The sequence below is a fragment of the Pseudochrobactrum saccharolyticum genome (assembly GCF_008801715.1).
Taxonomy (GTDB): Bacteria; Pseudomonadota; Alphaproteobacteria; order Rhizobiales; family Rhizobiaceae; genus Pseudochrobactrum; species Pseudochrobactrum saccharolyticum.
The window spans coordinates 340,604-398,274 of record NZ_VZPG01000003.1 but is presented as its reverse complement, the minus strand read 5'-3'; the positions used below and the strand labels follow the sequence as shown (position 1 = coordinate 398,274).

Below are 57,671 nucleotides of genomic sequence, written 5' to 3'. Positions count from 1 at the left end.
TGCTGTTGCCAAGCCGGATACCCGCGCTTTCATCGGTATGCTCTCGGAATATAAAGTGTTTCTGGTTATGCAGAGCAATGCGGCGCTTAAAAATACGCAGGCATTGCAAGCAGCAATTGCTGCAGGCGATGTGCAGGCAGCACGCGCAGCTTTCTCGCAGGCGCGTGATGCCTATGAACGCACAGATGTGCTTTCCGGCCGTTTCTCCGATCTGGCGTCTAAGATTGATCCTCTCGCAAATTATCTGGAAAAACGCGAGGAAGACCACGCATTTACCGGTTTCCACCGTATTGAATATGGTCTGTGGGCGCAGAACAATACCGCAGGACTGGAGGCTTTTGCCAGTAAGTTGGCAACTGATCTGACAGAGCTGAAAGAGCGCCTGAAAACCACGAAACTGACACCGGATATGCTGCTGCGCAGTCTTGCAACCTATCTGAACCAGCAGGCTGAAGGTGCCGTTATTGCCGGTGATAATGCCTATTCGCATCTTGATCTGGCTGACCTGACGGCAAAACTCGACGGCGCGGAAAAAATTCTCACTTTGCTGAAACCGCTCAGTGAAAAACCGGCAGCGGGTGAGACACAAAATGCGCTGTCTGCCTTACAGGATGTGCGACAGGAACTAACGACCTTATCGGCAGGGAATCCTGAGCGTTCCTATGCGGAAATTGATGACGCAGCCCGCCGCGCTTTGGCGGAAAAAGTGAAAACACTCAGCCAGAAAATCACCGCACTGATGTCTGCAATCGGATTGGAGTAAGTGATGAAAAAGGAAGAGAATAAGCTCACTGCAAACCGCCGTAATGTCCTCAAAGGATTGGGGCTGGCCTTAGGCAGCACAATGACTGCGGGGACTGCAGGTTATGCGCAAGCTTCATCGGCTCCGGTTGAGCATCATGTGACTGATGCGCCGGTCGGCAGCAATGGTTTTCATCAACGTCAACCTTTTTACGGCATCCATCAGTCCGGCATTACTAATGCGCGACCTGCCCATGGTCTGGTTGCGTCTTTCGATGTGCTGGTGAAAACACCGGATGATCTGGAGCGGTTGTTTCGTACTTTAACGCAGCGCATAGTTTTTCTCACGCAGGGCGGCACACCGCCGGAGCTTGATCCGAAACTGCCGCCTGCGGATTCCGGTATTATCGGCCCTGAAATCCGGCCGGATAACCTGACGATTACGGTAGGTCTTGGCGATAGTCTGTTTGAGCATCATCCGTGGCTAAAAGCCCATAAGCCGAAGCTTTTGCAGCGCATGACCAAGTTCCCGAATGATGCACTGGTGGCTGATCTCTGCCACGGCGATCTGTCGCTGCAATTTTGCGCGAATACGCCGGATACCAATATTCACGCTTTGCGTGATATTCTCAAAACCATGTCTGATCTGGTTTTCCTGCGCTGGAAACAGGAAGGCAATGTGCCGGTGATCCCGCCTTCGCCTTCCGGTGAGGTTGAAAGCGCACGCAATTTCTTAGGCTTCCGCGATGGTTCTGCCAATCCTGATGCCGGTGACAGTGCATTGATGAACCAGTTGGTCTGGGTAGGGGAAACCCATCAGGAGCCGGATTGGGCAGCCAATGGTTCCTATCAGGCGGTGCGTATTATCCGTAATTTTGTGGAGCGTTGGGATCGCACGCCTTTACAGGAGCAGGAACTGATTTTCGGACGTAAAAAAATGTCCGGTGCGCCGATGGATGGCACGAAGGAAAGTCAGGTGCCGGATTATTCCAAAGATCCTGAGGGCAAGGTTACGCCGATGGATGCGCATATCCGTCTTGCCAATGACCGCAGCCATGCCACGCAGAAAAATCTCATTCTGCGCCGTCCGTTCAATTATTCCAATGGTGTTACCAAGTCTGGTCAGCTCGATCAGGGGCTGCTTTTCATCTGCTATCAGGCCGATTTGGAGCAGGGCTTTATTGCCGTGCAGCGCAAACTCGATGGCGAGCCGCTGGAAGAATATATCAAGCCGGTCGGCGGCGGATATTTTTATATTTTACCGGGTGCGGTGGACGAGAAGGATTATCTCGGCAGCACTCTGGTTGAGGCAATCCGCAACCATCCGGATAACAAGGTTTAACCCACAACCGTTTGTATGAACGGCTGCAACACTAAAAACATGAAGCGTATCAGAAGGACGTCTGTAATGAAGTTTGGATCTTTACTTGCCGCCTCGGTACTTGCCTCCTGCCTGTCCTTTCAGGCTTTTGCGCAGGATACCACCTATGACCTCGTTGAGCCGCTGGCAGAATATAAAATCTATGTCAGTGAAAAAGTGCAGAAGCTGGAAGAAGACACCAAGGTCTTTACCGATGCTGTGAAAGCCGGTGACGTGGAAAAGGCAAAGTCCCTTTTTGCGCCAACCCGCCTGAGCTATGAAGCCATTGAACCGATTGCAGAACTGTTCAGCGATCTGGACGTGGCAATTGACAGCCGCGCTGACGACTGGGAAAAAGCGGAGCAGGATCCGGGTTTCACAGGCTTCCACCGTATTGAATATGGTCTGTGGGAAAAGAACTCGACCGAAGAGCTGACGCCGGTTGCTGACAAGCTGATGGCTGATGTGAGCGAGCTGAACAAGCGTATTGCTGATCTGACTTTCCCGCCGGAAAAAGTTGTCGGTGGTGCGGCAGTGCTGATGGAAGAAGTGGCAGCCACCAAAATTTCCGGGGAAGAAGACCGTTACAGCCATACAGATCTTTGGGATTTCAAAGGCAATTTTGACGGTTCCCGCAAAATTTTCGATCTGGTTCGTCCGCTGATCGAAGCGAAAGAAGCGGAATTCACCAAGAAAGTGGATGAAAACTTCAACACTGTTTCCCAGACCCTTGATAAATACAAGGAAGGCGAAGGCTATCAGAGCTATGACAAGCTGACTGAAGCAGACCGCAAAGTGCTCTCCATTGCAGTGAACACGCTGGCGGAAGACCTGTCGACATTGCGCGGCAAGCTCGGCCTGAACTAATCTGAGAATGTTCAAAAAAACGCCCGATACCGGAGATGGTATCGGGCGTTTTTTATTGGCATTGTGTGATTTTAATCGGCTGTTCTGCTGTCGTGCCAAGCTCGTGGCACTGACCATTTGCGCAGAGCTTCCAGCCGCTGACCGTCTCACCGGAGGCTGCCAGAACCAGTTCCTGACGCGGCGGGATTTTCGGCACATAATGATACCATCCATCCCGTAACACAGCGCCTTCCGGTGGTTCCATGCCTGCACCGGAGCCTTGTACTCGGGCTTCTGTGAGCACAAAACCCGCCGGTGTGACCTGCCAGTCTTCCTGCCAGGGTATTTTCTCGACACTATGTGTCCATTGCAGCATGAAAGATGTGGTCGCTATCCGCAGCACACCGGCTGCGGATAGTGCACAGAGTGCCATCAGGCGGCTTTCATCTGTGGCTCTCTGGTATTCCACCAGTGCCACAGCAGGAAGGCCATACAGGCAGTAAAGCCGATCTCATCGCTGAGCGGATAGGTTGCCAGCATCATTGCGGCTGCTGCAAATGCCCAGACGCGTTCCCAGATTTTCAGGTGTCCGCGCAAGTAACCAATCGCTGCTGCACCCCACATTACAATGCTGAGCAGAGCTTTGCCGATCATATAGGCAACAGCAGGCCAGAAGCCCATACTTTCCGCCAGCGGGCCGCCATCCTGTAACATGATAACCGGTGCATAAACCGCCATAAACGGTACGGCAAAACCGGCAACCGCAATACGCACGGCCTGCATCCCGATTTTCATGCCGGACTCTTTCGCAATCGGCGCAGCGGCAAATGCAGCCAGTGCAACCGGTGGCGTCAGATCGGCCATGATCCCGAAGTAAAACACGAACATATGCGACACCAGCAGCGGCACATCCAGCATCAGCAAAGCGGGGCCTGCAATGGATGAGGTGATGATATAGTTCGGAATTGTCGGGATACCCATGCCGAGGATCAGGCAGGTAATCATGGTCAGCACGAGCGACAGGAACAGGGAGTTTTCACCCACACTCACAATCACACGCGCAAAGCTTGATCCGGCACCGGTGAGTGCCAGCACGCCGATAATCACACCGACAAGCGCACAGGCGATACCAACAGGCAAAGCATTTTTTGCACCCTCTGCAAGGCTTTCAAGGCAAAGGCGCAAAGTCTCGCGGCCACCGCGAATGGTGAAGTTAACCAGTACCAATGCGGCAATCAGCAACAGGATCAGCGTGATGCCGCGAATTTCCTGTCCCAGAATATTAAAGCTGGTGCCGAAGGCTGCTGCGGACATCAGACCCAGTGCAACCCAGAACAGCACGCGTACTGCCATTGGCATATTGGCAGAGACCGGCACGCCGAGAATAATCAGTGCGGTCAGTCCCATACCCACGGTTCCGGCGAAGAGCGGCGTATAGCCGGAGAACAGTAGCCAGACCAGTGCCACAAGCGGCAGGATCAGATACCAGTGCTTGCGCAAAGCACCGAGTGCACTTGGCAATTCAGCCTTTGACAGACCTTTCAGACCAAGACGTCCGGCTTCCAGATGCACCATAATGAAAACGGTGATGAAATAGAGCACTGCCGGTACAATCGCTGCCTTGACGATTTCGAGATAAGGCAGACCCAGCGTTTCCGCCATGATGAAGGCGACAGCGCCCATTACCGGCGGCATAATCTGGCCACCCATCGAGGCAACGGCTTCCACGCCACCGGCAAAAGCAGGCTTGAAGCCGGAGCGTTTCATCAGCGGAATGGTGAAAGCACCGGTGGTTACAACATTGGCCACGCCGGAACCGTTGATTGTGCCCATCAATGCGGAAGAGATTACCGAAACTTTGGCAGGGCCACCGCGCGACGAGCCGACAGAGCCCATCGCCACATCATTGAACAGCTGGATCATGCCCGCGCGTTCAAGAAACGCGCCGAACAGAATAAACAGGAAAATATAGCTGGATGAAACGTAAATCGGCGTGCCGTAAATACCTTCTGTTCCCAGAAACAGCACTTCAACGACCTGTTCAAAATCATAGCCGCGGTGGTTGAGCGGCGAGGGCAGATACTGGCCGAACAGACCATAGGCCAGAAAGATCAGACAGATCAGCGGCAGTGTCCAGCCCATCATGCGCTGCCCCGCCCAGAACACCAGAGCAACAGCAAGCACACCGATCACAATATCCTGCATTTCCGGCTCACCGGCACGCAGGATCAGATCATTATAGAAAACCCAGTGATAGAAGCTGACGGCAAAAGCCAGAATGGCAGTTGACCACATCAGCAATTTTTTAAATGAACCGCGCGGAGCTGCATTGGCATAAAGGCCAAACAGCAGCAGCAGCAAAAAGCCGACGTGAACGGAGCGGACAACCTGACTTGGTAGAGGTGAATAGGCCGCAGTCCAGAGCTGGAAAACGGAGAAAGCAACGGCAATGCCAAACAATATTTTGGCGCCGGTGCTGACACCCCAACCCGGAATATGCTCGGCCGATTCAACCGCATTGTTTTCTGAAGATGACATAAATTTAAAACCGCAAAAAATGACAGGAACAGGCGGTCAGAAAAGGCTGCATATTCTGCAAAATACAGAATATGCAGCCTTAAAATCCGCTTCAGGCGTGATTATTCAATGCCTTTTTCTTTGTAATAGCGCATCGCACCCGGATGGATCGGGGTTGGCGATACGATCGTGCTCTTGTCGAGTTTGATCATTTTGGCTGCGGAATGAGCTGCAGTCAGCTGATCCAGATTTTCAAACAGACCTTTGGTCATTTGATAGACCAGTTCTTCATCCATATCCGGACGCACGATCAGATAATTGATGACCGATGCCGTGGTCACGTCTTTGTCCTGACCGGTATAGGTATTGGCCGGAATAGTGTTGACCTGATATGGCGCACCGATTTTTTCAATAATATCGGCAGGCACTTCCACCACATTGATCTCAACCGCATTGGCAAGATCGCGCAGCGATGCAACGCCAAGGCCGGAGGACTGCAAAGTAGCGTCCAGCTGACGGTTTTTCATCAGTTCCACGGATTCCGCAAATGGCAGATATTCAACTTTACCGAGATCGCTGTAGGAAAGACCGGCAGCGCCGAGAATGGTTTTCGCATTCAGCTCGGTGCCGGATTTCGGCGCACCGACGGACAGGCGTTTGCCCTTCAGATCCGCCAGCGTTTTAATACCAGATTCCTTGGAAGCAACGATCTGCACATAGTTCGGGTAAATCGCGGCCATTGTGCTGATATTTTCCAGCTTCTTTTTAAAGCCGGCTTCTTCATTGCCTTCCCACGCATCGCGCAGGGAATCGCCGAGTGTAAAAGCGATTTCGCCACGGCCGCTATTGATCAGATTGATATTCTCAATCGAGGCTTTGGTTGCCTGCACAGACGGACGGGCATCAGGAATACCGGAATAGATTTTTTCAAGGGCAACACCCATCGGGTAATAAACACCGCTTGTGCCGCCGGTCAGAATATTGATGAAATTCTGTGCATTTGCTTCAGCTGCGGCAAATGTCAGTGTGACCGCTGCAAAGGCTGATAAAAGTGATTTTTTACCCAAATAACCCATGAAATCCTCCATATTTCACTTATGGGCGGCTCTTCTTCAGCCATCAACTCTCCCGGTTGTGACTGTGACCGCCCGTATAATATCTTGCTGTAAGCCGGTGGTTCAGAACAATCCCCGATTAACATCACCAAGACATTTAATGTACAAAAAGAGCCTTAATCATCCTAAAGTATTAGACAGACAGATAAAATGTAAAATAGAGGCTCTGTTTCGCAGGTGATTTTTTATGAAGTCGCCATATTGTGCAACCAAAAATTTGTGATTGGCCTGCCTGCATTTAAAAACATGTCATATTGAATTTTAAATAACTGATTTTATTAAATTTATTGAAACATGATGCTTGTGCATAAAATTATTCCGAAACACTGATAGGCAAATGGAATAGTTTTGCGCAAAGCTTGCGACATGAGCGCAAAGCCGGGTATAGCTGTTGCGGCTCACAGTGATGGCGCATGGAGGAAACGCGTGATCTCTAGACTGTGAGAGCAAGCATAATGGGAGTGAGAAATGAACGGTGCTGATAGCCTTTGCGACACCCTGCTGGCGCATGGGATCGATGTCTGTTTTGCCAATCCGGGCACATCAGAAATGCATTTTGTGGCTGCGCTGGATCGCAAGCCGCAGATGCGCTGCGTGCTGGGTCTGTTTGAAGGCGTGGTAACGGGTGCTGCGGACGGCTATGGCCGTATGGCGGATAAACCGGCAGCGACTTTGCTGCATCTGGGTTCCGGTCTTGGTAATGGCGTTGCCAATCTGCACAATGCGAAACGTGCAAAAACGCCGATTGTGAATATTGTCGGCGATCATGCAACCTATCATCTGAAATATGATGCACCGCTGACCAGTGATATTGAATCGCTGGCGCGTCCGGTTTCCGGCTGGGTGAAGACTTCAAAATCCGCAGATGATATTTCTGCAGATACCGCTGAAGCCTATGCCGCTGCCTGCAATGCACCGGGACAGGTGGCAACGCTGATCCTGCCTGCCAATACCGCATGGACTGAAGCACCGCAGCAGATTGTGCAGCCTTTGACCCGTCCCGAGCGTCGTAAAGTTGATGCGGAGGCCGTGCGAGAAGCAGCTCAGGCGCTACGCAATGGTAAACGCACACTCATCCTGCTCGGTAATCTTGCACTGCGTGCCAATGCGCTGGAAATCGCCAGTCGTATTGCGCAAGTGTCCGGTGCGCGCATTCAGGCACAGCAATCCAATGGCCGTATTGAGCGCGGTGCAGGGCGCGTTGCTGTTAATCGTGTGCTTTATCGCGTGGATGATGCACTGGCCGATCTGGTCGGCATCGAACAGGTTGTGCTGCTCGGCGCAAAAATTCCGGTCGCCTTCTTTGCCTATCCGGGCAAACCAAGCACTTTCCTGCCGGAAGGCTGCGCTGTGGTTGATTATGCCGGTGAAGCCGACGACCAGCTCTATGCATTGCAGGCGCTGGCCGATGAAATGAACATTCCGGCATCTGTCACACCATTGCTCAATCAGCGTGGTGAGAAAGTGATGCCGACCGGCGCGCTTGATGATGATAAAATCAGCGCGATTGTTGCGTCACTCCTGCCGGAAAATGCGATTATCGTTGATGAATCCATTACATCGGGTCGTGAAATGTTCGGGCTGACGCATAATTCAGCGCCGCATGATTTTCTGCAGCTGACCGGTGGTGCAATCGGTATCGGCCTGCCGCTGGCAACCGGTGCGGCAGTAGCCTGTCCGGATCGTCAGGTCGTAGCTTTGCAGGCCGATGGCAGCGGTATGTATACGATGCAGGCACTGTGGACACATGCCCGCGAAAACCTGAATATCATCACCATCATTTTCGCCAATCAGCGTTATGCCATCCTGCATGGTGAATTGCAGAATGTTGGTGCCGGTGCACCGGGACGCAATGCGCAGCGCATGTTCGATCTGGTTGAGCCGACGATTGATTGGGTGAGCCTTGCCAAAGGTGTCGGTGTTGAAGGCGCACGCGCTACAACGGCTGAACAATTTGCTGATTTGTTTGCCGCGGCCAGCAAATGCAAAGGCCCGTTCCTGATCGAAGCGATGATTTAAAGTTTAAAACTGCGGCGGGTTTATAATCCGCCGCACTTTCAAGCCTGAACTGCGCTTTCCGAGCGTTCCTTAATGACATTCAGCACAATGGAATGGAAATCATTGAGGAAAATCTGTCCCCACCAATCGCAGTAAATATTGATCGGCGTTGCAATCCGGTATTGGGTTTTTAGTGTCAGACGCGTGCGGTTTTCATCAATCGGCTCCAGCAGATATTCACCATAGTCCAAGCCCAGATAGTCACTATTGACGCTGATATGCGCTTCAACAGCTTTCGGGATTGAGGTGTCGCTGAAACGGAAATCCCAGCGCAGATAGCGGTTTTCCTGCCAGCCGGTGATAATTTCTTCAAAATTAACACCTTTGCCCCATTTCAAATGACGCACGGCACCCACACCGGAACCGGTAATCCGCGCATCTTCGGGTTTCGGCACGCCGACAATGCTGTGGCTGAAAGTCATGCCCAGTTCATCGGGGCGGATATCAGGGATTTCCAGAGTATTGTTCCAGATCACATCAGCAGGGGCATTGATTTCAATCACGGTTGTGACTGAGCTAAAATGATCCTGATATTCAATCTGATTTTCCAGCGGCAGAGCGAGAAAAGGCAGGGCGATCACAAATGTAACACTGCGCTTAGCCTGATAATTACGTAAGAGCCGCATGGTAACATAAACACCAAGCGCTGTGCCTGCGAAGAGAAACGGCGCGGCCATGGCCACACAGATACCGGCCTCACCGAAGATAATCATCGAGATGAGGATAAAGCCGAGCATGCAGAGCATGGCGGTTTTCATATGTTTGCGGATGCTGCCTGTGCCTTGCGGGTCAATCTGAATAATCAGCAGGCTGGTAATGGCCATCGGCATCAGGATCAGGCCGGTGATAAAGGCCATGCCGCTGCCTTCACGTATCAGCCATATGAGGATGTATAGCAACACCGCATAGAGCGTTGTTGCAATGATACTGAGCCAGAACCGGTCGGATGAAGGGGCAGTGTTATTTTCAGACATAGGGTTTCTTATCCGGCTTGATCCGTCAGAACAACCACGGAGGCTTGTCCGCAGCTATTAAACTTGCTAGAGCATTGCGTGAATGACACGGGGTGTCCTGTTTTACAGGGCTGAGATTTTAAACCCGTTGAACCTGATCCAGCTCATACTGGCGAAGGGATGTCTGTGTGCCCAACCGTATTTTATGCGGTGTAAGCCCTTATTCCCTTGGCCGTCCGTATTCTTTTAGGCGAGGGAATTTATATGTCTGATCCAGTTAATCTGCCACTTCACCAGCAGCTCGTTCTTGTCACCGGCGGCGCGCGCGGTCTGGGGCGCGATCTCGTTAAAGCCTTTCTGCGCGAGGGCGCGCGTGTTGTGATTAATTATCATACCAGTGCGGATGCAGCAGTGGAACTGACTGCTCTTGCACCGGAAAAGACACTGGCTGTTCAGGCCGACGTCACTGATGTTGCTGCCGTGCAGGCACTGTTTGCCAAGGCGCAGCAGCATTTTGGTATGCCGGTAACAACTGTCGTCAATAATGCTTTGCCGGCTTTCAGTTTTAATGGTGATGCCCGTGCGCATGCGGATGTGATTAGCTGGGAGCAGATGAACCAGCAGATGGAAGGGATTGTGCGCGGGGCGCTCAATACCACGCAGGCCGCTCTGGCTGGTATGCAACTGGCCGGTTTTGGCCGTATCATCAATATTGGCACCAACCTGTTTCAAAATCCGGTTGTGCCGTACCATGATTACACGGCGGCTAAAGCCGCTTTGCTGTCACTGACCCGCACTTTGGCGCAGGATCTGGGTGAGAAGAATATCACCGTCAATATGTTGTCCGGCGGCTTGCTGCGCACCACCGATGCGTCTGCTGCAACACCGGAGGCAGTGTTTGATTATATCGCCTCTGCCACGCCGCTGCGCCGCGTAACCACGCCTGCGGAATTTGCTGATACAGCATTGTTCTTTGCCTCGCCATGGGCGCGTTCCGTGACCGGACAAAATCTGGTTGTGGACGGCGGTTTGGTGAAAAACTGATGCGGGAAATGCACCTTAATCTGTTTATTTTCGGTTGCGGGCATCACCGTGCCGCATGGCGGCATCCGCAATCGGCGGTCGAGCAACTCAGTGATATCAGCTATTACACCAATCTGGCGCAGATTGCCGAGCGCGGTAAATTTGATGCGATTTTCTTCGCCGACTGGCATGCGATCGATAATATTGCGGACGGGCCGCGCAGCTATTTTGACCCGCTGACTTTGCTGGCAGCATTGGCACAGGTCACGGAAAAAATCGGTCTTATAAGCACGGTTTCCAGCACTTTCACCACGCCGTTTCATGCGGCGCGTACGCTGGCTTCATTGGATCATCTGTCGAAAGGGCGCATCGGCTGGAATGTGGTGACATCCATGTTTGACAGCGAGGCGCGCAATCATGGCTATGAGAACATGCCGCCCCATGAATGGCGCTATGGTCGTGCGGCAGAGTTTATCGAAGCGGTGCAGAAACTTTGGGATTCATGGGATGCGGATACGATTACCTGTGACCGCTCCGGTGATTATGCGCGCAAGGATGGTTTGCGCGCCATCCACCATAAAGGCGAGCATTTCTCGACGCAGGGGCCGCTGACCATTCCGCGTCCGCCGCAGGGACATCCGGTTCTGTTTCAGGCCGGCGCATCGGATCAGGGCAGGGCATTGGCCGCGACAAAAGCCGAGGCGATTTATGCCGTGGCTTATGATCTGCCAGCCGCGCAGGATTATTACCGTGATATTCAGCGCCGTGCAAAACTTGTTGGGCGGGAGAAGGGCATTCCGGTGATGCCGGGTCTGGTGACTTATGTGGCTTCCACGCAGGCAGAGGCGAAAGCCAAGCAGCGGGAACTCGACGAGCTGTTGCCGACAGGAGATTCCCTTCGCCAGCTTGGGATGTTTATCGGGCAGGATTGCTCCGGCTGGGAACTGGATGCTCCGGTGCCAGCTTTGCCGCCGCTGGAGGACTTCACGGGGCCGAAAGGGCGCTATGCAACAATCCTGCGGATTATTGAAACAGAACAGCCGACATTGCGGCAATTGCTCGGGCGTTTGGCAGCAGGTGGCGGACATTGCACAATTGTCGGCACTCCTGAGGGAATTGCTGACCAGATGGAATTGTGGTGGCGCAATGAAGGGGCGGATGGTTTCAACCTGATGCCGCCGTCATTGCCTTCCTCGATTGAGGATTTTGTCGAGCAGGTGGTACCGGTTCTGCAAAAACGCGGCTTGTTCCGCACAGATTATCAGACAGATACGCTGCGCGGGCATCTGTCTTTACCGCTCAAGCACTAGAGCGATTTACGTTCATGTTGGATCGCAGTGTTCGCTCTAGATTCCTTAGCCTGTCGCATTATCACGGGCGTCAAGTTGATCCAGCTTGACTGTGAAATGCTCTGGTTTCTGATGAAGGCAGCCGGTCAGAGTGACCGGCTGTTGAGAATTTTATCAATCAGGCCCCATTCCAGTGCTTCCTGCGCATCCATAAAACGGTCGCGGTCCAGAGTTTGTTCAACCTCTTCATAGCTGCGGCCGCAATGTCTGGCGTAGAATTCAATGACGCGATGTTTGGTTTTACGCATCTCTTCGGCCTGAATGAAAATATCGGATGCCTGCCCCTGAAAACCGCCAAGCGGCTGATGTACATGCAGGCTGGCATTGGGTAATGCTGCACGAAAGCCCGGTTCTCCGGCCATCAGCAGAAATGAGCCCATGGAACGGGCGGTTCCCATGCATAATGTGTGCACCGGCGCGTGAATATAATGCATGGTATCGTAAATGGCCAAGCCACTGGTGATCGCCCCGCCGGGGGAATTGATATAAAGGCTGACCGGTTTGTTCGGGTTTTCCGCTTCCAGAAACAGCAATTGTGCGCAGACCAGAGCGGCCACAGTATCATTGACCTCGCCATTGAGAAAAATGATCCGCTCGCGCAGCAGGCGGGAGTAAATGTCGAAAGAGCGTTCCCCTTTTGCTGATTGTTCAACAACCATAGGGACGAGTTGCATCATCTCGCGCATCGGCAAGCTCCGTTCTTGAGAGATTATAAGGCTGTTATATTTTACGCGGCACGCATGACGGGCTGCATATTGGTATTAGCTGCCTGCGGTTTGAGACGCAGGCGTGCATCATCAAGCTCATGGATAATCGTGAGATTGGTGCCGCCATTATCATTGGCGGCAATCTGAAAAGTGACGACACTTTCAAGATATGGTGGTTCCGTATCCCGCATTCTGTAAGAGGCTTGTTGCTGCGGAATAATGGCAGACGGTTCTGTCTCACTCAGGCCTGCATCCGGCAGCCAGTTTGCCCGCAGTTCAGGAATGCTGATCGCACGCCAGACTTTTTGCGGGCTGGCATCCAGATCATATTCAAAGACAAGACGGACTGCGTTTTCTGTATGCTCTTCCTGTGTCATTGATCCATATCCTTCAGCAGGGTTTTGAGGGCATCAACACGTGCAGGCCAGTAAGCGCGGTATTTTGCAAGCCATTGGGCGATGAGGGCAAGCCCCTCAGGATCGACTTCGTAATTCACAAAGCGTCCCTGCCGCTGTTCTCTGATGAGGCCTGCACTGCGAAGAACTGCAAGATGCTGGGACATTGCCGGTTGGCTGATGTCCATCCCTTCGCGCAGGGAGCTGGCATTCATACTGCCGGTTGCCAGTTTTTCAAAAACAGCGCGTCGTGTCGGATCGGCCAGAGCCTTGAAAATATCGTTTTCTGTCATGCCTAACAGATAAGCATACACTTATGTGATTCGCAAGGACGCGTTAAAAATGAACGGCTAATTTACCTTAAAACAAATAGATTGGGATGTGCATATTTTCCCATGTACTGATTGATGGATTTCAATATATTATTCTAAATTATCAGGGAGAAATATAATGATCTTAAAGCGCTTGGTGATCTATCTGATTCTGACCTGTATGATGGTTTCCGGTGCCGCTGCCGGTTCACTCGCAAAGCCGGAAGGTAAGCCGATATTGATGATATCCGGTGCGATTGAAAATAAGAACAACGGCGATACCGCAGAATTTGACCGCGACATGCTGGTGGCAATGGGGATGCAGGTCACAGAGACCGCAAACCCGTGGTATAATGGCCGTACCCGTTTTGAAGGTGTGTCTCTTGACAAGCTGATGGAAACGGTCGGTGCCAAGGGCACAACTGTTACAGCTGTGGCACTGAATGATTATGTGACGAAAATTCCGTTAGAAGACTTTAAGAAATTTAAGGTCATACTGGCCATGAAGCGTGACGGAAGTTTTATCACGGTCCGCGAGAAAGGGCCGCTTTTCATTATCTACCCGTATGACAGTGATCCGCAATTGCAAAGCCAGACTTACTACACACGCTCCGCGTGGCAGGTGGCGAAGCTCATAGTCGAATAGAGGCTTGTGTGAGACGCATACTCGGTATTGTTATTTGCTGTTTTGTATTGGCAACAGGCTACATAGCCTATGTCATTGCTGAGCGACAAACTGCACTGCAGAAGGTTGCCCGTTATAATGACTCCTGGGCTGTCAGCCAGATGGTGTCAGAATATTTGCGCCTTGAACAGCAACTTGCCGCTTATGCTCTCGGCCTGAAAAATGCGGATATTGACGAGATTTCGCTCCGGCTTGATATCATGATCAGCCGCATGGAATTTGTGCAGCAAGGTACTTTGCAGGAATTCGTCAATAAAGACCCATCCCGCTATCTGGTTATCCAAAATCTCCGCGCCGCGCTTAATAAGCTGGATCATCAGCTGGCGGAACTCACACCGGAACGGGCGAAAGAGCTTTTGCCGGAAATGAGCCAGCTGGTCGGGCCGCTGACTGGGCTGGCATCTTCTTCTGTTGAATATGATGTGAGTGTGATTGATGCCGCACAGCTTGAAGTGCGCAATCTCCATTATATTTATACCGCTCTTGCAGCAGGACTTATCCTCTGCGGTATCACCATGATTATTTTGCTGCTGCGCCAGAACAGTATGTTGAACCGTGCACACGGGCATATGCAGCGCCTGACAGAAGACCTGCGCGAAACATCGGGTGAATTGCAATCGCAGAATGACCGGCTTGAGCATTCAGCTCATCATGATGCGCTGACGGGCTTGCCGAACCGTGTTCTGTTCCGTCAGGATCTCAATGCCCGTATGAAGGATGCGAGAGAAGGCGGGCCGCCTGCCGTGGTCTTGTTGTTTGACCTTGACGGTTTCAAGGATGTGAATGACACGCTGGGACATGATGTCGGGGATGTGCTTTTGCAGGCGGTTGCCAACCGTTTGGTTGAGTTCAGCCATAAAGATGACCTGATTTGCCGTCTCGGCGGTGATGAATTTGCGGTTTTATCAGCGGGTCTTTTTCCTGAAAAAGCCCTTGAATTTGCCCGCCATCTGATGCGCGTTATCAGCTCTCCCTATAATATCAATGACAGGGAAATTAAGATCGGCACCTGTATTGGTGTTGCTATTTCCTCGACCGAGCCGGATGTGGAAGAGCTGTTCAAACATGCCGATCTTGCGCTCTATGAGGCCAAAGCGCTGGGTACCGGCCATGCCTGCATTTTCCAGCCGCATATGCAAACGCGGCTTGTCGAGAAAAAAGCCTTCGAGGCCGATCTTCGTGATGCGCTGAAAAACGGCGAGATGGAAGTTTTCTATCAGCCGCAGGCCGACACCTATACGCGTGAGATTTGCGGTTATGAGGCATTGCTGCGCTGGACACATCCGGTGCGCGGTGCTGTTCCGCCATCAGAATTTATTCCGGTTGCCGAGAAAACCGGCCTGATCCACGAGCTGGGAGACTGGGTTCTGCAACAGGCTTGTCAGGAGGCTGTCCGCTGGCGCAGACCGTTTAAAGTTGCCGTCAACCTGTCACCGGTGCAGTTCATCACAAAAAATCTGATCCAGCGCGTCACGTCAATTTTACGGGAAAGCGGACTCAATCCTGAGCGGCTGGAACTGGAAATTACAGAATCCGTTTTGCTCGACAAGAATGAGCAGACTTTGCATACGCTGCGGCAATTGAAAGCCGTTGGTATTCAGATTGCCATGGATGATTTTGGTACCGGCTATTCATCGCTGGGCAGCCTGAGCAGTTTCCCGTTTGATAAGATCAAAATTGACCGGTCTTTCATCCGTGATGTGACAACCAATCCTGATGCTCTGGCTATCGTGGAACTGGTGACAGGGATCGGTCAGAGCCTTGGTATGATTACGATTGCGGAAGGGATTGAAACCGAAGAAGAGCTGGAATGTCTGAAACGGGTCGGTTGCGATCAGGTTCAGGGTTATTTGTTCGGTCGTCCGGTTTCAGCTTCTGAGCTGGCGCATCTTCGCACATAATATAAGCAATATAATGCGTTAAAAAATATACTAAATTTCATATATATGTTATGTCCTGCCTATTCTTTCAGAAGAGCGCATGGGCAGCCTGTTTGTGCTCCTGAAATGTCGCAAATTTCAAGCGCCAAAGGAGCACAGGCGTGGACACTGTCACATTGCACGGTATTAAGATCCCTTTCGCCCCTGACGAGGTTTCGCCTGTTATCTGGCAGGCAATAATCAGCGGACGTTATGAGGCTAAAGAAGCCAAATGGGTTTTTAAAGCTGTGAAACGCGGCGACCGTGTTCTGGAACTCGGCTCCGGTATCGGTGTGATCACCTCTCTGATGGCCACGATCCCCGATGTGCGGATCTGGGCTTTTGAAGCCAATCCTTCAACCGCAGCACTTGCACAGCGTGTGCTGGATACGAATACTGCGGGCAATGTGTTGCTGACGCAGGGTATTCTCGCTGCAGGTGAACCGGCCGATCACCGTTTTTATGTCCGCAAAGATCTCTGGATGTCCTCAATGGACAAGGAACAGGGGCCTTATGAGCATGAAATTTCGCTGGCCTCAGCCAATATTGATAATTTTATAGCTGCGCATGAGATCAATGTGCTGGTGATGGATATTGAAGGTGCCGAGCGCGATCTGCTGCAAAAAGCGGATCTGAGCGGCATTGAACGTATTTTCCTTGAGCTTCATGATCATCTCTACGGTCTGGCCGGCATCCGCGATATAACACAGGCGCTGGCGGAAAAAGGTTATGCCTATGATCCGCGCGGGTCTTACGGTCCGTGCGTTCTATTCGCCAAGGACGAAACTGTGCGTGAATATGAGGATGATACAGCTGAACATCACATGGGACTGTAAATAATTAAAGCGACATTTTTGTCGCTTTTAGCGCAATTAAATTTCTCTTTGCGCTCATATTCATTATACATCTTGCAAAGCGCGAAAATCTTATATTAAATGCCATTCAATAAATGGCATCCAAGCCCCGTTTCGGCCTCTCCAGAGTGGTGAGGTTCGATGCGGGGTTTTTTCTTTTCGGGGTAAGATGAAACGCATTGTTGAAATCGGCCTTTTGCAGTCACAGAGCGGAAACTATTCCGCTATTTCGCGCGCCAGCCGTGCCGGTGTTCTGCAGGGCGTTGATGAAGTAAATGCGGACAATGCGCTGGATGTCGCCTTTCATGTGATTGAGCGTGACCCTGAGGGAAGGGTGGATCGTTATGCACCGCTCTGCCGCGAGATTTTGCAAAACTCTCAGGTACGTCATATTTTTGGCTGTGTAACTTCTGCTTCCCGAAAAGAGGTTATTCCCGAGCTTGAGCGTTTCGACGGCGTGTTGTGGTATCCGCTGCCTTATGAAGGTTTTGAAGCCTCGGAACGTGTGGCCTATATGCATTCATGTCCCAATCAGCATTTGCTGCCATTGCTGGACTGGGCGCTGCCGGTCTTAGGCAAGCGGGCTTATTTTGTCGGTTCGAATTATATCTGGGGCTGGGAAATGGCGCGGATTGCCCGTGAGCAAATTGCTTATGCGGGCGGTACAGTTCTCGGCGACCGCTATCTGGCAATCGGCGATACGGAGCTCGATCATATTATCCATGATATCCGCGCGCTGAAGCCGGATTTTATTCTGAATTCTCTGGTCGGCGACAGTTCCTATGCGTTTTTGCAGCGATTGGCCGGTCTGAAAGCTGAATTTGGTTCTGAGAACAGTCCGGCAGTTTTGTCCTGCAATTTTACAGAATGCGAAATCGCTCCTGCCAATGGTGCGGCCGCAGGCCTTATCTCGGCGGGGCCGTGGTTTGAGCCTGAAAATGGTCAGGGCGGTTCATTGCTGGAAATGTCGCGGCAAGCCGTGCATGAGCTGGCAAATTTGTTGCATAATCGTCCGCAAGCGGAAAAACTGTCTTTATCGGAATTGCTGCTGGCTGCATTGCAGCATGGCTATCAGCCAAGGCTTGACCCGACAAATCTTCATGCCGCGCAGCCGGTGGTGATTGCCCGTCTCGAAGGCGACCAGTTCAAAGAAATTAAACGCCTGCCGCAATTGCGGGCAGATCCTTATCTCACGCATCATGTCCAGCGCCCGCAAGGCACAGGATTTCTGAAGGTGGTGTCATAATGCGGATCAGAACGGAAAATCTCGGCGGGGCTGTAGCGTGGATTCTCCATCGTCCGCATCCGTCCGTTCAGGGTCTGATCCGGCAATTAAGTGTTATCGGGCTGAATGTGCGGGAGGCATGGCCGGAACTGCCGGCTGAAGCCCTCAACGCTGATTTTATATTCTACGATGCCGATAGCGGCCATAATGAGCAGTTTCCATGGCGTGCAGGCGGCTCACCTATGCCGATGATTGCGCTTATCGGTTCGGAAGTTCCGGGGCGGTTAAAATGGGCGATGGATATGGGCGCTCATGCGCAATTGCTCAAGCCTGTCAGCGACAAAGGCGTCTATGCGGCTCTGCTGGTGGCACGCAGTAATTTCGATCAGGCGAAAGCATCACAAGCCCTGATTACAGATCTGGAAAACCGGCTGTCCGCCCGCCAGACCATCGTGCAGGCTGTAATGATCTCGATGATGAAGGGTAAAACCGAAGCCGAAGCTTATGATCTGTTACGGCAGGTTGCCATGGCCTGGCAGGTTACAATCGAGACTGCGGCTGAACGCATTGTCGCCAATCATTCTGCAGAGAGGGGCGCCAAAGATGGCAGACGCATCGATCTCGCCTGAACCGTTTACGGCACCAAAACGCGGCTCATCGATTGTGCGGCGTTTGTTACAGCGCAAGCTGGCGTTGCTCGGGCTGATCATCATTCTGATCTGTGTCGGCGGCGCGGTTTTTGCCAAATGGATTGCGCCTTTTGATCCCAATGAGCAGTTCTTTGACGGGCTGACGATTGAAGGCGCACCGATGCCGCCGGGAGAACAGTTCTGGTTCGGCACGGATTTGCTTGGCCGTGATCTGTTTTCGCGTCTGCTTTATGGTGCGCAGACATCTCTGGTGATCGGGGTTGTGGCCAATGGTGCTGCGCTGCTGATCGGCACTCTGATCGGTGTGACAGCAGGCTATTTTCGCGGCATTACCGGTGCGGTGCTGATGCGCTTTACCGATCTGATGATGGCTTTTCCGGCACTGCTGCTGGCGATCTGTCTGGCGGCGATTTTCTCGCCGTCACTCTGGATTGTGGCGATGGTCATTGCCTTTGTGAATTGGGTGCAGACGGCACGGGTGATCTATACGCAAACCTCGTCTCTGGCCGAGCGCGATTATATCGCTGCGGAAAAAACACTGGGTGCAGGCCATGGCCGTATTCTGTTCCGGCATATTCTGCCGCATCTGATCCCGACACTGATTGTTTGGGGCACACTCGGCATTTCCACGACTGTGCTACTGGAGGCAACCCTGTCCTATCTGGGCGTCGGTGTGCAGCCGCCGACACCATCATGGGGCAATATTATTTTCGAAAACCAGACCTATTTTCAGTCCGCGCCATGGCTGGTGTTCATTCCGGGAGCCGCGATCCTGTTGCTGGCGCTTGCCTTTAATCTTGTGGGGGATGCGCTGCGCGATATTCTCGACCCGACACAACAGGGGCGTGACTGATGCTTGCCTATATTCTCCGACGTTTGATCCAGTCCGCGCTGATCCTGCTTGGTGTTTCTTTTATCACCTTTGTGCTGCTCTATGTGCTGCCTGCCGACCCCGTACGGCAGATTGCAGGACGTTCAGCCACAGCGGAAACAGTTGCCAGTATCCGGCAACAGCTCGGGCTGGATCAGCCTTTTATCGTGCAATATGGCGATTATCTCTGGAACCTGCTCAACGGTAATCTCGGCCGCTCCTACTTGCAGAAAACGGAAGTAGCCGACCTCATCCTGTCGCGTCTGCCCGCTACTTTGCAGCTGCTGGTGGCGGCGATTATCTGCGAATTGCTGATCGGCCTGCCGCTTGGAATTGTGGCGGCGCTCAATCGCGGCAAGCTGCTTGATAATGCGCTGATGCTGACCAGTTTCATGACCGTTTCAGCACCGCAATTTGTGGTGGCTCTGCTGTTGTTATTTGTTTTCGCGGTCACACTCGGCTGGTTTCCGATTGGTGGTTATGGCAGTTTCTCACATATTGTGTTGCCCGCGCTGACCCTCGGTATTCTCGGTTCCGGCTGGTATTCGCGCATTGTGCGCTCGTCCATGATTGATGTGCTGCGTGCCGATTTTATCCGTACTGCCCGTGCCAAAGGGCTTGGCCGCAGCCGCGTTATTTTCGGCCATGCTCTGCCCAATGCCATTCTGCCGATTATCGCGATGATTGGCATCGATATCGGCATGTTCATGTCGGGCATTGTCGTGGTGGAAAGCGTTTTCGGCTGGCCCGGCATCGGACAGCTGGCATGGCAGGCCATTCAGCGTGTCGATATTCCGATCATCATGGGTGTAACGCTCGTCTCTGCCTGCGGCATTGTGCTGGGCAATCTCATCGCCGATCTGATCTCCCCGCTTATCGATCCGCGCATCAAGCTACGTTAATTATTCTAAACAGGAGTGAGGCAATGAAGAAACTATTCCTTTCAACCGCTCTGGCGACTGCTCTGACGGGTCTGGTGGCAATGCAGGCGATGGCACCGGCACAGGCGCAAGAGCCGAAATCCGGCGGCAATATGATCGTGACCTATAAGGATGATGTGGCAACACTCGATCCGGCGATCGGCTATGACTGGCAGAACTGGTCGATGATTAAATCGGTCTTTGACGGCTTGATGGATTATAAGCCGGGCACCACGGAATTGCGTCCGGGTCTGGCCGAAAGCTATGAGATTTCAGAAGACGGCAAGGCCTATACATTCAAACTGCGTAAAGGCGTGAAATTCCACAACGGCCGTGAATTCACCGCAGATGATGTGCTCTACTCCCTGAACCGTGTTGTTAATCCGGCAACCCAGTCCCCGGGGCAGGGCTTCTTCTCGATGATCGAAGGCTATGATGATGCCGCCGCCGGTAAAGCCGCGACACTTTCCGGTGTCAGTGCCACGGATGCCAATACGGTTGTGATTAAGCTTTCACGTCCGGATGCAACTTTCCTGCATATTATGGCGCTGAATTTCTCTTTCATCGTACCGAAGGAAGCTGTTGAGGCTGCGGGCGCGGATTTTGGTAAAAAACCTGTTGGCACCGGTGCTTTCAAACTGACTGAATGGACACTCGGCCAGCGTCTCGTTTTTGAGAAAAATGCTGATTACTGGATTTCCGGCGTTCCTTATCTCGACAGTTTCACCGTGGAAGTCGGGCAGGAGCCGGTTGTAGCGCTGCTGCGCGCGCAGAAAGGCGAAATCGATATTCCGGGCGACGGTATCCCGCCGGCAAAGTTTGTCGAAGTTATGAAAGATCCGGAACAGGCTAAAAATGTCGTTGAAGGCGGCCAACTCCATACCGGTTATGTCACGATGAATGTGACCAAAGCACCTTTTGACAAGGTGGAAGTGCGGCGCGCCGTCAATATGGCGATCAATAAAGACCGTATCATTCAGGTGATTAACGGTCGCGCGGTTCCTGCCACCCAGCCGCTTCCACCGTCAATGCCGGGCTACACAAAAGACTATAAAGGTTATGCCTATGATCAGGCCGCAGCCAAGAAACTACTGGTCGATGCAGGCTATGCGGATGGTTTTGAGACTGAACTCTATGTCATGAACACCGATCCGAACCCGCGTATTGCGCAGGCAATCCAGCAGGATCTGAAAGCAATCGGCATCAAGGCCGGTATTAAATCGCTTGCACAGGCCAATGTGATTGAAGCCGGCGGTGCGGGCAATGCCCCGATGATCTGGTCCGGCGGCATGGCATGGATTGCCGATTTCCCTGATCCGGCGAATTTCTACGGCCCGATCCTTGGTTGTGCCGGTGCGGTAGAGGGCGGCTGGAACTGGTCGAAATATTGCAGTGAAGATCTCGATAAGAAGGCTGCAGAGGCAGATTCCATTGTCGATCCTGCAAAGGCTGATGAGCGTCTGGCCAAGTGGTCGGAAATTTACACCAAGGTGATGGAAGATGCGCCATGGGCACCGGTTTTCAACGAACAACGCTTCACGCTGAAGTCAGCGCGTATGGGCGGTGACGATGCGCTTTATGTTGATCCGGTGTCGATACCGGTCAATTACGATTACGTGTATATCAAGGAGTAAGCAGGCATGTGCAAGCACTGCAACCATACGATCCACGCCCGTCAGCATCATTTCGGCTGGGATAACAGCTTTGCGCCTGTTCTGACTGCCGCTCCGGGTGAGACGATCCTGTTTCAGTGCCTCGACAGTTCAGGGGGCCAGCTTGGCCCCCAGTCCACTGTTGAGGATGTTCAGGCGCTGGATTTTGGGCAGATTAATCCTGTTTCCGGCCCGATCTTTGTCGACGGCGCAAAAGCGGGTGATGTGCTAAAGGTGACGATTGAAAGCTTTACGCCGCAACTGCGGGACGGTGCAGGCTTCGGCTGGACAGCGAATATTCCGGGTTTCGGCCTGCTGACGGACCAGTTTCCTGATCCTGCTTTGCATGTGTGGAAATTTGATGCCACCAGCATGGAGCCTGCCTTGTTCGGCAAGAACGGTCGCGTACCGCTCAAGCCTTTTGCAGGGACAATCGGTAATGCACTGGCGGAAAAAGGTCATCACAGCGTGGTGCCGCCACGCCGTGTCGGCGGTAATCTTGATATCCGTGATCTGGCCGCGGGCACGACACTCTATCTGCCGGTTGAAGTGGATGGTGCATTATTCTCGGTCGGCGATACCCATGCCGCACAGGGCGACGGAGAAGTCTGCGGCACGGCTATTGAAAGTCCGTTCGATGTTGTGCTGACGCTTGACCTTATTAAAAATCAGCCGCTGAAAACCCCGCGCTTCACCACGCCGGGGCCTGTAACCCGTCATCTCGATGCCAAGGGTTATGAAGTCACCACAGGTATTGGCCCTGATCTCTGGGCTGCCGCACGTGATGCCGTGGCCAATATGGTCGATCTTCTGGCCACCACACAGAAGATGGATCCGGTTGATGCTTATATGCTGGTTTCGACCTGCGGTGATCTGCGTATCTCCGAGATCGTGGATATGCCGAATGTTGTCGTCAGCTTCTACTTTCCGAGGGCAGTATTCGAATGAGTGTAGCGATGCTTTCTCCCGTTGCTGATCCTGCGGCTGATATTGTTTTGTCGGTACGGGATTTGCAGGTTTCCGCCCGTACTGAAGACGGGTTGATGCCGCTTGTTCAGGGGCTCAGTTTCGATCTGCATCGGGGTGAGACTCTGGCAATTGCGGGGGAAAGCGGTTCAGGCAAGTCGATTACCTCGCTTGCCTGTATGGGGCTGCTGCCGCAGCCTCAGGTAAGGGTAACCGGTGGCTCCATTCACTTCGGTGATCTGGAACTGACCGGTCTGCCTGAAAAGAAAATGCAGCAGGTGCGCGGTGCGCGTATTGCCATGATCTTTCAGGAACCGATGACGGCGCTTAATCCGGTGATGACTATCGGACGCCAGCTGACAGAAGCAATCCGTGCGCATGAACCGCTCTCAGTTGCGCAAGCGCGTGCCCGTGCACTGGAAGCTGTCCGTGCGGTGCGACTGTCCCAGCCGGAAAAACGGCTGGAACAATATCCGCACGAATTATCCGGCGGAATGCGTCAGCGCGTGATGATTGCCATGGCTATTGCGCTGCGACCGGCTTTGCTGATTGCTGACGAGCCGACCACAGCACTTGATGTGACGGTTCAGCGTGAAGTGCTGGATCTGCTGCGTGATTTGCAGAAGGAACTGGGCACAGCGGTTATTCTGATTACCCATGATATGGGCGTGGTCGCGGAAATGGCCGACCGCGTTATTGTTATGCGCAAAGGGAAAATGGTTGAAACCGCAACCACGGTTGATCTGTTTGATGCGCCCAAAGAACAATATACCAAGGATTTGCTGGCGGCGGTGCCGCGTATCGGTGCCGGTGCCAAACGCCCTCTGCATGAGGGGCGTGAGGTTCTCGTACGCTATGATGATGTATCGGTAAAATTTGCAATCCGGCAAGGTCTGCTCGGGCGCGTGGCAGCCAATGTTCATGCGGTTGAACATGTGTCGCTGGATATTTATCGCGGGGAAACGCTGTCTCTGGTCGGTGAATCCGGTTGCGGTAAATCTACTATGGCCAAAGCACTGGTCGGGCTTGTGCAGCATAGCGGCCGGATTGATGTCGGCGGGCAGGCCCTGAGCGAACTCGATTATAAAGGGCGCAAAGCCATGCGCCGCGAGTTGCAGATCGTGTTTCAGGATCCGATGGCGGCGCTTGATGCGCGGATGACAATAGGTGAGCTCATTCGCGAGCCTCTGGTTATTCATAATATTGGCACAGCTGCGGAGCAAAAAGCGCGGGTCTGCGAATTATTGGAGCGCGTGGAGCTTTCTGCTGCAGTCTATGACCGTTATCCGCATCAGTTCTCCGGCGGGCAGCGCCAGCGCATCTGTATTGCCCGTGCACTGGCACTGAAACCGAAACTCATTGTTTGCGATGAAAGTGTTGCCGCGCTTGATGTGTCTATTCAGGCAAGGGTGCTGGAATTGCTGCATGATCTGCAGAAAGAAACCGGCGTTACCTATCTGTTTATCAGTCACGATATGGCGGTAGTTGAAAATATTTCCGACCGTGTGGCGGTGATGTATCTGGGGCAGATTGTGGAAATGGGAACGCGCGCGCAGCTATTCAGCAATCCGCAGCATCCCTATACAAAGCGCCTGCTCTCTGCGGTGCCGGTACCTAATCCGCGCCGTCAGCGTGGTGAAAGCCTGCGGCTCACCGGTGAAATTCCAAGCCCTGTCTGGAAAGCCGGTCAGCAGCCGGATCGTGTGAAACTCGTGGATATCGGCGGGGGACATCTCGTCGCCGACTAGAGCATTTCACAGTCAAGTTGGATCAACTTGACTTCTTGATTATGTCAAGTTGATCCAACTTGACGCCCGTGATAATGCGACCAAATAAAGAATCCAGAGCAAGCGCTATGATCCAATCTGGACGTAAACCGCTCTAGCATGTGTTCTTTCAGATCAACATGCTAGCCGGACTATTTATTTTTTACTAGATTGCTTTACGCAAGTCCCATTCATCGCCCCATTGCTGCACAAAATGGCCGGAGCTGACTTCCTGCATAATCCGCACCGGTGGCTGATAATCAACCGGACGCACAGGGCTTTTCAGCTCGCCGACATGGAGTTTTGCCTTGGTGCCGCGCGTTGCAGGATCAGGCACCGGTACGGCAGAGAGCAGGCGTTTGGTATAGGGATGCTGCGGATTACCGAAGATATCCGCGCGGCTGCCGATTTCGACAATCTCGCCTAAATACATCACGGCCACACGATGGCTGATACGCTCAACCACAGCCATATCATGGGAAATAAACAGGAAGGCCAGACCAAGCTTTTCCTGCAATTCCAGCATCAGATTAACCACCTGCGCCTTGATGGAAACATCCAGTGCGGACACGGCCTCATCAGCAATAATCAATTGCGGATCGAGTGCCAATGTACGGGCAATACAGATGCGCTGGCGCTGCCCGCCGGAAAATTCGTGCGGATAACGGTCATAAGTTGCGGGATTAATACCGACCTGTTCCAGCAATTCACGGGCTTTTTGCCGTGCCTGCGCAGCACCGGCAATGCCATGCACAATCATCGGTTCGGCAACCGCTTCACCGATTTTCATGCGCGGGTTCAGACTTGCAAACGGATCCTGAAAGATCAGTTGTATCTGGCGGCGTGTATCGCGAAATTCTGCCTGACTAATGTTCAGAATATTGCGGCCGTTCAGCAGGACTTCGCCGGATGTCGGCTCTGTAAGCCGGATAATTGCACGGCCGGTGGTGGATTTTCCGCAGCCGGATTCCCCCACCAGAGACAGCGTTTCACCCGCCGCAATTGAGAAGGAAACATTCTCAACCGCATGAACCCGTCCGGCAGGTTTACGGAAAAGACCGTTTGGCAGGTCAAAATATTTGCGCAGATTGCGCACTTCAAGCACGGTTGGCGGCTGAGCAGCTTTGCTCTCTGTTATAGCCTCAGATTCTGAAACAGGCTGTTCAACTGGCAGGCCGGTCGTGCGGTCGATTTCAGGAAATTTAAGCGGTGCATTTTCACCCTTCATCGAGCCGAGTTTCGGCACGGCAGACAGCAGAGCACGGGTATAAGGATGTTCCGGCTGTGCAAAAATAACCTCTGTGTTGCCGCTTTCAACAATATTGCCATGCAACATCACGATGGTACGGTCGGCAATTTCTGCCACCACGCCCATATCATGGGTGATGAACAGCACGGCCATGCCTTCTTCTTTTTGCAGATCTTTGATGAGATCAAGAATCTGCGCCTGAATGGTCACATCCAGTGCTGTGGTCGGCTCGTCGGCAATCAGCAATTTCGGCTTGCAGGCGAGTGCCATGGCAATCATCACACGCTGACGCATACCGCCGGACAGACGGTGTGGATAGTCTTTCGCCCGTGTGGCGGCAGATGGTATCCGCACACGCTCCATCAGATGCACGGCCTCGGCTTCAGCCTGTTCACGGCTCATACCGCGATGGGTCATCAGCACTTCGGCAAGCTGGAAGCTGATGGTCAGGCTCGGATTGAGCGAGGTCATTGGTTCCTGAAAAATCATTGCGATTTCATTACCGCGAATATGACGAATTGCGCTGTCATTCATCTGCGTCAGCGAGGTATCGTTAAAACGGATAGTCCCTTCAATCCGGCTGTTGAGCGGCGGCAGCAAACGCATGAGGGAAAGCGCAGTCACACTTTTGCCGGAGCCGGACTCCCCGACAATAGCAAGCGTTTCGCCGGCTTTAATCTCAAAGGAAATACCATGCACGACCGGTGCCCAGTGGCCACCGGTAGAGAAAGAGATTTTCAGATCTTTTACAGAAAGAAGTGTTTCTTGCATGACTCAATCTTTCTATCAATAAATGACGCTTATCAAAAAACGCAGGCAGATCAGCAACAGAAAGACACCGAAAGCGACTTCCAGTTTTCGTTTTGAAAGACTATGCGCCAGCTTTACGCCGACAGGGGCTGCGAGAATACTTGTCGGAATAACGAGGAAAAATCCGAGCAGGGAGACATAGCCGAGTGCAAGCGGCGGCTGCAAAGCGGCAACATCCGGAAATTGGGCGGCACGCGGCCAGCCTGCATAAATATAGCCAAGCGCACCCGGTATGGAAATCAGGATGCCCAAGCCCGAAGATGTGGCAACAGCCTGATGGATCGGCCGGTTATAAAAGGTCATGAACAGGTTGGAGAGCTGTCCGCCGCCGATCCCCATCAGTGAGGACAATACGCCGATAATCAACCCGCAAAACCGGATGGCCAGTTTGCCCGGCAACTGATCGGCGAGTTTCCAGCTGTCTTTACCAAACAGCAGCCGGATTGCCGAAACACCGGCAACCACGATGAAGACGAATTTAAACAGCTCCGCCGGTGCATAACGGGCAATCACACTCCCTGCAATCACACCCGCAACGACCGGTACGGCCCATGCTTTCAGCAGACTTGTATCCACGGCTCCGCGTGCCAGATGGGCGCGGTAAGAACGGATGGATGTCGGAATGATGATGGCAAGCGATGTGCCGATACTCAGCGGCATCAGCACATCTTCCGGCACACCCAGATAGCGGAACAGCTCATACAGTACCGGAACCGCCACAGTACCGCCGCCGACACCGAATAGACCTGCGAGCAGGCCGGTGACACCGCCGGCAATCAGCATGCTCAGGGCGAGCCAGAGCAGCTCCTGAAATTCAATACCCATTATCACTGCATCAATTCCCCGTTTTAGCGCCCGATTGCATAGGCTTGCATCAGGCGTGGTGTGGCCGCTGCCCGCAACAGCCCGTTGCTCTCGCGTTCGGCTGCGGTCAGCCGCCCGACTGTCCACTCGTCAACGATTTCCAGATCGTGACCGCGTGTTTTCAGATCATTTATAACAGTTTCACCAATAGACTTTTCGATTACAAGCCGTCCCGGAATGGCTTCACGCGGGTAGAAGGATGACGGGAAATGCATGGTGTGGAACAGCGGCAGATCAATGCCTTCCTGCAGGTTCAGCCCGTGATGGACGCGGCGCAGGAACAGGATGAGCTGCCATTGATCCTGCTGGTCACCACCCGGCGTACCGAAGACAAGCCGTGGTTTACCCTCATAGCTGGCCAGTGACGGTGTAAGTGTGGTGCGTGGGCGCTTGCGCGGCGCGAGGCTGGTCGGCAGATCCGGTTCCAGCCAGAACATCTGTGCACGGGTATTGAGCTGGAAGCCGAGTTCCGGAATAACCGGTGATGATTGCAGCCAGCCGCCGGACGGGGTGGCGGAAACCATATTGCCCCAACGGTCAATCACATCCACATGCACCGTGTCGCCACGTTTTTCGGTGCGCAGATGTGCCATGGTCGGCTCACCGGCACCAGGTGCCACATTGCCGTTGGTCTCCGCATAGCGGAACTGGGCTACGCCGCGGGCATGTTGTTCTTCAAAATCTGTGATCATACCGGCGCGCAGTTCATGAGAAGCTGCAGAACCAATCAGTTTACGCCGTTGTGCATTATAGTCTTCCGACAGCAGCTGCTTCATCGGCACATCCGCAAAATCAGGATCGCCGTAATAGATTTCGCGGTCGGCATAGGCCAGTTTCATGGCTTCGGTTACGGTATGGATGAAATCCGCACTATCCGGTCCCATCGCACCTATGTCGCTGTTTTTCAGTAAAGCAAGGCTTTGCAGAAGGGCAGGTCCCTGACCCCACGGGCCGGTCTTGTAAACCGTCCAGCCGTGATAGTCATAGCTCAGCGGGGTTTCATAAGTGGCACTCCAGCGCGCCATATCATCAGCGGTCAGAATGCCTTTATGACGTTTGCCACTGGTATCCATCGCCTCAGTATTTTGGCAAAAATCTTCAATCGCCTGCGCAACAAAGCCGCGATAAAAACCGTCACGCGCATGATCGATAATCTTTTCGCGGCTGCCGCCTTTGGCTTCAGCTTCATCCACCAGACGCTGATAGGTCTTTGCCAGCGCTTCATTGACAAATAGCTCATGCGCCTGAGGCAGATTACCGTTGCGTGCCCATGTGGCATAGGATGTCGGCCATTCTTTTTTAAAAAACTCGGCCTGATCGCGGATTGTATTGGCAACGCGCGGCAGCATCGGATGGCCGGTGCGGGCATAATAGATTGCTGGTTCCAACGCATCGCGCAGGCTCATACTGCCATGATCGCGCAGCATCAGCATCCATGCATCAAATGCCCCCGGAACCACGGCTGCGAGCAAGCCGGAACCCGGAACCAGATCCAGCCCTTCCTGTTTGTAACGCTCGATCGTGGCTGCATCCGGTGTCACGCCCTGACCGCACAGCACTTCGGTTTTACCGGTTTTGGCGGAGTGGAAAATAATCGGCACTTCACCGGCAGGACCAACGAGATGCGGCTCGACAACCTGCAAGACAAAACCTGCGGCCACGGCTGCATCAAAAGCATTGCCGCCGCGCTCCAGCAGCGCCATACCGGCGGCCGAAGCCAGCCAGTGGGTGGAAGTAATAACACCGAAAGTACCGAGAATTTCAGGACGGGTTGTAAACATACTCATGGTTATGTTCCTGTAAGCTATTAATATTCGCGCGGATCAATGGCGTCGCGCAGACCATCGCCAAGCAGATTGAACCCCAGAACCACGAGAAAGATTGCGGCTCCCGGCCATACGGACATCCATGGTGCTTGTGAGATGAAGTTTTTTGCAGTGTTGAGCATCGAGCCCCATGACGGATTCGGCGGCTGCTGGCCAAGACCGAGAAAGGACAGGCTGGCTTCGGCAATAATGGCTGCTGCAATGGTCAGCGTTGCCTGAACGATAATCGGCGACATGGCATTCGGCAGAATATAGCGCAGGATAATGCGCGGGTGACGCAGACCCAGAACCTGAGCGGCCTCGATATATTCCTCATTGCGGATGGAGAGCACCTGACCACGGGTAAGACGGGCAAAAACCGGTGCTGCGGAAAGGCCGATGGCGATCATCGCATTGGTAAGGCTGGCACCAAGAAAGGCAGCCAGGGCAATTGCCATAATCAGAAATGGTATGGCGAGCATGGCATCAATCAGGCGGGAGATAATACTGTCTGCCCAGCCGCCGAAATAGCCTGCGATAATCCCGAAAGGCACGCCGACAATCATCGCGATACATACCGAGACAACGCCCGCCATCAGCGAGGTGCGTGCGCCATAGGCCATGCGGGAAAACAGGTCGCGTCCCAATTCGTCTGTCCCCAGCCAATGCAGGGCAGAAGGCGGTTTGCGAATAGCGGTGAAACTTGTCTGCAACGGATCATAACCGGTAATCAGTGGTGCCAGAATGGCCAGCAGAGCAAAAAAGCCAACCAATATTGCACCGAGAACCGCTGCTCTGTTGGAGAGAAATTTTTGCAAAGTGCGGTTACGGGATTTTTTTGCCGGAATTGCGAGCGCACTCATGTTGCATCCCTCAGTCTCGGATTGACGATAATGTAGAGAATGTCGGCAAGAAGATTCATCAGAATGAAACCGACAGCGGTACACAGCACAACGCCCTGCACAACGGCATAGTCACGGGTGAAGACCGCATCCACGATCAGCTTGCCGAAACCCGGAATGGTGAAAATCTGTTCGGTCAGAACCGCACCGGCCAACAATTCACCAAAGAGCAAGGTGGTCAGGGTAATGATCGGTACAAGAGCATTGCGCAGCGCGTGACGCAGAATAACAGTTTTCTCGTTCAGCCCCTTGGCGCGTGCAGTGCGTACATAATCCGAGCGCAGCACACCGAGCATGGCCGAACGCGTATGGCGCATTAATACGCCGGCAAGGCCGGTGCCGAGCACAAAAGCCGGCATAATCATGGTGCGGATATTCTGTCCCAGATTTTCAAACGGTGATGTATAGCCGGATGAAGGCAGCAACTGCCATTGTACGGAAACAAACAGAATGAGCAGAATGCCGAGCCAGAAATTCGGGATTGATAAACCGGACAGCGCGGCAATATTGATCGAATAATCGGTCAATGTGCCTTTGCGTACAGCAGAGATGATCCCTGCAGGCACGCCTATCAGCAGCGCAACGAACATCGCAAAAGCTGCAAGCTGCAAAGTCACCGGCAATTTCTGCAAGATCAGTTCCAGCACCGGTTTTTCCGTGCGGATGGATACGCCGAAATCGCCGGTCATGATGCGGCCGAGCCAGCTCAGATATTGCGTAATAACCGGATCATTCAGCCGGTATTTTTCCTGAAGATAGGCAATCGTCTGCGGATCACGGTCTTCACCAGCCAGTGCCAAAATTGGATCGCCCGGCAGCAATTTCTGCATACCGAAAACAATAACCGATACCAGAAACAGGGTCGGGATCACCACAAGACAACGCCGGATAATTAATTCAAACATAGAATGAGTTCCATTCGCATGAAAACAAAACAGCAGACAGCGGGATGGAAGTGACAGAATTTAATCCGCCTGTTCCTTCCCGCTGAGCCGTTTCAGCTCCTTCTTCGGAGGGTGTTTCAAAAGAAGGAGACGGCTTGCTTATTTTTCCAGTGTAACGCCTTTCAGGCGGATCATGCCGTCCGGATGTGCAGTAAAGCCTTTCAGATTTGCGCGGGTGGCAAATGTCCATGGCTGATAATAGAGATAGACGATCGGCAGCTCGTCTTGCAGGATTTCCTGTGCCTGATCGTAGAGTGCCTTGCGCTGTGCCTGATCTTTGATACCGCGGGCTTCTTCCAGCAGGGCATCAACTTTTTCACTGCAAAAACCGGCATCGTTGAGGCTGCCTTTACAGGTATCAAACTGATGGATATTACCATCCGGATCAGCACGGCCTGACCAACCGCTCTGGCCGACATCAAAAGACTTCTCTTTCAATGCGGATTGCAGGGCAGCAAATTCAGTCGGACGCAGAGAGATATCAAAACCTGCCTCGGAAGACATGGCCTGTATCAGTTCGTAGACCTGCTGGGACGTTGTGGAATTACCGAAAGCCAGTTCAAAACTGACCCGTTCATGACCGGCTTCTTTAAGCAGCTGTTTGGCTTTTTCAACGTCGCGGGTCACAGTTTCATATTTCGGATTATAGGCAAAACTCGATGGCGGAAAGGCCTGATAAGCGGGCTGGAATACACCCTGGCCGACAACTTCATTGATTGCATTACGGTCGAGGGAAAGCTCGAAAGCCTGTCGGATACGCTTGTCGTGGCCGATCGGGAAACTGTCTTTGTCGCCCTTGGTCATGTTGAAAGTCAGAGCCTGATAACCGATACCTGTGACCGGCAGGAAGGCCAGATTGCTGTCGGCTTTTGCGGCTTCAATATCTGAAGAGGCAAGGCGCTCGATCATGTCGAAATCACCGGAGCGCAGATTGGCAAAGCGCACGGTTGAATCCTGAATCGGCAGATAGGTTACCTTGTCAAAGTGGTAATTGGCGGCGTCCCAATAATCAGCGAATTTCTCCAGAATAATCCGGTCATTCTGTACGCGGCTGGTAAATTTATACGGGCCTGAACAGATAGGATTTTGGGCAAACTCACCACCGGCAAAGGCCTTTGGCGACAGGATCATACCTGCGCGGTCGGAAAGCTGGGACAGCAGTGCCGCATCATGTCTGGTGAGGTGAATATCGAGCGTGGTATCATCCACAACCTCAATCTTATCAATCGCTGCGACTTCACTTTTACGCAGGGATTCCGGCAGTGTTTTTGCCCGTTCCAGATTGGCTTTTACATCGGCAGCAGTGATGGCCGAGCCGTCATGGAATTTCCCGTCATCACGCAATTTGATTTGCAGTGTTTTACCGTCTTCAGACCAGCTCCATTCCTTGGCGAGCTGCGGCTGAATTTCCAGCTTGTCATTAATATCAAACAGCTTGTCGCATAAGGACGTGAAAACGATACGACCGACAAATGTGCGCGCACGATGCGGGTCAAGCACATCGGGATCATCTTGCAGGCCGATGCGTAAATCAGCGGCCAGTGCCGGTAAAGTTAGAGCAATTGCTGCTGCGGACAGCGCCGCAGTTTTGAGAGCAGTTCTATAAACAGATTTCATTCTCCACCCCTTATTTTGTTCTGCTGATAGCCAGATTGTTCTGTGGTCTGCACTTGAATGGTCGGAACGGGCTCCTCCTCCTGAGCTAAATCCGTTCTTCCCTTTGCATGCGGCTTTCATCCGCTATGCGAAAACTCCTTCAGTCGGTCGTTACAGGCTGTGGTGCCGGTATTTGTGTTCGTGCGGCTCCGCCAATTTCGCCGATCACTGCTTCGCGCAGCGACATAAGATGTGTACGCATGGCATCTTCCGCATCGCGCGGATGAAAGCGCCGGATCGCATCCAGAATGGCATTGTGCTGGTTTACCGACAGCGAATTGCGGCCTGCCGAACGCACGCGGGTGCGAAATTGCTGCCATGCATCATTGCGCCGGATTTCATCGATGATGCCCATAATGGCGATAAACAGCTGATTGCCGGATGCATCAGCGATCTTGCTGTGAAAGGCTGAATCCCATCGCTCCCATGAGGCAATATCGGTTGACTGCTCGGCTTTCAGAGCCAGCTTTTCCAGTTGTTCCACCAGAGCGGGTGTGGCGCGGGCGGCGGCCATGCGCGCCAGCGCCGGTTCGATTTCAATCCGCACATCCATAACTTCGATAGGATTGGTGAAGTCGGCAATTTGCTGGGCCAGCATATTGCCATCGGGACGACGTTCACCGCTGAAAGTACCTTGACCCTGCCTGCGCCAGATCAGTCCTTCGTTTTCGAGCACATCAAGGGCTGCACGCAAGGCACGGCGGCTGACATTGAAGCGCAGCGCCAGTTCACGTTCAGAGGGAAGACGGTTTTCCTGCCCCTCCGACTGCTCAGCCAATAACGTGCGCAGGTTTTCTAAGGCAAGACCGGTATTATCATTGAGATCATGCATGGCATGAACCATGAATCAATCGAACCATTATACAAATTGGTACTGAATTTGATGAATTGGTAACGGCCATTCTGCTGATAATTTTCCCGATTTATTATACTTTTGTTTAATAATGCAAATTATCTGCTGCAGTTCAAGATATTTAGTAAAAATAATGGCGAACCAATTTATAATTGGTTCGCCATTAAGACTCGATATAGAAATACGAAAAAGCAGCGGTTTTAATCTGTGAGTTTCACCTCAGCGAGATCGCAAATTGTAAGAAAAAGCACGTCAACGCCTTTAGCCAGCTGGTCATAATCCGTCCATTCTTCAGGAGCATGAGAAATACCGTTACGGCTCGGAACGAAGACAAGACCGGTCGGTGCAAAATCAGCCATAATCATGGCATCATGCCCGGCACCGCTTACCATTGTCCGGCTTTTCAGGTCAAGCGCATCAGCATGATGCGACAGGCATTTATGCAGTTCGGAGGATAAAGGCACCGGTGCGACAAAGAGCTGTTCTTCGACCTCGACGGACAATCCGTTGCCGCCTGCCCGCTCAATTACAGCACGGGTCTGATCCATCAATGTGCGGACAACCTCTTCCTTTGGTGCGCGAATATCGGCGGTAAAAACAACCAGATCGGGGATGACATTAGCACCGCCCGGATAAACATCCAGCTTGCCGACAGTCAGAACCGCGTCCTGTCCGATAGCAAGCGCCAGATCAGGCAACTGTGCAAGGGCGGTGACAGCGCCGGTGAGCGCATCGCGCCGCGCATTCATCGGGGTTGTACCGGCATGGCCTGCTTGTCCGCGAAATGTGACTTTCAACTGGCCGAGACCGACAATAGCGTCAACAATAGCCACGTCCTCGCCATGGCTCTCCAATACGGGGCCCTGTTCAATATGCAGCTCGAGAAACACATGGATTGAATGGGGCTGACGGATTGCCTGATGTGCCGATGTGGGATCAAGCCCATAGGCCTGCATTGCCTCCGCAACGGATATGCCGTCATCATCAGTAAAAGTGACAAGCTGCTGCATATCCACCTTGCCGGTCATGATGCGCGAGGCCAGCAAGCCACCACCGAAACGGGTGCCTTCTTCTTCAATCATGGCGATAAATTCAACAGGACGAACGGGTGTCAGCCCGCGGCTTTTCAGCTGGAAAGCAATTTCTATGCCGGCAATGACGCCTGCTTGTCCGTCAAATTTTCCGCCATTTGGCACGGAGTCAAAATGGGAGCCGACCATAACCGGTGCCAGTTCCGGATTGCTCCCCTCCAGACGGCCGATAATATTACCAACGGCATCTTCGCGCACAGTAAGACCCGCTTCTTCCATCCGGTCGCGCAGATAATCTGCGGCCTGCCGGAATTCCGGACTATAGGTCAGACGAGTGGTGCCTTTACCGGGAGTGGCGTTGAACTGATCCAGTCCGTCGATCAGGGTCTGGAGGCGTTGCGGATCCGAATAGTGTGTCATGAGAAAAGCCTGCAATAAATTCCTGCTGGCGCGACCGATAGCACCCCGTACGGACAATGGGGAAGGGCAATTGCTCTAGCCGCTTGTTTTTTAGCTTTATTTTACGTGCGCTCTAACTGCATCTGCAAAACCTGCATTATAGCTGCACCCAGAGATCAGGTGTATTCTGGGTGCGCAAGTTTCTGCAATTAATTCTTTGAGATATGATATTTTTATTAAGTGTCGGAATATTCAACGGAAAAGTGAACAGTCCACCTCGGCGCGTTTTGTCCTTCAGATGCGTATGAAACTGAAAGCGTCAAGTTACCGCTGTCGTGAATTGGCGGACTTGTCCAGTTTCCAGCAGAATTTACTGTGCTACTGCCGAAGGGTTGCCAATTGAGAAGGAAGTTTAAAACTTGTCCAGCGGTTGCAGTGCCACTCGCATAGACCGGTCCATGTTGCCCAATATTTATTGGAATTATTATATCTTCACCTTCATACGGATTTAAAATCACGATAGGTGCCAAAGGGACTATTGAGGGTTCAAATGTAAATGTTAGCGGATTACTTGTACTGCCTCCGGATTTGGCGGTTATTGTTACGGTTTCTCCGTTAGGATTGGTATCGTAGAAAGGTGCTGCAGCTGATCCGCCGGATGTTGAGGTGGTGTATATCGATGCATCACTGAAAGCAAAACGTGCGTGCCCCGATGCGAAAAATGTGACTTGTGTGCCGTTGGGTGCAGAAGCCCCGTTGATATTGACTGTTGCATCTGCCCGATTGAGTGATCGTCCGTCAGCGGGTTGTTCGTCCATAGCTTTGCTCAGCGTCACGGTCGTCTGGGTGTGTTGGTTATATGGTGCAAATGTAAACTCCAGAGGATCACTTGTAACGCCATTGCATGTAGCGGTTACGCTTACAGTTTCGCCAGCCGTGTTCGTGTCATAAAACCCGTTTATAGAGTAACCGTCATTGTTGTGGATTGTATCGTTAAGTGTGTGTTGATTATTAGTCTGCCAATAAGCCGACCCTGTTACATGATAAGTGATTGGTGTTCTGAATAGAGGTGGATAGCCATTTACTGTTATGTGCGCCTCTACTGCGTTTATAGCGTGTCCGTTTGCAACCGAATTATCCAGGTATTTATCAAGGACTATGGCAGTTTGTCCAACTGGACCGAAGCCAAAATTATGTTGATTGTCTTGCGCGCCAGATGTTGAAGCCGTCAGCACCACGAATTCTCCGGCTGTATTTGCATCAGTAAAATGCACAATTGGTGTCTGGCCGGATTGGACATCAGAAATAACGCTTACGGTTTTTTTATCCGGCGACAGTGTATAGATACTTGTATCAGTTTCAGAAAATGTCGCTTGTTGATTAGATGGCAGAGTGAAAGTGACAGCCTGAGCTTTTGCCGGTGAAAGCACTGCAATCGCACTATGTTTGTCCTGGCCATTACCAGTCGCTGCGGAGTTATCGTCTGAAGCTACTGCAAGTGTGAGTGTCAGAGGAGTAGCTGTCTGGGTGAAATGAAATGGTTGCGTCGCGTTGGTCAAACCGTTCGCGGAGGCAGTTATCGTTATATCTATGGTAGTGTTACTGTTATCAGTGAAGAATACTTCCGCTGTCAGACCATCGATCCCGGTTTGTGCAGTTGCCGTTTTGCTATCAGCGGAAACAGTTACGCCATTTGAGGCAATAAAAAAGGTGCTGTTTGATGATGTTGTAAAATTAACGCTGATATTACTGACATTGCCGCTGCCTGAAATACTGGCTTTCGCACTGCAGGTTGAAGTGCCGTCAGCGGGCATGTTGTTTTTGATTGGAATAATGCCGAGCTGAGTGGCTGTGGCCTGTGTGAATGTAAAATTCTTTATGGTTTGAGCGGCTGTTGCGCTTGTTGTTAATTCGACTGTCTCACCGCCGCTATGACTATCTGTGAACAGTACAGGTGATGTCTTGCCGAAATTGTCAGTAATTAAGGTTTTGCTTTTTTGATTGCCATCGAAAACTGCATTGCCGGTTGCACCGAGCGTAAATGTGATCGGTACATTGGCGGCGGGTATTCCGTTGTCAGCATAATAAGCAGCAGATGCGCGATTTTGTTCTACGCCATCGGCATTGGCATTATTCTTGATAGTTTCAAGTAAAATTGCCGGGAACTGCTTATATGACTGAGCGATGGCGGAGTTAGACCATCCCTTGGATTGCCCGATACTATCAAATAGTTGGTACTCAAACATAAAAAATGAGTTGGTTTGATAACCGGAGAGACGTGTTTGAGGCACGATAAAGATATCAGATAACGGATTTATCTTTGAGAAAACACTAACGTCCTTGAGGGGTTGTGATGTCTGGTCATCTGTCCCGTTTATTGAAACGTAAACATCCGCGAGATCTCCTGCAGAAATTGCAGGACTGGCAGGAATAGCAAGTTTTAAGCCATTATTAGCCATATCTGCCGGTGTTACCGACCCTGAAGAAATTAAAACCGGCTGAGGCGCAACAAGAGTGCGGTTGTTGACAGAGGGTATGTAAATTGCTGTGCCGCTGGCAGTAAAATTCTTCAGGGGGGACAGCAAGGCAGCAGACCAGAACTGGCCGTCTGGCTTTGCAATAAAATAGCCGATTGTATTGGTTGCACCCGCTGTGGTTTTTAAAAGCGAGCAGGCGATATTAATGCCGTCAGCTGTTAAGGCACTAAGATTTCCGCAATAAACTAAAATATTATTTAGTATAACGGCAATACGTGATGAAGGTATAAATGCCGCCGGCAAATTTGTGGAAGCAATTGTTACATTAAACAGTTGCGGAACATCAGATGTTGGAACTTGAAGATTATTGTTTTGCGACAGGCCCGCAATTGTCAATGCAGGTAAGTTACCGGCAAGATTTGGGTCGAGATCACCAAAAACAAAAGGTGCTGAAAACTCACTGCCATCGTCGGCTGTAAGCGTTAATTGGGTTATATAGAAATCACCGGAATTAGAGCCAACAAGAAAAACAGCACGCCCGGAACTCTCTGTTGTCATTGAGAAAGTTCCGGAATTTGTATCAAAAGGCAAAGGGGTATGATTTTTGTCGAACAGAGCAAGTGGCTTGGGCGTTCCGGTGCTACGCGCACTATCGTTTTTAATCGTAACGTTGGCATTTGGTCTGTTGGTGTTAACGTAACAAGTCACAATTTGCTGCTGCCGGGTTGGATCCAGCGTGCTCGTATAAGAGGGCACATATGCGTAAGATTTATCCGTTACCATGCCGTTTGTATGAGGATAGGTCATTGGTGGCACCCTTTAAATGGTTTAATTATCAAGCCCTGAAAAATCTGCTTTATTATAATAATAATCTGAATATTTGACTTCATTAATAATATAGTTTAAATATAAATCTGCGTATTCTGTTATATTATTTTCTTTATACGCGCCTATTTGACGGAAGACACGTTGAGAAATATTTAGGTTGATGCCGCTGTTAAGGTGGGATTGCTGTAAGTAAATATCATTCGGATACAGAGCAATTTGTCTGGTAATTCTTGTCGAGTTGTCATGAGGATCCCAACCATCAAGAAACAATATAGGTTTGAACAGGCCATAAAGACAGCTGAATGGGAATCCGCTGATATTGAACGATAAATAGCCATTCACAAAACTATTGGCAGTCAGTATTCCGTTATCCAGAGTGCCGGGAAAAATTGGTTTACTTAATAGATTGTCCGTTTGTATGAACGGATCGGGCATTTCATAGGCAGTGCCCTGAGCAAGAAAATGCAGCGGGTTTGATTGTCCGCTATTAGTTTCTGAAACAATGTATTTGAGTGTATTGATAGTTGTAGCATCACTGTACATCTGATTATAAGGAATGTAGGCGTAGACTTCAGTATCTGCGCTAACATTATTCTGTATAGAAACACATTCATTGTTCAAAATAAAAGCGCATCTGTAGTCAAGTGTCGGTATTTTGTCCGTATCTGCTCTTACTGCGTATCGGGTATCATAAAATAATGTATCATTATCGTCAGGATTAATTGATTGGTCGGCATCGTTGGGTATATTCAGAACATCTTGAAGACCGGCGATGAATGGTGCCTGATAAGAAGAATTATTTCCAGAAGGATCATGGGATATTAATTGGACACCATATTCTGGTTGGTCCGGATCGGTTGAAGCGTAAATCGTTGCGATTGTGATCGATGGGCTGGCCACATAAATAGTTGCAAGACTGCCAGAATTGGTGAAGCTTGTTACTTCACCATGGTTGACAGCAAGTAACTGACCATTGGTATCATAAAAGCTAAGGTTCTGACCGTTTGCTAAATCAGCAATACGCCAGTTAACTGGGATGCCAGCTCCTGCGAGAGAGCCATCCTCATGAATGATGAGGGCTTGTAGCTCGGCTCGCTCATATTGTGTTGGTGGAACTGAATTTGCTGTAGCTTTAATTGAAATAAGTGAAACTTGTGGTAAAATTCTTTGTACTATATTGAGCGAGCCTGACATTTTAATACCTATATATTTTTATTAAAAAATGTTATGGACTTACTGTATCGATTTTGTAGGAAATAACCCTGCTATATTTTCCAAAATTTATATTGGTTGGGTCCGAAATATAATATTCAATCTGCATTGTTGAGAACGCATAAGTATGTGGCTGAACGCTGTAGCCGAGCAAATCTTGAGGATCTATTGTGTAATCACATGTTTGACCTGAGGTTGAAAGTATTGGTTGTGGATGCAAAGTGTTGTTTTTTGGATTACCTTGTGAATCCCAGCCATTGATAAAAACATTTATAGTATATTGATCGGCAGTATTTCCGCCGGTAGGGAAGTCACCTGACGCGCCCTTATTGGTTGTGACGTAGGTTTCATCAATAAGGTTTGGAGCGCCTCCATTGGGTGTTGGAAATAAAACCGGCGCGGCACATGGACGATTTGTAATACCCGGATTTGGTTCATTCTGAAATTGTGAGTTAATCTCAAATGGCCAGCCATATTCGGATGATCTTACAGCGCCGGTCTCGACGGATTCAATAAAATATTGGAGCCTGTTTGGTAGAGGATTTCCCTGGCTATCCACCGTGTTTAACTTTGCAACGGGTACAGATATGGTCGTCGACACTTGTGATATGTCGATCGGATCCAGCACAACCTTTTCGCCGTTTAATACCATCCAGAAGACGCGCTTATCTCCCGACGGAGTAATGGCATCCGGATCAATGTTAAAGTAGACATATGTTTGTCCGGCTGGCACCGTAACGGTGTTCCCGTTCAAGTTGACAGGTTGCGGAGCCATATACATTACATATTGTTGATCTATATCAATGAACGTCAACGGTGGCACAATAGGTATGCTTGCTTGCGCTTGTGTCACTACAGCTTCTGTAGATGTTATATAAAGATTGGTTGCATAGGCTGCCTTGGTGAGAAGGACAGTGACGTAATTCTCCAGTATTGTGACGGGTGAAGCAGGTGTGACGGGCAAGTTAGGGGTTGTGCCAGCGCTACCTGGTGATGACCATGCTGATATTATGTTATCCGGTAAGGGCGAGAAGTTTACGTCAAAACCAATTGTTACCTGAGCGGGGAGATCAGTAATGTAATCGTGTATATTAACCATTATTTGGTTATAATCGACTGATTGAAAATGTTCTTCTGTTGCAATAACGGTGTTCGCATTGAATTTTTTAGCGCTAACTATAGAGGCTGGATTTTGGATGCCTAAATTGTAGAAAGTGATAGGTAGCGTGATGGGGGAGCCTTCTTTTTGGTCGTCTTTATAAAGCTGAGCGCTTATTATCAGTTTCTCACCTGTATTGTCATTTATTGAAAAAATATAGGTGGATGCTTCTTGTGTATAGTTTGCGCCAGAAGCAGTTTTATTTTTGAATAAAACTTTATCCGTTTTTACGTTGCGCCTACTGGTACTGCTTGGATCTTTGCCGAAGGCAACAGAATATTCATTTGCATCATTTGCATCTGTCGTCAGTATTACTGCTGCGAGGATTCCAAAGCCTGATAGAGCGCTATCTCCGCGAGGAATAAATGTAATATTAGGGTTTGCCATAGTGATCTCAATTTTTTAAATATAAAAACTATTTGTTTCTGCATGTATAGTTTATCATTTTTTTACCTAAAGTAAATAAAATTATATTTTAATATATATGTGTTTTTATACTATATAATTGAAGGACATATGCAATGCATTAAATATAGTTATATTTTATTTATATTTTTTTATAAGTGAGTTTTTATGGAAAATTTATATTCACCATTTTATAATTCGTGCAAACGGATTTTTTCTCACAAATACTATAATATTTCACAGAGTAAACTTCGTAGAAAAATATATAAACTTTTGTTAAGTAGTGCTGTTTCCGCGCTGACACTAATATGTGCTGTTACAAGTACTCAGGCGACAACATATGGAGATGATGGATCCAATACTATTTCTGGTAATGTGGCAAATTGTTTGACGGAACCGAATTTGCTGCAAGCTCCATTTGGAAATTCAGTTAATATATATAATGACAGTTGTACATTAGTTTACAGTTTAGATAATCCTTCATCTGTTACCTTTGAAGGTGACGTGACTTATGATGCGAGCAACATTGGCCCGAAAAAACCGACAAGCTTTTTCACCGGGCTGGCGGCGTGGTTTGCCGGCGAGCTGACTGTGCAGGGTAATTATAAGATTACCGGCCTTGGTGCTGCTGGTAATGCATGGACTTATCCGCAAGCAGCACTGTCGGTTTTAAGTAGTAATGCCGCACGCACTTCACCGACTAAGCCCAATGATCCGGCTGTATGGAAAACTCCGACTATCACGATGCAGGGTGATGTCAGTGCTGATGGCGGTATATTTTTCTATGCTGCAGGCGGGACGGAGGTAGAAGTTGGTACTGCTGATGGATATTTTTCTTCAGTGGACAAAGGAAGCGTCACTATAGTTGGCAAGGCCTCTATGCATGTGAGCCCTGATGTTAAAATGTTGTATGATCAGGGTAAGGCTGCTCTTATCACGCCGATTAATCTTGGTGATTTGAATGTTACCTTCAATGGCGCTCTTGATTTCGATCTGCCCCTGCTGAATGGAACCGATGGTTCAGGAAAAAAATCCGTTTACGGGGCGATTGATGTGCTTGGCTCTTATGCTGCATTACAGTTTACAGCCGGTGGCATCTATACAATAGCCCAGCAATATCAGGACGGATTAAATGGTGCCATGAATGTTGCTAATAAGACAGGCAGTATTAAAAATGCGTATTGGCCATCGGTTTACGGGTGGGCTTTTGTATCCGGAAACTGGGATGTAGCAGGTTATCGTAGCGGACAGATGCCGAATTTAGCGGAAACTGATCCATCAGTAGCCAGCATGGTGGTTCAGGATATGACCGTAAACTATTCGATGGAAGGAGCAGGACCTGCAGGGATCTGGGGTGTGGTTACACTTGGTCAGCATGCCAAAGCAAGCCTGACAAACACTGTTTTTAATCTGACAATGCAAGGCAGCTCTGATACCCGCGCTTCTGTTTTTCTGGGAGGTGTTACACTGACCAATCCGGTATTGTCCGTAGGACAGCAGGCTGTCGCATATTATGATAATGCTCTTACTTTAGATAAAGTAAAAGTTGATTTCACAGGAGCCGGCTCAGGCGATTATGTCTCTGTTTTTGACATTGATTCATCGAATACTGTTGTCAATGTAATTAATCAATCAAGCCTGATTGCAGCTGAAAACACAAAAATCAGCGACCGTTCACTTATCTATATCAACAAGACGTTGGATGTGTATCCGGATGCTGATGGTAAAAAGTTGGCTTTTACAACGCTTGATTTTACCGCTACGGATTCCACCTTGTCCGGTGGTATCTATGTTGACAGTGTTGACGGTGCAGGTGTTTTTACCGCGGCGAATACACTTACTTTGAAACTGGACGGAAACACCACATGGGCTGGTGATCTTTTTGTCTCTGAAACCGTCGATCCGCAAAATACGGACAGTAAAGCCTCGGCTACAATGACCATTGATGGTACAGCGCGCTGGACTGGCATGGTAAATTCCACAAGTGCTCCTGTGTCTCTGACTATTCAGGGGCAGGGTGTCTGGGTGCCGACACGCAATGTCACGGATGCTTATTTTACGCAGGGAACCGTTACCCTGAACGGCGGCACAATACAGGCCAATGATCAGGCGCTGCAATTTACATCAACGCTAGATTTGCTGGCCGGTGGTGGTGCGTTTGACTCCAATAACCAGACAATCACTTTTGACGGGATTGCATTTGGTGCCGGTACTCTTACGAAAAAAGGGGACGGTATTTTAGTGTTGTCTACCGCTAATACTTATGCCGGTGGTACTGTTCTTCAAAAAGGAGAGCTCTCCGTTTCTTCTGATACTTATATGGGGAGCGTGGCCAGCGGACTGACTTTTAACGGCGGCTTGTTAAAAGTCACCGGTACAACCATGACTTCAACGGCACGTAATATCACATGGGGTGCGAATGGTGGTGGTTTCGATATCGATGATCAGAGTGTGGTTTTCACTGTCGCACAAAATTTAACCGCAGGCGGAAAGCTGATTAAGGAAGGGAATGGCACACTCGTTCTAAGTGGTGCCAATACCTATACAGGCGGTACGGTGATCAATGCCGGTGTGCTATCGGTCGCAGCGGATAAAAATCTTGGCAAATCTACGGAAGCGGTGACAATAGGAAAAGCATCGTTACTATTGAGCGCGGCATTTACGTCGTCTCGCGCTTTGGTTGTCACCGATACAGACAGTATGCTTGATAATGCGCAGGATAATAGTTTTTCCGGCGGAGTTTCCGGTACAGGAAAACTCAATAAAAAAGGCGCTGGCGTACTGACATTGAGCGGGGATGCAGTTCATTCAGGCGGAACTGCTATTCTTGCGGGTACGGTGCAGATCGGCTCTGGTGGGACAACCGGCAGTCTCGCGGGTGATGTTGCAAATAGTGGAAAGCTAATATTCGACCGGTCTGATAGTCTGGTTTTTTCCGGTGCAGTTACTGGCTCCGGCAGCTTGTTTCAGTCAGGCAGCGGTACAACAATATTGACCGGTGATGTGAGCCATACTGGTGGTACCGTAATTGATAAGGGTACCTTGCAAGTCGGTGATGGTGGTACGTCAGGAAGCCTGACTGGTGATGTCAGTAATAGTGGTGTGCTGGCTTTCAAGCGCTCTGACAGTTTAGCATTTTTGGGTGCGGTAACAGGCACAGGGTCTTTGCAGCAAACTGGTGACGGAACGACTATTTTAACCGGTGATAATACTTATACCGGCGGAACTGTCATCAATGCTGGCACTCTACAAGTCGGTGATGGGGGAATAACAGGCAGTATTGTTGGTAACGTGAATAGTTCCGGAATTTTAACATTCTCACGTAGCGACAATATTGATTTTGTTGGCGTTTTAAGTGGCGCAGGAACTCTCAAGCAATCCGGTACAGGAACACTGACACTCAGCGGAGACAATACAAATTTTGCGGGTTTAACAAGTGTTACAAGCGGTACGCTTCTGGTTGATCAGAAACTTGGCGGTGCAATTACGGTTGCATCAGGTGCAACTCTCGGCGGCAAGGGAGTGCTTGCCGGTAATGTATCATTGGATGCAGGTGGCATTCTGGCCGGACGGGAAGGACAGACACTAATTTTCGAAAACAATCTCACTCTGGTGACCGGGAATATAGTGAATATTGCACTGGGACAGTCTGGTCAGACAGGGTTATTCAGTGTTCAGGGTGATCTGACACTCGCTGGCACCATCAATATTACAGACATTGGCAGCTTTGGACCGGGGCTTTATCGCATTTTTGATTATACCGGTAATCTTACTGGTAATACAGCAGTGCTCGGGACCGTTCCCGGGAATGATACGTCGCAAATGACGCTTCAGACTTCAATAGCTAATCAGGTCAATCTGGTGAATGCAGCCGGTCTCGTATTAAATTACTGGGACGGAGCAGATACTACTCTGCATAATAATAATAAGGTTGATGGCGGCTCGGGAACCTGGAAACTGGTAAGCGATGATAACTGGACTGATAAAGACGGTATGGTGAATGCCGTTTGGACAAATGATCAGTTCGCAATTCTTTCAGGTACTGCAGGTACGGTAACCATTGATAACAGCTCCGGTGCGATTTCCGTTGCTGGCTTACAATTTGCTGCGGACGGCTATCGTCTTGAAGGCGATGCGCTGATGCTTGCTGATACTGTCAACAATGCGGCTTCTGTACTTCGCGCGGACAAGGATGTGACAGCTACGATAGCGGTGGAACTGCAAGGCACCAATGGTATTAAGAAGACAGATTTAGGTACGCTTATCCTGACAGCAGACAACACCTATACCGGTGGCACAACCATTGCCGGAGGCACTCTGCAACTTGGAGACGGAGGAACGACAGGCAGTATAACCGGTGATGTGGTCAATGACGGTAAGCTGGCTTTCAAACGCTCTGATACTCTGACGATGAGCGGCACTATCTCTGGCCTGGGCGGGTTATTACAGGAGGGTGCCGGTAAAACCATTCTGACCGGTAACAATACCTATCTTGGTGGCACAACAATCAAGTCAGGGATTTTGCAAATCGGGGATGGTGGAACCAGTGGCACAATACAAGGTGCTGTGGTTAATAACGGCACACTGACCTTTAACCGGTCTGACAGTTTAAGTTTTAACGGCAATATGTCCGGTAGTGGCACCCTTATCCAGTCTGGCAGTGGCACAACAATTCTGACGGGCAAAAACACACATAGTGGCGGAACCACGGTTCAAACCGGCACTTTACAGATAGGCAATGGCGGAACGAGCGGCAGCCTTGCCGGCGATGTGACCAATAATTCAAAGCTCACATTTAACCGCTCCGACAATCTACTGTTCAACGGCGTGATTTCCGGTACCGGTGCGTTGGTGCAGGCGGGTAATGGCCGGACAGTTCTGACGGGAGAAAACACTTACAATGGCGGGACGACCATTCAGTCCGGTATTCTGCAAATCGGCAATGGCGAGACCGCAGGAAGTATCACCGGCAATGTAATTAATGATGCTGTTTTACTCTTTAATCGCTCGGATAGTTTAGTGTTCTCCGGTGAAGTATCGGGCTCAGGATCATTGCTGCAGGGGGGCTTGGGCACAACCATTCTGACCGGCGACAGCACTTATAGCGGCGGCACGGTCATCAGCGCAGGAACGTTACAGATTGGCGATGGCGGCAATAGCGGCAGTGTTACAAGTGATATTGCCAATGATGGTATACTCGCTTTCAAAAGGTCTGATGCACTACAATATGCGGGGACAATCAGCGGGATTGGTAGCGTCGTTCAAAAAGGTGACGGAACCACTGTTTTCTCCGGTAATAATAATTATTCCGGTGGCTTGGTGATTGAAAAAGGCACAGCAAAAGCGGGCTATGACAAGACTGCTTTCGGCTCGGGACTGCTGACAGTGCGATCCGGTGCAAAAGCCAATCTTGATGCTTTTAATGTGACTGTTGCAGGCCTCTCTGGGGCAGGCAATGTCGATCTCGGAAATGGCATCCTGACGCTGGAGCAGGACTTTGATACGCTTTTTTCCGGCACCTTGTCTGGTGCAGGAGGGCTGACAAAAAACAAATCAGGGGTGCTGACTTTATCCGGTAACAATGATTATTCGGGTGTAACAACAGTCAATGACGGTGTCTTAAAACAAGGTCAGGCGAACGCGTTCAGTCGCAATTCTGTATTCAATACGGGCCAAGACGCTATTCTGGACTTGAATGGCATGAATGCCTCAATTGCTGGTCTGAGCAATGCCGGTACTATAAAATTTGGCGGCAAAGGTGGTACAACTATCACTATAAGCGGCAATTATACCGGTGATAATGGAACTATATTGCTAAACACGGTTCTGGGAACGGATAATTCGCTCACAGATATGCTGAGCGTACAGGGTAATACAGCCGGAACGAGTACACTTAAAGTGACAAACCAGAGTGGTGCCGGCGCACGGACGAATAATGGCATCAAACTGATAGAGGTCGGCGGACAGTCAGACGGCGTATTTGAATTGCTGGGTGATTATAAAACCAAAGACGGGCAACAGGCCGTAGTGGGTGGTGCATATGCTTACACTTTACATAAAGGTAATTCGTCCGGAACGGATATGAGTAGCTGGTATTTACGCAGTGAAACAACCAATCCGGGGTCAGATCCGCAGCCGCGTCCTAGTGCCGGTGTGCCGGTTTATCAAGCGCTTGCAGCGACGATGCAGACACTGAATAAGACACCAACACTCCGGCAGAGAGTGGGTAGCCGCTATCTCGACAGAGATAGTTATGAACTTAATGATAAAAGCCGCTCTTCTGGTCAACAGCAAGTTGCATCAGAACCAAAAGCTGACAGACTCTCTGATAACAAAATGATTTGGGGAAGAATTGAAGGCGCGCATAACCGCCTTAAAGCCCAAGGTTCAGCTGCCGGTTATAGGCAGGAGACAGATAGTTATATTATGCAGGCAGGCGTTGATGGCCAGTTCTATGAGAATGATAATGGACGCTTGATTGGCGGTATTACCGGTCGCTATGCGACAGGCAGCAGTCATATTTATGCCGAACACGGTGATGGCCGTATTGAGACGCAAGCATGGGGACTTGGCGGCACACTGACATGGTATGGAGATAATGGTTTCTATTTCGACGGGCAGCTGCAAGCGACTTGGTATAATAGTAGCCTTCATTCCTTCACTGTCGGAAAAGGCCTTGCAACCGATAAAAATGGTTTAGGTTACAGTCTGAGTGCTGAAGCAGGCAAACAGTTTACTCTCGATGCTTATTGGTCTTTGACACCTCAAATACAACTCGAATGGTCAACAGTAAATTTTGATCCGTTCGACGATGCTTGGGGGGCAGCGGTTGCATTACATAAAAAGGATACCAGTCTTAACGCGCGGCTTGGTATTTCAGCAGATTACCAAAATATCTGGCAGGACGATCAAGGCTTAAATCGCAAAGTAAATATGTATGCCATTACAAATCTTTATCAGGAATTTCTTGATGGTTCCAATATCCTTGTAGCGGGATCAGGTTTCAGTCAAAACCGGGATAATCTATGGGGTGGTATTGGCGCAGGCGGCACTTATAGCTGGGCGAATGACAAATATGCGCTCTATGGTGAAGGCTCGATCAATACCAGTTTTCAGAATTTTGCCGATAGCTATACTGTCAAAGGTAATGTGGGGCTTTTAATCCGGTGGTAAGAGCGGATAGCCGTGTAATACTCTTCACCACCTGATAGGGCTTTGTCTTCCTCTCAAAAACAGCGATAATGCGTTGGGGAGGAGAGCCGGATGAACACAGGTGTTAATTCGAACGGAGCTGGTTCCGAGCCTTTATGGCAGCCATCGGCACAAAAGATTGCCGAGGCAAATCTGACCGCTTTTACTGTAAAAACCCGGAGTATCAGCGGTTTACCTCTTGAGACCTATCAGCAATTGCATGACTGGTCTGTTGAGCGACCGGAAGTGTTCTGGTCTCTGGTTTGGGATGAATGCGGTATTATCGGGCATAAAGGCGCTCGCATTCTGATTAATGCCGACAATATGCTGGCAGCGCGGTTCTTTCCCGATGCGAAACTGAATTTTGCTGAAAACCTGCTGCAAAAAACCGGCAGTGATGATGCTCTGGTATTTCGTGGTGAGGATCGTGTCCGTTCACGCCTGTCCTGCGATCAGTTGCGGGATCTGGTCTCGCAATTACAGCAGTTTATGCTGGCGCAGGGTGTGCAGGCGGGTGATCGTGTGGCAGCGATGCTGCCCAATATGCCGCAAAGCATAGCTGCTATGCTGGCCTGTGCTTCTATCGGTGCAGTCTGGTCGTCCTGCTCTCCTGATTTCGGTGTACAAGGTGTGCTGGATCGTTTTGGCCAAATATTGCCTAAGCTGTTCATCACCTGCGATGGCTATTGGTATAATGGCAAGGCGCAGCCAACCGGTGAAAAATTAGAGCAGATTGTGCCGCAATTGCCGTCCCTGCAAGCGGTGCTGATCGTTGATTATCTGGGCACTGCTGAAGCCGTTTCCCGTGAGATTCAAAATGGTACACCGGCTAAATGTCTGACTTTCGATCAGGCTGCGGAACAATTCGCACCATCAGAATTGCAGTTCAACCAACTTCCTTTTGCCCATCCGTTGTTTATTCTCTTCTCATCGGGCACAACCGGCATACCAAAATGTATCATCCATTCCGCTGGCGGCACCTTGCTGCAACATGCCAAAGAACACCACTTGCATGCGGATATTAAACCAGGCGACCGGCTGTTCTATTTCACGACCTGTGGCTGGATGATGTGGAACTGGTTGGTCTCGGGGCTGGCTGCAGGCGCGACCTTGCTGCTCTATGACGGATCGCCGTTTTATCCCGATGGCAATGTGCTGTTTGACTATGCGCAGGCCGAAAACATGACCCATTTCGGGACTTCTGCTAAATATATTGATGTTTTGCGCAAAAGCGGGTTGGAACCTGCAACCAGCCATCTTCTGCCGCATCTGCGTGCTGTGTTTTCTACCGGATCACCACTTTCACCGGAGAATTTCTCCTATATCTATCAGTCTGTTAAGCAGGATATCCACCTTGCTTCGATCTCCGGTGGTACAGATATCGTATCCTGTTTTGTGTTGGGCGTGCCGGTTCTGCCGGTATGGAGCGGAGAAATTCAGGGTGCAGGTCTTGGCATGGCTGTTGAAGTCTGGGACATGGACGGCACGCCGTTGATGCATGGCAAAGGCGAGCTTGTCTGTACCAAGCCTTTTCCTTGTCAGCCGACAGGTTTCTGGAATGATCCGACTGGTGAGAAATATCGCTCGGCTTATTTCGACCGTTTTGCAAATGTTTGGTGTCACGGTGATTTTGCCGAACTCACGGAACATGGCGGCATTATAATTCACGGGCGTTCTGATGCCACGCTCAATCCGGGTGGTGTGCGGATCGGCACCGCCGAGATTTATAATCAGGTCGAGCAAATGCCGGAAATTGCCGAAGCAATCTGCATCGGCCAGAATTTTGCAGATGATGTGCGTATTGTGCTGTTCGTACGTCTTGCCGCGGGGATTGAGCTTGATGATGCTTTGCGGGAACAAATCAAACAACGCATCCGCAGCGGTGCTTCACCACGCCATGTGCCTGCAAAAATTATCGCAATTGCCGATATTCCACGCACAAAGTCAGGAAAAATCGCTGAAATCGCCGTGCGCGATGTTGTCCACAGTCGCCCGATTAACAATCGGGAAGCACTGGCCAATCCCGAGGCATTAGCTTTTTATGCAAACCTGCCGGAATTGCAGATTTAGTACCCTGTCTGGGACTTTTTTCTGAAGGCACTGGGCGTTTCATTTGTGCGGATGCGGAATGCACGGGAGAAACTTTTTTCATTGCTGAAACCGGCAAGGAAGGCCACGCGTTTGATCGGATGGGCTGAACGCGTGAGCAGCTCTTTGGCGCGTTCCGTCTGCACTTGTTCTTTCAGCGCGCGCAAAGATGTTCCTTCCGCACTGAGATGGCGGTGCAAACTGCGCACAGACAGGTTGAAGACACTTGCCACATCCTCGGCCACAGGCAGGCCGTTTTTTGTCATACGCAACAGGCGCCGCACCTGATTTGTCAGCTGATGTTCGCTTTTATAGGGCAGAACAGTGAGCGGCAGAGCGCGTTTGAGCATGCTGTTAATCGCAGCCTCATCCCGTTGCAGCGGGCGTTCTAAAAACACTGCATTGAATTGAATACGTGCGTTTGAGGCTGAAAACTTTAGCTTTGGTGAGAACAGCTTGGGATAAATATCGACATGTTGTGGTTCCGCATAGGGAAACTCGGCGGTTGTAAGCGGTATTCTCTCGTCAATTGCCCAGCAGGCAAAGCCTAAAACATAGCGCAGCAATGTCACGAGGCAGAACTCGCGATAAGCTCCCAGATTCCGCATCTCAGTGATACTGATCGAGGCAATGCCATCGGCAATATCCAGATTGAGCAGTACATCATCCGTGAGCAGGCGATGATGGCGCTTCCAGCGATGGAGGGCAATGCCAAGCGTTGCGGCACCAAGGGAGGCGCGGCAAAGCATACCATAGGTGCCCCACGGTAATTTGCGGGAAAACCAGCCCAGAGCCTCATCATCAAGCTCCTGCATTGCCTCCCAGTTCAGGTCTTCAAACTGATCCGGTGTGACACGTCCGTTTTTATCGGCAAGGCTTTCTGGCGGAATTTGTGCCTTTTCCAGAGCGGCGGCAGGATCTGCCCCATATTTTACGTAGGCCTGCAAAATACAGTGAACAAAGGCCGTTGGGATGACCGCAGCTGCTTTTCCTGTGTGAGATGAGGCCAAAATTTGATCCGTCATGACCGTATTTTGTAGCCAAATGGCCGATTTTGCAACCTGTCTGGCCAGTCAGATACCGGCTTATGGTACAACATAGGCAAACTGCAAAACGGTTTGGGAGGACTGTTGTTGATGACACCAAGCCTTGACTTCCTTTTGGGAGAGGAAATCGCGCAGCTGCGGGACAGTGTGCGTGCATTCGCTGAGGCGGAAATTGCACCCCGCGCGGCATATATCGACAGCAGCAATCAATTTCCCGCTGATCTGTGGAAGAAGTTCGGGACGATGGGATTGCTTGGCCTCACCGTGCCGGAAGAAGACGGCGGCACCGGCATTGGATATCTGGCGCATATTGTGGCGATGGAAGAGATTTCGCGCGCTTCCGCCTCTGTTGGCCTGTCTTACAGCGCCCATTCCAATCTTTGCGTCAATCAAATCCGCCGCAACGGCAATGCAGCGCAAAAGGCCAGATATTTGCCAAAGCTGATTTCTGGAGAGCATGTCGGTGCTTTGGCTATGTCCGAGCCGGATGCGGGCTCTGATGTTGTTTCAATGAAATTGCAGGCGCAGAAACAGGCAGACCATTATATCCTCAACGGCTCGAAAATGTGGATTACCAATGGCGGTGATGCGGATGTGCTGGTTGTTTATGCAAGAACCGGCACAGGCAAAGGGGCAGAAGGCATCACAGCCTTTCTTGTCGAAAAAGGCATGGCCGGTTTCAGTCATGGTGCCCATCTTGATAAGCTTGGTATGCGTGGCTCCAACACATTCCCGTTGTTCTTTGACAATTGCCTTGTGCCTGCGGAAAATGTGCTCGGCGGTGAGGGCAATGGCGTTAAAGTTCTGATGTCGGGGCTTGATTATGAACGCGTGGTTCTGAGCGGCGGGCCGCTCGGCATTATGGCCGCTTGTATGGATATCACGCTGCCTTATATGCATGAGCGCAAGCAGTTCGGCCAGCCGATCGGTGATTTCCAACTCATGCAGGGCAAGTTGGCCGATATGTATTCCACATGGCAGGCCGTGCGTGCCTATGTCTATGCTGTTGGCGCGGTATGCGACCGCAATGACCATTCCCGAACCCTGCGCAAAGATGCGGCAAGCGCCATTCTCTATGCCGCAGAAAAAGCGACATGGATGGCCGGAGAGACAATCCAGACACTCGGCGGTTGCGGCTATACGAATGATTATGCCGCGGCACGGCTGTGGCGCGATGCCAAATTATACGAAATCGGTGCAGGGACTTCAGAAATCCGCCGGATGCTGATCGGGCGGGAATTAATGGCTGAAACCAGATAATCGGGGCATGGATATGAGTGTTCTGAAAACTGCTCTCAATGTGCATGGTGAGGAATTTACAGCTAATCACGCTGCCATGCGCTCTCTGGTGGAAGAACTGCGTGACCGCAGTCAGATTGCCTGTGCCGGAGGCGGGGAGGCTGCATCGGCACGGCACAAAGCGCGGGGCAAATTGCTGGCGCGGGAGCGTATTGATCTGCTGCTTGATGCCGGTACGGCTTTTCTGGAAATCGGACAGCTTGCCGCAAATGGTCTTTATGACAATGATGCGCCAGGTGCCGGTCTTGTGGCCGGTATAGGCTGCGTTTCAGGCACACAATGTATGATTATCGCCAATGATGCGACGGTTAAAGGCGGCACTTATTATCCGCTCACAGTCAAAAAACATCTGCGTGCGCAGGAAATTGCCGAGCAGAACTATTTGCCCTGCATCTATCTGGTGGATTCCGGTGGCGCTTATCTGCCGAGGCAAGATGAGGTGTTTGCCGATCGTGAGCATTTCGGCAGGATTTTTTATAATCAGGCGAATATGTCGGCAAAAGGCATTGCGCAGATTGCCGTGGTGATGGGATCCTGCACGGCAGGCGGTGCTTATGTGCCTGCAATGTCGGATGAAACAATCATCGTGCGCAATCAGGGCACCATCTTTTTGGGCGGGCCGCCACTGGTCAAAGCGGCGACAGGTGAAGTGGTAACAGCAGAAGAACTGGGCGGTGCAGATGTGCACACCCGTCAGTCCGGTGTGGCCGATTATCTTGCGGAAAATGATGCCCATGCGCTGGCAATCGCCCGCCGGATTGTTGCCAATCTGAATATCACGACAAAACCTGATCTGCTCAATGGCGGGGAGGAACCGCTTTATCCGCCTGAAGAACTCTACGGTATTATTCCTGCAAATCCGCGCCATCCATATGATGTCCGCGAGGTGATTGCGCGGCTGGTTGATGGCTCACGCTTTGACGAGTTCAAGGCGCGGTATGGCGCGACGCTTGTGACCGGTTTTGCGCAACTCTATGGCGCAACTGTCGGCATCATTGCCAATAATGGTATTCTGTTCGGTGAATCCGCGCAGAAAGGTGCGCATTTTATCGAGCTTTGCGCGCAGCGGCATATTTCGTTGGTTTTCCTGCAAAATATCACGGGTTTTATCGTCGGCCGAAAGTACGAGAATAACGGTATAGCTAAAGACGGCGCGAAAATGGTGACGGCTGTGGCAACGGCTCAGGTTCCTAAAATCACAATGCTGATCGGCGGTTCCTTTGGTGCCGGTAATTACGGCATGTGCGGCAGAGCTTATTCGCCGCGTTTTTTGTGGACATGGCCGAATAGCCGCATTTCAGTGATGGGCGGTGAGCAGGCCGCAAGCGTGCTTGCCCGTGTGCGGCGTGATGCCTTGGAAGCGCGTGGAGAAAGCTGGAGCCTTGCGGATGAAGAAGCGTTTCAGGCGCCGATCCGTGAGCAATATGAAACGCAGGGCAATCCCTATTATGCAACAGCCCGCCTTTGGGATGACGGGATTATTGACCCCGCCCAAAGCCGCCGCGTTCTCGGTCTTTCACTGGCTGCTGCGCTGAATGCTCCGGTGAAAGAAACCAAATTCGGTCTTTTCAGAATGTGAGGCAAATCATGTATGAGGCCTTGGAAATTACCCGCGACGGCTCCGTGGCAACCATCTGGATGAACCGTCCGCAACGGCATAATGCATTTGACGCTGCGCTCATTGCCGAACTGACACAGGCTTTTACGCAGCTTGGTGCGGATGATGAGATCCGTATTGTGATTTTGGCCGGTCGCGGCAAAAGCTTTTCCGCAGGTGGTGACCTCAACTGGATGAAAGCTGCCGGTGAGGCCGGTTTTGAGGCCAATCTTGCCGATGCAGGAAAGCTGGCACAGATGTTCCGCATACTGGCTGAGATGCCCAAGCCGACCATAGCCCGTGTGCATGGTGCAGCATTGGGCGGCGGCATGGGGCTCGCCTCTGCCTGCGATATTTGTGTTGCTTCAACGCAGGCAAGTTTTATCACATCCGAGGTGCGGCTCGGCATTATTCCGGCGGTTATCAGCCCCTATGTGCTGCGCGCTATCGGTATGCGGCAGGCTTCTCGGTATTTTCTGACTGCGGAGCGCATTGATGCTGCAAAAGCCCTGCAAATCGGCCTTGTGCACGAAGTGGCGGAAGCGGAGACGCTCGATGCTGCGATTGATGATCTGATATCGGCTCTGCTGAAAGGCGGCCCGCAGGCACAGGCCGCCGCAAAACGACTGATCCGCAATGTTGCAGGCAAGATGATGGGCGATGCATTGGCGCAGGAAACCGCGCATAATATTGCTGCTCTGCGCATGAATGCGGAAGCCCGTGAAGGTCTGAGTGCCTTTCTCGATAAGCGGGCACCGGCATGGATAAACCGGACAGGATCAGATGATGTTTGACAAAATTCTGATTGCCAATCGCGGCGAAATTGCCTGCCGTATCATCAAAACCGCCCGCCGCATGGGCATCCGTACGGTTGCTGTGTTTTCAGACGCCGATGCAAAGGCGCGGCATGTGCGGCTGGCAGATGAGGCCGTTCATATCGGCGCTGCGCCACCTCGGGAATCTTATCTTAACAGCGCAAAAATTATCGCTGCGGCGCAAGCCACCGGCGCACAGGCCATTCACCCCGGCTATGGCTTTCTTTCGGAAAATGAAGCTTTTTGCCTTGCCTGTGCGCAGGCCGGAATTGTCTTTATCGGCCCGCCGGTTGAAGCCATACGCGTCATGGGTTTGAAGTCACAGGCGAAAAAGCTGATGGGTGCGGCGGGCATTCCGCTGATCCCCGGTTATCACGGGGAAGATCAGACGCCTGAAAAGCTACAGCGGGAGGCCGATGCAATCGGCTATCCTGTCCTCATCAAAGCATCTGCAGGCGGTGGCGGCAAAGGCATGCGGCTTGTTGAAAGGCCTGAGGATTTTACGCAAAACCTGCTTGCCTGTCAGCGTGAGGCGCAATCGGCTTTTGGCGACGATCATGTGTTGATCGAGCGCTATATTACCCGCCCGCGCCATATTGAAATTCAGATTTTTGGCGACAGTCACGGCAATTATGTCTCGCTGTTTGAGCGGGATTGCTCGGTGCAGCGCAGACACCAAAAGATCGTTGAGGAAGCGCCGGCACCGCATTTCTCCGAACAGCAACGCCGCATCATGGGCGAGGCCGCTACAAATGCTGCACGTGCAGTGCACTATACGGGTGCGGGAACGGTCGAATTTATCGTTGCGCCTGACGGCCAGTTTTATTTCATGGAGATGAATACCCGCCTTCAGGTTGAGCATCCGGTAACGGAAATGATAACCGGCCTTGATCTTGTGGAATGGCAGTTGCGGGTTGCGAGTGGTGAGCAGTTGCCGGTTATGCAGGAGGATTTGTCTCACTCCGGCCATGCCATAGAGGCGCGTATCTATGCGGAAGACCCGTCTGCCGGATTTCTGCCGTCAACGGGCAAGCTTGTGCATTTTCATTTGCCTGAGCAAAACGCTCATGTGCGTATTGATGCAGGTGTTGAGGAGGGAGATGCGATCAGCCGGTTTTATGATCCGATGATCGCCAAGCTGATTGTCTGGGATGAAACACGTGACAAAGCCCTGCGGCGCATGGAACGCGCACTGGCCGATATGCAGATTGCGGGCATTGCCAGCAATATTGAGTTTCTCTCGCGTCTCGTGACTTGCCGTTCCTTTGCGCAGGCTGATCTTGATACGGGCTTGATTGAACGAGAAATTGCGGCGCTCTTTCCTGAAGCGCAGGAACCGCCCGCTGAAGTGTTTCTGTTAGCGGCACTGGCGCAATTGCTGCATGAGGCCGATGAGGCTCCGTTATCTTCTTTCTTGCAGCGGCGCGACAGTTTCCGGCTCAATATACAGGCCAGGCGTGATCTGAATTTTCGCTATGGTACGGCACAGCACACTGTCACTGTGACCTATCTGGGCACAGGATACCGGTTGCAGACGGGCTCACTGGATGTTGTTGCCTCCGGCCGCCAAGACAAAGACAACCGCATCACTGCCGAGATCGGTGGGCTGCGTAAAACATTAACGGCAGTCAGATCGGGCAATTTCATCCACCTTTTCACAGACGGACAAAGCTGGAAGCCGGAATGGCTTGATCCGCTGGATGTGTCGCCGGAACACGCAACTGCCCATGACGGGCTCGTGGCACCCATGCCTGGCAGTATTACCGCCTTGCTGGTGGAGCAGGGGCAGCAGGTTGCAAAAGGCACGCCGCTTCTGATTGTCGAGGCCATGAAAATGGAATTTAAAATAACCGCACCTGCTGCGGGCTATGTGAAAGCCTTCCGCTGCGCTGTCGGCGATCAGGTCAATGAAGGAACGGAACTGGCTGATTTTGAGCCCGCAGACGGAGAGGCAAAGGAGCAGCTTGCGCTGACCTCACAGGAGGAATGAAAGTGACAGAAAAACTGAGCTTGGTGAAAGGCGTGACGGAACATCCGCTGATAGAAGCCACAATCGGCCAGTTTTTCGATGAAACCTGTTTGCGATATCCGGATGTTGATGCCCTGATCTCAGTGCATCAGAATATACGGCTGACCTATGCCGAGCTCCGTCAAGAAG

General features: G+C 51.1%; 42 protein-coding genes and 1 riboswitch (2 of these 43 running past the window's edge). Of the genes, 23 read left to right on the top strand and 19 right to left on the bottom strand.

Annotated elements, in window-relative coordinates; translation table 11 throughout:
• The 3 genes from efeO (F7P81_RS11830) to efeO (F7P81_RS11820) all read left to right on the top strand — a co-directional run.
• Positions 1–763, top strand: partial view of an iron uptake system protein EfeO gene (efeO, locus tag F7P81_RS11830; protein ID WP_170265268.1) — the 3' portion only. 416 nt of this gene lie to the left of the window's left edge; only the last 763 of its 1,179 coding nucleotides appear in the window; the start codon falls outside the window, past its left edge; the stop codon is at positions 761–763.
• A 3-nt stretch (positions 764–766) separates the two neighbouring features.
• Positions 767–2,083 carry an iron uptake transporter deferrochelatase/peroxidase subunit gene (gene efeB, locus F7P81_RS11825; RefSeq protein WP_151159658.1) on the top strand — a complete coding sequence of 439 codons (1,317 nt, stop codon included), beginning with the start codon at positions 767–769 and terminating at the stop codon, positions 2,081–2,083.
• 66 nt (positions 2,084–2,149) lie between these two features.
• Positions 2,150–2,968, top strand: a complete 819-nt coding sequence (gene efeO, locus F7P81_RS11820) for an iron uptake system protein EfeO (protein ID WP_022712012.1) — start codon at positions 2,150–2,152, stop codon at positions 2,966–2,968.
• Positions 2,969–3,020: 52 nt separating this feature from the next.
• Here efeO (F7P81_RS11820) and F7P81_RS11815 read toward each other — a convergent pair whose 3' ends face one another.
• The 3 genes from F7P81_RS11815 to F7P81_RS11805 form a co-directional block, all read right to left on the bottom strand.
• Positions 3,021–3,380, bottom strand: coding sequence for a DUF1850 domain-containing protein (locus F7P81_RS11815; RefSeq protein ID WP_151159657.1), 360 nt, complete (start codon positions 3,378–3,380; stop codon positions 3,021–3,023).
• Positions 3,380–5,485, bottom strand: a complete 2,106-nt coding sequence (locus F7P81_RS11810; protein ID WP_151159656.1) for a TRAP transporter permease — start codon at positions 5,483–5,485, stop codon at positions 3,380–3,382. The genes F7P81_RS11815 and F7P81_RS11810 overlap by 1 nt, the downstream gene beginning before the upstream one ends.
• A gap of 101 nt (positions 5,486–5,586) precedes the next feature.
• Complete coding sequence (locus F7P81_RS11805; RefSeq protein WP_028233887.1) at positions 5,587–6,540, bottom strand: TAXI family TRAP transporter solute-binding subunit; 954 nt, start codon at positions 6,538–6,540, stop codon at positions 5,587–5,589.
• 507 nt (positions 6,541–7,047) lie between these two features.
• Here F7P81_RS11805 and F7P81_RS11800 point away from each other — a divergent pair.
• Entirely contained in the window at positions 7,048–8,598 is a 1,551-nt protein-coding gene (locus F7P81_RS11800; RefSeq protein ID WP_151159655.1) for an acetolactate synthase large subunit, read from the top strand.
• A gap of 38 nt (positions 8,599–8,636) precedes the next feature.
• Here the strand turns inward: F7P81_RS11800 and F7P81_RS11795 are convergent, their stop codons facing one another.
• The gene (locus tag F7P81_RS11795) at positions 8,637–9,611 is read right to left on the bottom strand and encodes an SRPBCC family protein (RefSeq protein ID WP_210307630.1); all 975 of its coding nucleotides are present in this window, start codon (positions 9,609–9,611) and stop codon (positions 8,637–8,639) included.
• Between the two features lie 78 nt (positions 9,612–9,689).
• A riboswitch (TPP riboswitch) is annotated at positions 9,690–9,788 on the top strand.
• Positions 9,789–9,854: 66 nt separating this feature from the next.
• Between F7P81_RS11795 and F7P81_RS11790 the strand changes: the two genes are divergently transcribed.
• Together F7P81_RS11790 and F7P81_RS11785 are read left to right on the top strand one after the other, a co-directional pair.
• A complete protein-coding gene (locus tag F7P81_RS11790; protein ID WP_151159653.1) occupies positions 9,855–10,634 on the top strand; it encodes a 3-oxoacyl-ACP reductase in 780 nt (259 codons plus the stop codon).
• A gap of 8 nt (positions 10,635–10,642) precedes the next feature.
• Positions 10,643–11,923 (top strand): LLM class flavin-dependent oxidoreductase, encoded by a 1,281-nt coding sequence (locus F7P81_RS11785; RefSeq protein ID WP_210246218.1) that lies wholly within the window; start codon positions 10,643–10,645, stop codon positions 11,921–11,923.
• A 125-nt stretch (positions 11,924–12,048) separates the two neighbouring features.
• Here the strand turns inward: F7P81_RS11785 and F7P81_RS11780 are convergent, their stop codons facing one another.
• From F7P81_RS11780 to F7P81_RS11770, 3 genes are read right to left on the bottom strand one after another with little or no spacing between them, the layout of a single operon-like run.
• Entirely contained in the window at positions 12,049–12,648 is a 600-nt protein-coding gene (locus F7P81_RS11780) for an ATP-dependent Clp protease proteolytic subunit (protein ID WP_151159651.1), read from the bottom strand.
• 41 nt (positions 12,649–12,689) lie between these two features.
• Complete coding sequence (locus tag F7P81_RS11775; protein ID WP_151159650.1) at positions 12,690–13,046, bottom strand: SRPBCC family protein; 357 nt, start codon at positions 13,044–13,046, stop codon at positions 12,690–12,692.
• Complete coding sequence (locus F7P81_RS11770) at positions 13,043–13,357, bottom strand: ArsR/SmtB family transcription factor (RefSeq protein ID WP_151159649.1); 315 nt, start codon at positions 13,355–13,357, stop codon at positions 13,043–13,045. The genes F7P81_RS11775 and F7P81_RS11770 overlap by 4 nt, the downstream gene beginning before the upstream one ends.
• Before the next feature lie 157 nt (positions 13,358–13,514).
• Here F7P81_RS11770 and F7P81_RS11765 point away from each other — a divergent pair, with 157 nt between their 5' ends.
• From F7P81_RS11765 to F7P81_RS11720, 10 genes are all read left to right on the top strand, one after another.
• Positions 13,515–14,021 carry a putative pterin-binding protein gene (locus F7P81_RS11765; protein ID WP_151159648.1) on the top strand — a complete coding sequence of 169 codons (507 nt, stop codon included), beginning with the start codon at positions 13,515–13,517 and terminating at the stop codon, positions 14,019–14,021.
• A gap of 8 nt (positions 14,022–14,029) precedes the next feature.
• A complete protein-coding gene (locus tag F7P81_RS11760) occupies positions 14,030–15,961 on the top strand; it encodes a putative bifunctional diguanylate cyclase/phosphodiesterase (protein ID WP_022712024.1) in 1,932 nt (643 codons plus the stop codon).
• A 140-nt stretch (positions 15,962–16,101) separates the two neighbouring features.
• Entirely contained in the window at positions 16,102–16,815 is a 714-nt protein-coding gene (locus F7P81_RS11755) for an FkbM family methyltransferase (RefSeq protein WP_151159647.1), read from the top strand.
• A 187-nt stretch (positions 16,816–17,002) separates the two neighbouring features.
• Positions 17,003–18,079: a transporter substrate-binding protein gene (locus F7P81_RS11750; RefSeq protein ID WP_151159646.1), complete on the top strand. Its 1,077-nt coding sequence runs from the start codon at positions 17,003–17,005 to the stop codon at positions 18,077–18,079.
• Positions 18,079–18,687, top strand: a complete 609-nt coding sequence (locus tag F7P81_RS11745) for an ANTAR domain-containing response regulator (RefSeq protein ID WP_022712027.1) — start codon at positions 18,079–18,081, stop codon at positions 18,685–18,687. The genes F7P81_RS11750 and F7P81_RS11745 overlap by 1 nt, the downstream gene beginning before the upstream one ends.
• Positions 18,662–19,561: an ABC transporter permease gene (locus tag F7P81_RS11740; RefSeq protein ID WP_022712028.1), complete on the top strand. Its 900-nt coding sequence runs from the start codon at positions 18,662–18,664 to the stop codon at positions 19,559–19,561. The genes F7P81_RS11745 and F7P81_RS11740 overlap by 26 nt, the downstream gene beginning before the upstream one ends.
• A complete protein-coding gene (locus F7P81_RS11735; protein ID WP_151159645.1) occupies positions 19,561–20,481 on the top strand; it encodes an ABC transporter permease in 921 nt (306 codons plus the stop codon). The genes F7P81_RS11740 and F7P81_RS11735 overlap by 1 nt, the downstream gene beginning before the upstream one ends.
• Before the next feature lie 23 nt (positions 20,482–20,504).
• The gene (locus F7P81_RS11730) at positions 20,505–22,133 is read left to right on the top strand and encodes an ABC transporter substrate-binding protein (RefSeq protein WP_151159644.1); all 1,629 of its coding nucleotides are present in this window, start codon (positions 20,505–20,507) and stop codon (positions 22,131–22,133) included.
• 6 nt (positions 22,134–22,139) lie between these two features.
• The gene (locus F7P81_RS11725; protein WP_151159643.1) at positions 22,140–23,099 is read left to right on the top strand and encodes an acetamidase/formamidase family protein; all 960 of its coding nucleotides are present in this window, start codon (positions 22,140–22,142) and stop codon (positions 23,097–23,099) included.
• The gene (locus F7P81_RS11720) at positions 23,096–24,865 is read left to right on the top strand and encodes an ABC transporter ATP-binding protein (RefSeq protein ID WP_151159642.1); all 1,770 of its coding nucleotides are present in this window, start codon (positions 23,096–23,098) and stop codon (positions 24,863–24,865) included. The genes F7P81_RS11725 and F7P81_RS11720 overlap by 4 nt, the downstream gene beginning before the upstream one ends.
• A 184-nt stretch (positions 24,866–25,049) precedes the next feature.
• On the opposite strand, the gene F7P81_RS11715 is transcribed toward F7P81_RS11720, so the two are convergent.
• From F7P81_RS11715 to F7P81_RS11665, 11 genes are all read right to left on the bottom strand, one after another.
• Positions 25,050–26,903, bottom strand: coding sequence for an ABC transporter ATP-binding protein (locus F7P81_RS11715; RefSeq protein ID WP_151159641.1), 1,854 nt, complete (start codon positions 26,901–26,903; stop codon positions 25,050–25,052).
• Positions 26,904–26,918: 15 nt separating this feature from the next.
• Complete coding sequence (locus tag F7P81_RS11710) at positions 26,919–27,773, bottom strand: sulfite exporter TauE/SafE family protein (RefSeq protein ID WP_075656595.1); 855 nt, start codon at positions 27,771–27,773, stop codon at positions 26,919–26,921.
• A 17-nt stretch (positions 27,774–27,790) separates the two neighbouring features.
• Positions 27,791–29,593, bottom strand: coding sequence for a gamma-glutamyltransferase family protein (locus tag F7P81_RS11705; RefSeq protein ID WP_151159640.1), 1,803 nt, complete (start codon positions 29,591–29,593; stop codon positions 27,791–27,793).
• A 20-nt stretch (positions 29,594–29,613) separates the two neighbouring features.
• Entirely contained in the window at positions 29,614–30,474 is an 861-nt protein-coding gene (gene nikC / locus F7P81_RS11700) for a nickel transporter permease (RefSeq protein WP_151159639.1), read from the bottom strand.
• Positions 30,471–31,418, bottom strand: coding sequence for an ABC transporter permease (locus F7P81_RS11695; RefSeq protein WP_075656602.1), 948 nt, complete (start codon positions 31,416–31,418; stop codon positions 30,471–30,473). Before F7P81_RS11695 ends, nikC begins: the two co-directional genes overlap by 4 nt.
• A 138-nt stretch (positions 31,419–31,556) precedes the next feature.
• On the bottom strand, positions 31,557–33,074 hold the full coding sequence (locus F7P81_RS11690; RefSeq protein ID WP_151159638.1) for an ABC transporter substrate-binding protein: 1,518 nt from the start codon (positions 33,072–33,074) through the stop codon (positions 31,557–31,559).
• Between the two features lie 139 nt (positions 33,075–33,213).
• Entirely contained in the window at positions 33,214–33,945 is a 732-nt protein-coding gene (locus tag F7P81_RS11685) for a FadR/GntR family transcriptional regulator (protein ID WP_170265267.1), read from the bottom strand.
• A 221-nt stretch (positions 33,946–34,166) separates the two neighbouring features.
• Entirely contained in the window at positions 34,167–35,417 is a 1,251-nt protein-coding gene (locus F7P81_RS11680) for a Zn-dependent hydrolase (RefSeq protein WP_151159637.1), read from the bottom strand.
• 215 nt (positions 35,418–35,632) lie between these two features.
• A complete protein-coding gene (locus F7P81_RS11675) occupies positions 35,633–38,680 on the bottom strand; it encodes a hypothetical protein (protein WP_151159636.1) in 3,048 nt (1,015 codons plus the stop codon).
• A 21-nt stretch (positions 38,681–38,701) separates the two neighbouring features.
• Positions 38,702–39,895, bottom strand: coding sequence for a hypothetical protein (locus F7P81_RS11670; protein ID WP_151159635.1), 1,194 nt, complete (start codon positions 39,893–39,895; stop codon positions 38,702–38,704).
• Between the two features lie 31 nt (positions 39,896–39,926).
• Complete coding sequence (locus tag F7P81_RS11665; protein WP_151159634.1) at positions 39,927–41,459, bottom strand: hypothetical protein; 1,533 nt, start codon at positions 41,457–41,459, stop codon at positions 39,927–39,929.
• Positions 41,460–41,645: 186 nt separating this feature from the next.
• Between F7P81_RS11665 and F7P81_RS11660 the strand changes: the two genes are divergently transcribed.
• On the top strand, positions 41,646–48,650 hold the full coding sequence (locus tag F7P81_RS11660; protein ID WP_151159633.1) for an autotransporter-associated beta strand repeat-containing protein: 7,005 nt from the start codon (positions 41,646–41,648) through the stop codon (positions 48,648–48,650).
• A 90-nt stretch (positions 48,651–48,740) separates the two neighbouring features.
• Positions 48,741–50,738, top strand: coding sequence for an acetoacetate--CoA ligase (locus F7P81_RS11655; RefSeq protein ID WP_151159632.1), 1,998 nt, complete (start codon positions 48,741–48,743; stop codon positions 50,736–50,738).
• Here F7P81_RS11655 and F7P81_RS11650 read toward each other — a convergent pair.
• Positions 50,735–51,766, bottom strand: coding sequence for an AraC family transcriptional regulator (locus F7P81_RS11650; protein WP_246176107.1), 1,032 nt, complete (start codon positions 51,764–51,766; stop codon positions 50,735–50,737). The two genes, F7P81_RS11655 and F7P81_RS11650, sit on opposite strands and share 4 nt — an antisense overlap.
• Positions 51,767–51,892: 126 nt before the next feature.
• Between F7P81_RS11650 and F7P81_RS11645 the strand changes: the two genes are divergently transcribed.
• The 5 genes in view from F7P81_RS11645 to F7P81_RS11625 are tightly spaced (at most 13 nt apart) and all read left to right on the top strand, a layout consistent with a single transcriptional unit that may run on beyond the window.
• Positions 51,893–53,062: an isovaleryl-CoA dehydrogenase gene (locus tag F7P81_RS11645; protein ID WP_281348908.1), complete on the top strand. Its 1,170-nt coding sequence runs from the start codon at positions 51,893–51,895 to the stop codon at positions 53,060–53,062.
• 13 nt (positions 53,063–53,075) lie between these two features.
• Positions 53,076–54,680 carry a carboxyl transferase domain-containing protein gene (locus F7P81_RS11640; protein WP_151159630.1) on the top strand — a complete coding sequence of 535 codons (1,605 nt, stop codon included), beginning with the start codon at positions 53,076–53,078 and terminating at the stop codon, positions 54,678–54,680.
• Between the two features lie 8 nt (positions 54,681–54,688).
• The gene (locus tag F7P81_RS11635; RefSeq protein WP_210246217.1) at positions 54,689–55,492 is read left to right on the top strand and encodes an enoyl-CoA hydratase/isomerase family protein; all 804 of its coding nucleotides are present in this window, start codon (positions 54,689–54,691) and stop codon (positions 55,490–55,492) included.
• The gene (locus F7P81_RS11630; protein WP_151159629.1) at positions 55,485–57,503 is read left to right on the top strand and encodes an acetyl/propionyl/methylcrotonyl-CoA carboxylase subunit alpha; all 2,019 of its coding nucleotides are present in this window, start codon (positions 55,485–55,487) and stop codon (positions 57,501–57,503) included. The genes F7P81_RS11635 and F7P81_RS11630 overlap by 8 nt, the downstream gene beginning before the upstream one ends.
• A gap of 2 nt (positions 57,504–57,505) precedes the next feature.
• Positions 57,506–57,671 carry the start of an AMP-binding protein gene (locus F7P81_RS11625; RefSeq protein WP_170265266.1) on the top strand. It continues 1,526 nt past the right edge of the window, so 166 of the gene's 1,692 nt are visible here — the first part of the coding sequence; its start codon is at positions 57,506–57,508; the stop codon falls past the right edge of the window.

What these genes read in the sequence shown, in the direction of transcription:
- efeB (WP_151159658.1), top strand. Translation starts at nt 767, where the DNA reads ATGAAAAAGGAAGAGAATAAGCTCACTGCAAACCGCCGTAATGTCCTC.
- efeO (WP_022712012.1), top strand. Translation starts at nt 2,150, where the DNA reads ATGAAGTTTGGATCTTTACTTGCCGCCTCGGTACTTGCCTCCTGCCTG.
- F7P81_RS11815 (WP_151159657.1), bottom strand. Translation starts at nt 3,380, where the DNA reads ATGGCACTCTGTGCACTATCCGCAGCCGGTGTGCTGCGGATAGCGACC.
- F7P81_RS11810 (WP_151159656.1), bottom strand. Translation starts at nt 5,485, where the DNA reads ATGTCATCTTCAGAAAACAATGCGGTTGAATCGGCCGAGCATATTCCG.
- F7P81_RS11805 (WP_028233887.1), bottom strand. Translation starts at nt 6,540, where the DNA reads ATGGGTTATTTGGGTAAAAAATCACTTTTATCAGCCTTTGCAGCGGTC.
- F7P81_RS11800 (WP_151159655.1), top strand. Translation starts at nt 7,048, where the DNA reads ATGAACGGTGCTGATAGCCTTTGCGACACCCTGCTGGCGCATGGGATC.
- F7P81_RS11795 (WP_210307630.1), bottom strand. Translation starts at nt 9,611, where the DNA reads ATGTCTGAAAATAACACTGCCCCTTCATCCGACCGGTTCTGGCTCAGT.
- F7P81_RS11790 (WP_151159653.1), top strand. Translation starts at nt 9,855, where the DNA reads ATGTCTGATCCAGTTAATCTGCCACTTCACCAGCAGCTCGTTCTTGTC.
- F7P81_RS11785 (WP_210246218.1), top strand. Translation starts at nt 10,643, where the DNA reads ATGCACCTTAATCTGTTTATTTTCGGTTGCGGGCATCACCGTGCCGCA.
- F7P81_RS11780 (WP_151159651.1), bottom strand. Translation starts at nt 12,648, where the DNA reads ATGCGCGAGATGATGCAACTCGTCCCTATGGTTGTTGAACAATCAGCA.
- F7P81_RS11775 (WP_151159650.1), bottom strand. Translation starts at nt 13,046, where the DNA reads ATGACACAGGAAGAGCATACAGAAAACGCAGTCCGTCTTGTCTTTGAA.
- F7P81_RS11770 (WP_151159649.1), bottom strand. Translation starts at nt 13,357, where the DNA reads ATGACAGAAAACGATATTTTCAAGGCTCTGGCCGATCCGACACGACGC.
- F7P81_RS11765 (WP_151159648.1), top strand. Translation starts at nt 13,515, where the DNA reads ATGATCTTAAAGCGCTTGGTGATCTATCTGATTCTGACCTGTATGATG.
- F7P81_RS11750 (WP_151159646.1), top strand. Translation starts at nt 17,003, where the DNA reads ATGAAACGCATTGTTGAAATCGGCCTTTTGCAGTCACAGAGCGGAAAC.
- F7P81_RS11745 (WP_022712027.1), top strand. Translation starts at nt 18,079, where the DNA reads ATGCGGATCAGAACGGAAAATCTCGGCGGGGCTGTAGCGTGGATTCTC.
- F7P81_RS11740 (WP_022712028.1), top strand. Translation starts at nt 18,662, where the DNA reads ATGGCAGACGCATCGATCTCGCCTGAACCGTTTACGGCACCAAAACGC.
- F7P81_RS11735 (WP_151159645.1), top strand. Translation starts at nt 19,561, where the DNA reads ATGCTTGCCTATATTCTCCGACGTTTGATCCAGTCCGCGCTGATCCTG.
- F7P81_RS11730 (WP_151159644.1), top strand. Translation starts at nt 20,505, where the DNA reads ATGAAGAAACTATTCCTTTCAACCGCTCTGGCGACTGCTCTGACGGGT.
- F7P81_RS11725 (WP_151159643.1), top strand. Translation starts at nt 22,140, where the DNA reads ATGTGCAAGCACTGCAACCATACGATCCACGCCCGTCAGCATCATTTC.
- F7P81_RS11720 (WP_151159642.1), top strand. Translation starts at nt 23,096, where the DNA reads ATGAGTGTAGCGATGCTTTCTCCCGTTGCTGATCCTGCGGCTGATATT.
- F7P81_RS11715 (WP_151159641.1), bottom strand. Translation starts at nt 26,903, where the DNA reads ATGCAAGAAACACTTCTTTCTGTAAAAGATCTGAAAATCTCTTTCTCT.
- F7P81_RS11705 (WP_151159640.1), bottom strand. Translation starts at nt 29,593, where the DNA reads ATGAGTATGTTTACAACCCGTCCTGAAATTCTCGGTACTTTCGGTGTT.
- nikC (WP_151159639.1), bottom strand. Translation starts at nt 30,474, where the DNA reads ATGAGTGCGCTCGCAATTCCGGCAAAAAAATCCCGTAACCGCACTTTG.
- F7P81_RS11695 (WP_075656602.1), bottom strand. Translation starts at nt 31,418, where the DNA reads ATGTTTGAATTAATTATCCGGCGTTGTCTTGTGGTGATCCCGACCCTG.
- F7P81_RS11690 (WP_151159638.1), bottom strand. Translation starts at nt 33,074, where the DNA reads ATGAAATCTGTTTATAGAACTGCTCTCAAAACTGCGGCGCTGTCCGCA.
- F7P81_RS11685 (WP_170265267.1), bottom strand. Translation starts at nt 33,945, where the DNA reads ATGCATGATCTCAATGATAATACCGGTCTTGCCTTAGAAAACCTGCGC.
- F7P81_RS11680 (WP_151159637.1), bottom strand. Translation starts at nt 35,417, where the DNA reads ATGACACACTATTCGGATCCGCAACGCCTCCAGACCCTGATCGACGGA.
- F7P81_RS11675 (WP_151159636.1), bottom strand. Translation starts at nt 38,680, where the DNA reads ATGACCTATCCTCATACAAACGGCATGGTAACGGATAAATCTTACGCA.
- F7P81_RS11670 (WP_151159635.1), bottom strand. Translation starts at nt 39,895, where the DNA reads ATGTCAGGCTCGCTCAATATAGTACAAAGAATTTTACCACAAGTTTCA.
- F7P81_RS11665 (WP_151159634.1), bottom strand. Translation starts at nt 41,459, where the DNA reads ATGGCAAACCCTAATATTACATTTATTCCTCGCGGAGATAGCGCTCTA.
- F7P81_RS11660 (WP_151159633.1), top strand. Translation starts at nt 41,646, where the DNA reads ATGGAAAATTTATATTCACCATTTTATAATTCGTGCAAACGGATTTTT.
- F7P81_RS11655 (WP_151159632.1), top strand. Translation starts at nt 48,741, where the DNA reads ATGAACACAGGTGTTAATTCGAACGGAGCTGGTTCCGAGCCTTTATGG.
- F7P81_RS11645 (WP_281348908.1), top strand. Translation starts at nt 51,893, where the DNA reads ATGACACCAAGCCTTGACTTCCTTTTGGGAGAGGAAATCGCGCAGCTG.
- F7P81_RS11640 (WP_151159630.1), top strand. Translation starts at nt 53,076, where the DNA reads ATGAGTGTTCTGAAAACTGCTCTCAATGTGCATGGTGAGGAATTTACA.
- F7P81_RS11635 (WP_210246217.1), top strand. Translation starts at nt 54,689, where the DNA reads ATGTATGAGGCCTTGGAAATTACCCGCGACGGCTCCGTGGCAACCATC.
- F7P81_RS11630 (WP_151159629.1), top strand. Translation starts at nt 55,485, where the DNA reads ATGTTTGACAAAATTCTGATTGCCAATCGCGGCGAAATTGCCTGCCGT.